Below are 53,919 nucleotides of genomic sequence, written 5' to 3'. Positions count from 1 at the left end.
CGCAGCACCGACAGTTGGCGGGCCGTCCAGTCCTGCAAGGTCGCCGCCTGCGCTACGACCTCGCGCACGTTCTCGCTTGCGACCCGCAGCAGCGCCTCTGGCTCGGCATCCGGCAGCGCATGCTCCCTGGCCATCTCATGCGCCTTCCGTGAACAGAGGGCCGTGCGGCATGCGGACAAGCCTGCTCGTGGTCGTGGTCGTCAGGTGATCGAGGCGGGGGGAACGGCGTGATGCCCTAAAGTTGCCCACGGGTCAGGAGGTCCTTCCTGATCAAGGAGCCCGTCGCACGTTCGCCGCGTTCGGCGGGTTCCGCTTTTCAGAATCGCCCTCATCCTGGAAAATCAAAGCGGCGAAACCAATACCGAGGCTGTATACGCAGGGGGTATCGTCCGGCGTATGACAGGTCCGCAACCCTGGCTAGAGGGGCGTCTTCGTGCCGCCTGGCTACGCAAAGACTGGCCGGTCATTTTCCGTACTTATCGGAACATTCTCGGCATTTCACAAGCGCGGCTCGGACAGCTCATCGACATGCCGCAGCCCCATATTTCAGCAGTTGAGAACGGCCGCCGACGAATCATGGACGCCGATCTCATTCAGCGGATCGCCGCGGGGTTGCAACTGCCGGAAGAATTGGGCGGGGCACACCGTCCAAAAATGTCCGAATGGTCACCTGACCCGGAACTACGCGAAAGGATCTCCCGAGCGCACACCACCGGCCGTGCCGACGAGCGCATCGCTGACTGGATAGCCCACGTGCTGACCGAACACCGCAGGGCAGAGGATGCGATGGGTGGCAGGGAACTATGGCCCGTGGTTCGCTCCCAACTCGACACGGTCACACGCCTACTGCCGGGTACCTCTGGGCCTGTGGCGGATCGGCTGTTGATCCTCGCAGCCGAGCATGCCCACTGGCTGTCATGGGTGGCTCATCGGGAAGGACACGCGGGGGCTGCTCTGGCTTGGCTCGACCTCGCCCACGGATGGGCTGTGGACGCCGGATCGGCCGACATGGCAGCGTGGGTGACCAGGGTTCGAAGCTACTACGTGCTCAAGCACAGCGACCCTAAACGCGCCTACAGGATTGCCAAAGTGGCCTGCCAAGAGGCGATTAGCGCATCCCCCACCACGGCGTCGATCACCGCCCATCAGGCGAGTCTGGCATCGGCAGCCGTGGGCGAGCGCGACGAATCCCGCCGCCTCGCTGATCAGGCCTATGAACTGGCTCTACGCACTCCCGATGAGCAGGATCGGCCAAACTGGCTGTACTGGCTGGACCCTGTACGGGCACGCCTGCACAAGGCCAATGCCGCCTACGCGGTGCGAGACTGGCACATGGCCGCCGAAGGCTTCCGGGCAACGCTCCCCGAGTTGACCCGCTATCCCCGCGACCTGGCGGTCTACGCAGCGCGGATGCAGGACGCGGCGAAACGCGTCTAGGGTGCCGGCTCGGTGTCGAGCGTCGCCCGCCGCAACACCTCACCCACTTCGCCGGCCCTGCCGACCGCGCCGGCTCCGCCTGCCGCACCGGCTTTGCCTGCCGCACCGGCCTCGCCGCCGAGCTCGGCGATGCCCCGGCGGATGTCGTTGACCAGCCGGTTGACCTGCGGCCAGAGCCGCCCGCCGGTCTCGTCCCACAACGCCGCCGAGCCGACGGGACCCAGCTCTGAGTAGGCGGCCGTCCGGGCCCGCTCCCACGGCACCGTACGGACCGCGTCCCGCACCGACCGGCCGGGATCCCCGTACGACTCCCACGACCTGAGCGCCTCACCTAGCGCCCGACGCAGCTCTGGCACGCCCGGGTCACCGGGCTCCTGCGGGGCGGACCCGCCTTCGTGGCACGGTTCGCCCAACACCGGGCCGCCCTCGCCCCGGCAAACCGTGCTCGCTTCGACACATTCGCCTGAACTTAGAGTCATCAGGCAATAACATTCCGCGCATGCCCTCTTTTCGGCATGAGGCGCTCCACGGAAATACGCCGCGGAAACACTAAAGCCCGGCAGATCTGGAGATCTCTGATGGCCATGCAGAACTATCGATTCAAATCCGAGTTCGCGGAGATGCTCCGGGCTGAAGGACGGGCCGAAGGTGAGGCGAAGTCCGTGCTGAAGGTCTTGGAGCAGCGCAACATACCTGTCTCGGACTCCGTCCGGGAGAGAGTCCTGGCATGCACCGACCTCGCCCTCCTTGAGAGCTGGCTCGTCCGATCACTCAAGGCCACCACCGCCGAAGAGCTCTTCGACTGAAGCCCGAGTGCCGCGCGACCATACGACCTTCTCCAGCGGACCTCATGGAGGCGTTCGCGCCCGACGTCATCCCGGTCCCCCGTAGAAGATCCAGCGCAAGGTCGGCCAGATCACCACCGGACCGGTGCACGTGCCGGTCGCCTGGATATCGCCGTACGGCCCGAGGCTCAGCGGCGGCGGGCGCGGGAGGCGGCGGCGTGGGCGCGGTTGGCGCAGCGGGTCGAGCAGAACTGGCGTTTGCCTGGGCGGCTGTGGTCCACGAAGGCGTCCTTGCAGGGGTCGGCCGCGCAGAGGCGCAGGCGTTCCCAGTCGCCCGAGGCGGCGAGGTCGAGCAGCTCGGCGACGGATCGGACCGCGAGCCGTTCGGCCAGGTCGGCTCCCTCCGGGGCGGTGAGGCGCTGTCGGGGTGCCCCGTCCGAGTCCTCCACCGCCACCCGGATCGGCAGCTCGCCCGCCCACTCCGCCAGGGCGCGCGTCCGGTCGGGAGGGGCGCAGGACAACACGGCACGCAGCCGCTCCCGCACCGCACGCACCGCTCGCAGGTCGTCGACGCCCTCCCCCAACTCGCAGTGTTCGCCCAGGTCGCGGCAGAAGTGGCGCAAAGTGTCCGTGTCCGGCAGGCGTTCGGGGTCGTCCAGGTACTCGTCCCACGTGTTGGCCAGATCGAGCGCCACAAGACCCGTTTCAGCGAACTGGCGCATCCACCCTCCCTCTGTTACCGTCACGACTATGACCATAATAACCCCTGACAGACACCTGACGGTCCTCGACGCCCCGTCCAATCTGGGCCTGCGCCCGCTCGCCCCCGACACCATCCCCGGCTGCTACAAGGCCCCCTGGGCCCTGCGGAACACGGGCCTGGTCCAGCGGCTCGGCGCGGCCGATGCCGGGGCGCTCGTGCCGCCACGCTATGTCGCCACCTGGGAGCCCGGAAGCGGTGTGCGCAACGGGCCCGCCATCGCCGCCTACGCCCGCCGGCTGGCGGACCGGGTGACCGCGATCCGGGCGGCGGGCGGGTTCCCGGTCCTGCTCGGCGGCGACTGCTCGATCCTGCTCGGCCCCGCCCTCGCCCTGCGCACGAGCGGGCGGTACGGGGTGGCGTACCTGGACGCGCACGCCGACTTCCGGCACCTGGGCAACAGCCCGCACGTCGGGGCGGCGGCCGGGGAGGACCTCGCCCTGATCACCGGGCGCGGTGACGACTACCTGACGGACATCGACGGGCTGCGGCCGTACGTCAGGGACGAGGACGTGATCGTGCTCGGGGTACGGGACGAGGAGGACCTGCGGGACATCGCGGACACCGGCATCGCCCACCTCCCCGGCACCGACCTCGCCCTCGACACCGGCCGCGCCCTCGACACCGCGAGCAAGGTGCTGGTGCGGGACGACCTCGACGGGTTCTGGATCCACGTGGACGTCGACGTCCTCGACCCGTCCGTGCTGTCCGCCGTGGACTCCCCCACCCCGGGCGGGCTCGACGCCGCGCAGCTCACCGAGCTGATCCGCGGCCTGGCGGCGTTCCCGGGAGCCGCCGGGCTGGAGGTGACGATCCTCGATCCCGACCTCGACGAGGACGGCAGCCAGGCCGCCATGCTGGCGGACATCCTCGTGTCGGCACTGGCCTAACGGATCACGTAGGCGCTCGTGCTGGAGTAGCCGGCCTCGTTCGTGGCGGTGATCGAGGTCCAGGGGCCCGTGGGAACGTACGGAGCCCACGCCGACTCCAGCCGCTCCCGCCCGTACCACTCCTGCCTGACCACCGACCCCTGCGGGTCGAAGCGGAACGTGCCGCCGCGCAGGTTGTAGCCCTCGACGAGGATGCCGGGCCGCCCGTTCATCTCCTTGCGGGTGGCGCCGACGATGATCGGCTGCCGCCAGCCGTTCACGATGTCGTCGGCCAGTGAGGGCGTGTCGTAGCGGGCCTGGCAGGTGAAGAACGGATCCCACCCATAAGAGATGATCTTTCCGGCGTGGGTCCCCGCCGCCATCACCTGCGCGTCGATCCGGCTCTTCGTGGTACGCCCCCGCAACGGCAGCGGGTCGACCCGCCCGCACTCCCCGGCCACGGGCGTCGGCTCGAACCCCTCCACGTTCACCCACAGCTCCACCCCGGACGGCACCCGCCGCGCCGCGGCCTCGATGTAGTCGCGTGTGGACCCGTAGTACGCCCGGGCATTGCTCACGTCCCCGACAACCGGCACCAATCGCCGAGCGACGAGCGCCTCCCCCTCATGAACCCCGTACACCGGCACCTTCCCCGTCCCCCGCCCGTCCTGCACGGCGACGGCCATGGGCGCCCCGGCCCTGGTCGCGGCGATGTCCGCCAGCCCCTTCTCCACCTGCCCGGGCGGGAACCCGCGCCCCCTCCGGGCGTCGATGTACGGGCTGACCACGATCTTCTTCCCGGGCAGGGTCGCGGCGACGACGGCGTGCTGGGCCGCGTACAGCTCGATGATCGGATCCTTCGCCCCCCGCGCCCGCATGGCCAGCTCGAACGACTGGTAGACCCCGCCGAACGCCGCCGACCTCCCGAACCGCTCCCGATAGTCGGCCAGCACCCGCGCGGTGAAGGCGGTCAGCGCGGCGGTGTGCGCGGTGTCGGGCTCCCACGGCTTGCCCTCCAGCTGGGGCGCGGCGGGCAGCCCGGGGAACACCGTCATCCCGTACGCGGCCGCCTCGGTCATCAGGTTGCCCAGCCCGTCGCCGTCCGTGGAGACGAGCACGAGGTCCTGGGCGGGGTCCGCGCAGGAGGCGGCCAGCGAGATCCGGTAGAAGATCCGGCCCCGGCTCTCGATCCGCCGGTCCAGCCCGGGGCACCGCAACAGCCCCTTCCCGAACTCCTCGCTGGTCACGTACGTGTAGACGTGACGGACCCCGGGGACGTCGGCGCACGGCCGCCCGTCCACGAGGCAGTCGGCGAAGACGGGGTCGTCGCCGGCGCTGAACCGGGGCCCGAAGGTGATGAGCGTGTCGCCGCCGATCGCGTGGACGGCCTCGACCATGCGCCGCGTCACGCACGGATCGGCGCGCGGGATGACCCAGTAGCCGGTGACGGCGTACGGGGCGACGACCCGGGTGTCGCGGGACTGGCACTCCTCCACGTCGGAGTCGCCGGGCACGACCAGGCTCGCCACGAAGGCGGCGGCCACGACCAGCCACAGGATGATCCGGTGCACCCACGCCCCTTCCACGCCACCCCAAGCCTACGCATCCGGCGCGCCGTACACGTGCCGCGGCGTGACCTCCGGTACCTGATCACAGACAATGACATCGTGCGCATCGATCTCAGCGGCAAGACCGCGCTGGTCACCGGCTCGACCCAGGGCATCGGGGCGGCCATCGCCGAAGGGCTGGCGCTGGCTGGGGCCCGCGTCGGGATCAACGGCCGCACCGAGAGCTCCGTCGCGATGGCGATGGAGCAGATAGGCGTGGGCGACCTGATCGAGGCGCCCGGCGACGTGACCACGGACGAGGGCTGCCAGGCGGTGCTGGACGCGCTGCCACGGGTGGACATCCTGGTCAACAACCTGGGGATCTTCGGGGCCAGGCCCGCGCTCGAGATCGACGACGCCGAGTGGCGGCGCTATTTCGACGTCAACGTGCTGGCCGCGGTCCGGCTCACCCGCACCTACCTGCCGGGCATGATCGAGCGCGGCTGGGGGCGGATCCAGTACATCGCCAGCGACTCCGCCGTGGCCATCCCCATCGAGATGATCCACTACGGCATGACGAAGACCGCGCTGCTGGCCGTCTCACGGGGCTTCGCCAAGGCAGCGGCGGGCACGGGGGTGACGGTCAACTCGGTGATCGCCGGGCCGACGCACACCGGGGGCGTGGAGGAGTTCGTCTACCAGCTCGTGGACAGGGAGCTGCCGTGGGACGAGGCGCAGCGGGCGTTCATGCGGGAGCACCGTCCGCAGTCGCTGCTGCAACGCCTGATCGAGCCCGATGAGATCGCGAACATGGTCGTCTACCTCAGCTCCCCCTTCGCCTCCGCGACGACCGGCGGCGCGGTGCGGGTGGACGGCGGCTACGTGGACTCGATCCTCCCGTGAAGCGGCTCAGTACGACTGCAGCTCGATGAGGTTGCCCTCCGGGTCGCGCAGGTGCGCGGTCCGCAGGGTGGGCGCCCAGTCGGGGCGGTCCTGGGGCGGGGCGACGACCGTGGCGCCGTGGCCGGCCAGGCAGGCGGCGGCCGTGTCGACGTCGTCCACCTTCATGACCAGCATCGCCATGTCCTGAGCGGCCTGGGGCAGGTCCTCGGTGCCGATGGCGGCCGCGAGCCTGCCCCGGTCGAACAGGACCAGCCCGGCCTCCCCCTCGATGTCCCAGTTGGCGTACCCGGGCAGGACCTTCACCGGCTCGACGCCGAGCAGCTCGCGCAGCACGGCCTGGTAGAAGGCGGCACTGGCCGGGAAGTCACGCACCAGCAGGCGGGGATAGAGCGCGTCCATTGAGGACCTCCGGCAAAATAGTGGGTGTCTACCAATTATTGGTGACAACCTACACTAAGGGCATGGACCTGCCGCCCACTCTGCTCGCGACCACGACCTTCGTGCTGCACAAGGTCGGAGTGGGGAGCCGCCGCACCGTGGCGGCCCGGCTGGCGGACGAGACGGGGTTGAGCCTGTGGGAGTTCGCCGTGCTGGCCACGCTGGCGGACTTCGGACCGGCCGCCCAGCGGGAGGTCGGCGGCCGGCTGGGGCTCGACCCGAGTGACATGGTGCGCCTGATGGACGGGCTGATCGGCGAGGGGCTGGCCGAGCGCGACCGCGACCCGGCCGACCGGCGGCGCTACCGGATCTCGCTGACGCCCGCGGGCCGCGACGCGCTGGACCGGGGACGGGCCCTGGTGGAGCGGGTGGAGCGGGAGACGCTGGCGCCGCTGACAGCCGGCGAGCGGGAACGACTCCACGAGCTGATCACGAAGATCTTCACCGGATAAGAGCCGGTGAAGGCCGCGGCCCGCCGATGAGCTGCGAATAAACCGCCGGAGTGATAGGAAATACCATTCACGGCGCGCTCGACATCGAATCGTGATTACTCACGCGTCACATTCTGCACAGTCACACCACATGCCCTCTTTGCACACAGTTACAGATCATGTTAGATGGAGGGCGAGCAGAGAGGACCGGCACAGTGACGCTGATTCTCGATGGCGTCTTCGTACGGCGGCACGGGGAGACCTGGCTTGACGACGTTCGCCTGGAATTATCCAACGGAATGACCACTCTCGTCGGCCCGATGACCGCGGGAAAAACCACGTTGATGCGCGTCGCCGCCGGACTGTTACCGCCGGATTCGGGCCGCGTCGTGGTCGAAGGAAAAGATGTGACCGCCATTTCGGTGCGGAAACGATCGGTCGCCTTCGTCTATCAGCAATTCATCAATTACCCGTCGCTGACCGTCTACGAGAACATCGCCTCGCCCCTGCGCCTGGACCCGAAGTTCCGGCGTTCGGGGATCGACCACCGGGTGCGGGAGGTCGCCGAGCTCATGGGCATCGCGGGGCTGCTCGACCGCCGCCCCGCCGAGCTGTCCGGCGGCCAGCAGCAGCGCACCGCCATCGCCCGGGCGCTGGCCCGCCCCGTGGACCTGCTGCTGCTCGACGAGCCCCTGGCCAACCTGGACTTCAAGCTCCGCGAGCAGTTGCGCGCCGACCTCAAGACCATGTTCGCCGACTCCCCCGGCGTGGTCCTCTACTCCACGGCCGACCCGAACGAGGCGCTGACGTTCGCCGCCCCGACCGTGGTCCTGGGCGAGGGCAGGGTCCAGCACGTCGGCGACGCGGCCGAGATGTACGCGCACCCGCCGACGCTGGCCGTGGCCGCCACGCTCAGCGATCCCCCGCTCAACCTGCTGCCCGGCGTCGTACGCGACGGCCGGATCGAGGTGCTGGGCACGTCGTTCCCCGCGCCCCGCGCGCACGCGTCCGGCCGCGAGGTCGTGCTCGGCATCCGCCCCCACCAGGTGAGCATCGAGCGCGCCGGCCCAGGGGCGCTGGAGCTGCCCGCCGAGATCCGGCTGGCCGAGGTGACCGGCAGCGCGACGTTCCTGCACCTGCTCCTGCAGGGGAGCGTCCACCTGGTCGCGCACCTGCCGGGCACCCAGCTCTTCACGCCCGGCGAGTCCGCGGTCGCGTACGTGGACCCCGCGCACGTCTTCGTCTTCGACGAGGACGGCGGGCGCCTGCTCGCCACCAGCGCCGCGGAGGTCGACCTGCATGGCTGACATCCGGCTGGAAGGCGTGGGCCACAGCTACGACGGCGGCGAGACCTGGGCGCTCAAGCCGATGACCTGGACCTGGCAGAGCTCCCGGGCGTACGCGCTGCTGGGCCCGAGCGGCTGCGGCAAGACCACACTCCTGAACATCATCTCCGGCCTGCTCACCCCCTCGGCGGGCCGGATCTTCTTCGACGACCGCGACGTCACCGACGTGCCCACCGCGGGCCGCAACATCGCGCAGGTCTTCCAGTTCCCGGTCCTGTACGAGGAGATGTCGGTCTACGACAACCTGGCCTTCCCCCTCCGGAACCGGAAATATCCGAAGAAGGAGATCGACGAGCGGGTCCGCGAAGTCTCCCGGCTCCTCGGCCTCGACCACCTCCTCAGCCGCAGGTCGCGCCGCCTCGACGCGGGCCGCCAGCAGATCGTCAGCCTGGGCCGCGGCCTGGTGCGCTCCCAGGTGGCGGCGGTGCTGCTGGACGAACCGCTCACCGTGGTCGACCCGACCCTGAAGTGGACGCTGCGCAGCAAGCTCAAGGAGATCCACCGCGACACGGGCCACACGCTGATCTACGTCACGCACGACCAGACGGAGGCGCTGACGTTCGCCGACGAGGTCGTGGTGCTCAACGACGGGGCGATCGTGCAGGCGGGCCGGCCGGCCGAGCTGTTCCTGTCGCCGGCGCACGAGTTCGTGGGGCACTTCATCGGCTCGCCCGGCATGAACATGCTCCCGGCCGAGATCGTCGGCGACGTCGTACGCGTCGGCGAGTCGGACGTGGGCGCGGTCTCCGGCGAGCTCCCGCCGGGGCCGGTCAGGATCGGGGTGCGCCCCGAGTTCGTGCGGATCGGCGGCGCGCGCAGCTCGCCGGGCGTGGCGGCCACGGTGACCGGGATCGACCGGATGGGCGCGTACGACCTGGTCCACGCCCGGGTCGGCGAGCACGCGCTGATCGCCAGGACCGAGGCGGGCTCGCCCTACCGGCCCGAGTCGGTCGAGTTCCTCCACTTCCCCGCGGACCGGACGTTCCTGTTCCGGGACGAGGTCAGGTGCGGCTCCCTCGCGCCCTTGAACGGAAGGGGTACGGCGTGAGCGAGGTCCAGGAGGAGCAGCGGCCGGCGGACCTGAAGCGGAAGGACAACCGGGCCTGGTGGCTGGTGCTGCCGGTGGTCGTGTCGGTGGCGTTCACCGCGGTGATCCCGCTGATGACCGTGGTCAACTTCTCCGTGCAGGACATCTTCAACCCCAATGACCGGATCTTCGTGGGCCTGGACTGGTTCCGCTCGATCTCGCGCGACCCGGAGGTGCGCTCGGCGTTCGTGCGGACCCTGCTGTTCTCGGCGCAGGTGCTGCTGCTGGAGATCCCGCTCGGGGTCGCGCTCGCGGTGGTGATGCCGCGCCGCGGCCTCTGGGTGTCGGTGGCGCTGGTGCTGGTCGCGCTGCCGCTGCTCATCCCGTGGAACGTGGTGGGCACGATCTGGCAGATCTTCGCCCGCGGCGACATCGGGCTGGGCGGCTGGGCGATCAACAACGTCCTCGGGATCAACTTCAACTACACGCTCGACTCCACGGACGCCTGGGTCACGGTCCTGGTCATGGACATCTGGCACTGGACGCCGCTGGTGGCGCTGCTGGCCTACGCGGGGCTGCGCTCGATCCCGGAGCCGTACTTCCAGGCCGCGCAGATCGACGGCGCGTCGGCGTGGGCCACGTTCCGGCACATCCAGCTGCCCAGGCTGCGCGGGGTGCTGACGATCGCGATCCTGCTCAGGTTCATGGACAGCTTCATGATCTACACAGAGCCGTTCGTGGTGACGGGCGGCGGGCCGGGGAACGCCACCTCGTTCCTCAGCATCCTGCTGTCGAAGATCGCGGTCGGGCAGTTCGACCTGGGCCCGGCGGGCGCGTTCTCGCTGCTCTACTTCCTGATCGTGCAGATCCTCTGCTACGTGTTCTTCACCGTGCTGACCAGGTCGGGGAGGTGACCCGATGGCCAGGCACACCGGACGGCGGCTGCCCTGGGCACGGACGGTCTTCTGGCTGTACGTGGCCACGCTGATGCTGCCGCTGCTGTGGATGTTCGGCATGTCGATCCGGCCGAACGAGGACATCCTCGGCAGTTTCTCGCTCATCCCGCAGCGCGTGACGTTCGACAACTACGCCACTTTCTTCACCGACTCCTCCTGGTATTCGAGCTACCTGAACTCCATCATCTACACCTCGCTGAACGCGGTGATGTCGCTCGTCGTGGCGCTGCCGGCGGCGTACGCGTTCTCGCGGTTCCGTTTCGCCGGGGACAAGCATCTGTTCTTCTGGCTGCTGACGAACCGCATGGCGCCGCCCGCGGTGTTCCTGCTGCCGTTCTTCCAGATTTACCAGAGCGTCGGCCTTTTCGACACGCACCTCGGCGTCGCGATCGCGCACATGCTCTTCAACGTGCCGCTCGCGGTGTGGATACTCGAGGGCTTCATGTCGGGAATTCCCCGGGAAATCGACGAGACCGCGGCGGTCGACGGATATTCGCTGCCGCGTTTCTTCGTCCGCATATTCCTGCCGATGATCCGGTCCGCGATAGGCGTGACGCTGTTCTTCTGCTTCATGTTCAGCTGGGTCGAGCTGCTGATCGCCAGGACCATCACCTCGGTGAACGCCAAGCCGATAGCCGCCACGATGACGCGGACGGTGAGCGCGGCCGGCGTGGACTGGGGGCTGCTGGCGGCGGCGGGCGTCCTCACCATCGTCCCCGGCGCGATCGTCATCTGGTTCGTCCGGAACTACATAGCCAAGGGATTCACCATGGGAAGGGTCTAGCGATGCTCGAGTGGATGGTCTGGACCGTCCCCACGGCCCTGGTGTTCGCCGGGCTGGCCCTGCTGCTGGTCGTCATGGCGGTCTGGGCCCGCATCTCCCCTCCCGTGGCCAGGCGCGGCTTCCTGCGCATCGAGACCGACCGTGGTGACCGGCTCTACATCGGCCTGATCAGCGCGGCCGTCGTACTGGCCGGCTGGATAGCTGTCACCGACCTGTCCATGTGGCTCGCGCTCGGCTGCGCGCTGCTGGTGGCGGTCGTGATCGGGATATGGGGCTAACAGAGGAGCGAAGCGATGAGGCATCGGGCAGGCAGGTCCGCGGCGGTAGGTCTGGCCGCGCTCGTCCTGGTAGCGGCCGGCTGCACGCAGGGCGCGCAGAAGCCCACGAGCGATTTCAAGGAGTCGGACGGCAAGGCCGCGGCGCAGCGGTGGGTGACGGAGGAGTTCACGCCGAGCACCCTGTCCAAGGACCAGCAGCTGGCGGAGATGGACTGGTTCATGAAGGCCGCGGCGCCGTACCGGGGCATGCAGATCAACGTGGTCTCCGAGACGATCACCACCCACGAGTACGAGTCGCAGACACTGGCCAAGGCGTTCACCGAGATCACCGGGATCAAGATCAAGCATGACCTGATCCAGGAGGGCGACGTCATCGAGAAGCTCCAGACCCAGATCCAGGGCAACCAGAACATCTACGACGCGTACGTCAACGACTCCGACCTCATCGGCACCCACTCACGCGGCGACTACGTCTTCCCGCTGTCCGACTACATGGCGGGCGAGGGCAAGAACGTCACCTCGCCCACGCTCGACCTGAACGACTTCATCGGCATCAGCTTCACCACCGGCCCGGACAAGAAGATCTACCAGCTCCCCGACCAGCAGTTCGCGAACCTCTACTGGTTCCGCTACGACTGGTTCACCGACCCGGAGATCAAGAAGCAGTTCAAGGCCGCGTACGGCTACGACCTGGGCGTCCCGGTCAACTGGGCGGCCTACGAGGACATCGCCGACTTCTTCACCAACAAGGTCAACGGCAACGGGACCGTCGACGGCAAGAAGGTCTACGGCCACATGGACTACGGCAGGAAGGACCCGTCGCTGGGCTGGCGCTTCACCGACGCCTGGCTGTCCATGGCGGGCAACGGCGACCCCGGCATCCCCAACGGCCTGCCGGTGGACGAATGGGGCATCCGCGTCGAGAACTGCCGCCCGGTCGGCTCGTCGGTCACCCGCGGCGGCGACGTCAACGGCCCCGCGGCCGTCTACGCGCTCACCAAGTACGTGGACTGGCTGAAGAAGTACGCCCCCCGGGAGGCCGCGGGCATGAACTTCAGCGAGGCGGGCCCGGTCCCGGCGCAGGGCAACATCGCCCAGCAGGTCTTCTGGTACACCTCGTTCACGGCCGACATGACCAAGCCGGGCCTGGCGGTCGTCAACAGCGACGGCACGCCCAAGTGGCGCATCGCGCCGAGCCCGCACGGCGCCTACTGGAAGCAGGGCAACAAGCTCGGCTACCAGGACGCCGGCTCCTGGACGCTGCTCAAGAACACGCCGCAGGACCGCCGGGCCGCGGCCTGGCTGTACGCGCAGTTCGTCACGTCGAAGTCGGTGTCGCTGAAGAAGTCGATCAAGGGTCTGACGTTCATCCGCGACTCCGACATCCGCAGCGACTACTTCTCGGAGAACTCCAAGAAGTACGGCGGGCTCATCGAGTTCTACGCCTCGCCGGCCCGCAAGCAGTGGACCCCGACCGGGACGAACGTCCCCGACTATCCCAAGCTCGCCCAGCTGTGGTGGCAGAACGTGGCCACCGCGGTGACCGGCGAGACGACCGCCCAGCAGTCGATGGACAACCTGGCCAAGCAGCAGGACGACATCCTGGCCCGGCTGGAGCGGCGCGGCTACGGCGGCAACTGTGCGCCGAAGCTGAACCCGGAGCGGCCCGCCCAATACTGGTACGACCAGCCGGGCGCGCCCGCGCCGAAGCTGGCCGACGAGCGGGGCAAGCCGGAGACGCTCGACTACGACAAGCTCATCGCCACGTGGAAGTCGGGGAACTAACCCCGTTCAGGAGCGCCGCCGCCCGGGGGCAGGTCCCGGGCGGCGGCATTCTCCTAGGCCTTCAACCGCTGCGTCAGCCAGTCGAAGGCCTGCTCCTGCATGGTCACGTCGAAGCTGTGGGGCACGTCTGCCCACACCGCTTCGTAGGCATCAGGAGTCTCGCGATAACGCTTCTCGATCATGCTGTGCGCCCGGCGCATGCCCGGCTCGGGGAACAGCCTGTCGCGCAGGGCGTACTGGACCATGAGCGGCTCGGGCGCGCGGGCGGCCACCAGGTCGGGCCAGTCGCCCAGGCGCGGCAGCCCCGGCGGCCAGAGCATCCACGTGTGCTTCTCGACGTACCCGTCGAGCATGTCGCGGAAGGACGAGACCATCCCGGCGACCACGACGGCCCGCAGGTCGGGGTCGAACGCGCCGAGCAGCGCGGCCCGCAGGCCGCCTCCGGACAGCCCGACGCACCCGACGGATCCCACGTCGGGCCTCGACCGCAGGTACGCCGCCGCCGCCAGGTCCTCGCCCGCCGCCACGCCCGCGAAGGACGTGCCGAGCGCGGCGCAGTACTTGGCGACCACGTGCTCGTGGTCCTTGGCCGCCGCGTCGTAGCGGTCGGGCTCGTCGACGCCGAGCGGGAATCGGCGGCTGCCCCAGGTGAGCACGTCGGGGACCAGCACCACGAAGCCCCGCCCGGCCAGCTCGTTCGCGTACGCGCGACCGCCGTAGAGCACCTCCCGGACCCGCCGCACCTCGGGGGAAGGCGCGGAGGGGCCGTCGGCGATCTTCTCCTTGCCGACCCACTTCATCCCGCCGTGGCAGTGCAGCGCCACCACCCCGGGCAGCGGCCCGGCCGCGTCCCTGGGCCGCAGGAGGTACGCGTGGGTGCGCGGCCCGAACCCCACCGACCAGGAGAGCTCCTCCCCGGCGAGGTCGCCGTCCGTCCACGAGCGCTCGACCCGCACGTCACCGGCGGTCAGGTCGAGCACCCCCATCGCGGCCCGCGCGGCCTCGCGCAGCTCGGGCCCCGGAAGAGACGGGTACGGCCCGAGCTGCGCGGCGGCGACCTCGGCCAGCTCAGCGAACACGGGTACCGTCGTCCACCAGGTGCACCGGCTCGCCGGACGCGGCCGACACGTTGGCCGCGTGCCCGGTCAGCACGCTGCGGATCCCGTCACGGTAGCCGGCCTGCCTGGCCAGCGGGTCGTCGCCGACGCCGCGGAAGACGTCGTTCAGCAGCAGCCGGTCGCCGCCGCCGTGCCCGCCGGAGCCGGTTTCGATCGGCACCTCCTCCGCCTCGCTCCAGTGGCGGTGCAGGGTGAGCTTCTCCCAGGCGTCGGTCTTGTGCTTCTTGGAGGCCGCGCTCGGGTCGATGGCCGCGTTCGGCGGGGTCCACGACCGCTCGACGACCTCCAACTCCAGCCGCCCGGCCGTGCCGTTGAAGGCCACCCGGTAGCCCTCGGCGGGCGCGTAGGCGTTCAGCGCGTACGTGAGCACGGCACCGTTGGTGTAGCGGACCATCACCGACATGGTGTCGTCGATGGTGATCCCGTCGCTGAAGACGTCCTGGTCGCGGAGGTAGCCGTCCTCGTGCTCGGCGTCCAGGTAGAGCCGCTTGAGCCGGGGGTCCTTGGAGATGTCCAGGATGAACGGGTCCGTACCGAGGCCCGGGGCGCCCTGACCCCGCGCCGGACGGTCGGTCAGGCCGCGCTCGCCGGCGTTGTCCGAGCCGTAGAAGCGCAGGTCGGCCTGGGCGAAGACAGTCTGCGGGGCGGCGGCGAGCCACCAGTTGACCAGGTCGAAGTGGTGGGTGGACTTGTGGACCAGCAGCCCGCCCGAGTTGACCCGCTGACGGTGCCAGCGGCGGAAGTAGTCGGCGCCGTGGATGGTGTCGAGCGTCCACTCGAAGTGCACGGACGTCACCCGGCCGATCGCGCCCTCCTGCAGAAGGCGGCGCACGGCCGAGTTGCGCGGCGAGTAACGGTAGTTGAAGGTGACGATCAGCTTGCCGCTGCTGCGCTCGGCCGCCTCGGCGATGGCCGCGCAGCCCTCGGCGTCGATCGTCAGCGGCTTCTCCACGATGACGTCGCGCCCGGCGTCGAGCGCCGCGCACACGTACCGGGCGTGGGTGGCGTCGACGGTGGTGACGATGACCGCGTCGGCGAGCTCGAGCACCTTGTCGAACTCTTCTGGCGCGAAGCGCGGCACCTCGTGACCGATCCGCTCGACGTAGTAGTCCATGCGGGTCCGGTTCTTGTCGCAGAGGGCGACGATGGTGCCGGCGTCGCGCCACTCCCCGAGCAGCGCGTCGACATACATCTGCGCACGGTGCCCGAGCCCGACGAACGCGTACTTCATGTCTCTCCTTTTAACCTGCGATCGAGGCGTTGGCCTCGGTGATGAACTTCTGCGCGGCGTCGTCGGGGGTCATCTTGCCGAACAGGACCTCCTCCGAGTAGCGCGTGAGGATGTCCTCCATGGCGCTGGCGCCCTTCGGCGGAGCGGCCGGCGGGTCGGCCAGCTCGCTCTTGACCTTGTCCAGGAAGTCCAGCGTCTTCTTGTCCGTGGGAGGCAGCTTGTCCTTGACCGCCGCCAGCACCTTGGAGCTGGCCGGCAGGCCGCGGTCGCTGAGGATGATCCCGCCCACCTCAGGGTCGTTGATCATGAAGTCGATGAACTTGGCGGCCTCGGCCGCGTGCTCGGACTTGGACGAGGCGGTGTAGAACATCGCCGGCTGCAGGAACATGCCGCCGGTGGTGGCCCCGGGCAGCTTCGGCATCCGCAGCAGGTCCACGTCCTTGCCGGACTTCTTGGCGATGCCGCCGAGCTGGTTGCTCCACCACATGCCCATCGCGCCGGTGCCGGTGGCCAGCAGCGACTGGTCCACGCTCTGGGCGCCGATCTCGGCGGTCTTGGCGGCGTCGGGCGAGCCCTTGGTCTTGATCAGGTTCTGGTGGGTCGCCCACCAGGCCTTGATCGTCTCGGGCGAGACGCCGATCTTGTTGCCGTTGTAGAAGGGCTCGCCCTTCTGCGCGGCGAAGATCTGGAGGTAGGCCGGGTTGAAGCTCTGCTGCGTGCCGTAGATCTTCCCGGCGCTCTTCTCGCTGACCTTCGACGCCAGGTTGACGTAGTCGTCCCACGTCCACTTGGTGTCGTCGGGGAGCTTCTGCCCCGCGGCCTCCAGCTCGGTCGGGCTGACGACCAGGGAGAAGGCGTTGACGCCGGTGGGGATGGCGAACTGCTTGCCGTCGATGGCGCCGGTGCCCAGCACCTTGGGGTCGATGTCGCCGGTGTTGACCGTGCTGGCCAGGTCGGCCAGCGTGCCGCGGTCGGCGTACTCGCGCAGGCCGCGGATCTCAAGGGTGATGATGTCGGGCGCGTCACTGGCCGCGACCTTCGTGGACAGCGACTCGTAGTAGGCCGCGAAGTCGGAGAACTCGCCCTCGACGTCGATGGTCGGGTTCTTCGCCTCGAACTTCTTGATCGCCTCTTCGGTCATCTGCTGCCGAGCGGCGCTACCCCAGTAGGAGAAGCGCAGCTTGATCTTGCCATCGGCGCTGTCGCCGCCGCTGCCGCTGCCGCAGGCCGCGGTGACCGCCAGCATCGCGGTGGCGAGCAGTGCCGCCGACCACACTTTCTTGCCAGAGCTCACGGCTCTACCTCCTTGGGGTTTCTTCTTATTGGGGGGTGGATGGAGCTACTTCAGCCCCGTCGTGGCCACGCCACGGATCAGGTACTTCTGGCCGGCCAGGAAGAAGCCGAAGATGGGACCGAGCGCGATGATCGACATCGCGAACATGGGACCCCATTGAGAGTCGCTGCTGGCGTCCAGGAACGTGCGCAGCGCGACCGGGACGGTGAAGTTGTCCGGGTTGTTGAGGTAAAGGAGCTGGCTCAGGAAGTCGTTCCACGTCCAGATGAACGTGAAGATCGCGGTCGTGGCCAGCGCGGGCAGACAGAGCGGCATGACCACTCTGATGAAGATGCGCCAATAGCCCGCTCCGTCGATCTCGGCCGCTTCGTCCAGCTCCCTCGGCAGCGTACGGATGAACTGCACCATGAGGAAGACGAAGAACGCGTCCGTCGCCAGCACCTTGGGCATCACCAGCGGCCAGATCGTGTTGATCAGGTCGAGCTTCGAGAACATGATGTACTGCGGCACGATCACCACGTGGTGCGGCAGCATGATCGTGCCCAGCATGATGGCGAACCAGAACTTCTTCAGCGGGAAGTTCAGCCGGGCGAAGGCGTAGGCCGCCAGCGAGCAGGCCACCAGGTTCGCCACCACCGACAGCGCGGTGACGACCGCGGAGTTCCACAGGTAGTAGCCGAAGGGGTGCTTGAGCGCCGACCAGCCCTCGCTGTAGTTCTCGAACGTGATCTGGCTGGGCCACAGCCCCGGCTCCCGGAAGATCAGCTCCTCCGGCTTGAGCGAGCTGGAGATCATCCAGAGCAGCGGATAGAGCATGACCAGGCCGAAGCCGATCAGCAGGATGTGCTTGACCACCGGCCCGCCCTTGAGGGGGCGGAACAGCACCGGGACCGGCCTACTTGGTGTCGCCATAGAAGACCCAATACTTAGACGCGAGGAAGTTCACTCCGGTCAGGGCGGCGATGATGACCAGCAGGACCCACGCCATCGCCGCGGCGTAGCCCATGTCGTAGCTCTTGAACCCCTTCAGATAGAGGTAGAGCGTGTAGAAGAGGGTGGAGTCGGCCGGGCCGCCCTTGCCGTTGCTGACGATGAACGCCTGCGTGAACGACTGGAACGACTTGATGACCTCGAGCACGAGGTTGAAGAAGATGATCGGCGTCAGCAGCGGCAGCGTGATCGAGCGGAACTGGCGCAGGGTGCCGGCGCCGTCCACCGCCGCCGCCTCGTAGTAGCTGCTGGGGATCTGGCGCAACCCGGCGAGGAAGATGATCATCGGGGCGCCGAACGTCCACACGTGCAGGAGGATCAGCGTGCCCAGCGCCGTGTCGGGGTCGCCGACCCAGCCGGGCCCCTGGATGCCGAAGATCGACAGCACCGCGTTGACCAGGCCGTCGGCGCCGAAGACCTTGCGCCAGAGGATCGCGATCGCGACGCTGCCGCCCAGCAGCGAGGGCAGGTAGAAGATCGAGCGGTAGAACGACAGCCCGCGCAGCCCCCGGTCGAGCACCAGGGCCAGCGCCAGCGCGAAGGCCAGCTGCAGCGGGACCGACACGACCACGTAGATCGTGGTCACCTTCAGCGAGGACATGAACCTCTCGTCCTCGGTGAACATCTTGACGTAGTTGTCCAGCCCGACCCACTTGGCCTCCTTGAGGAGGCTGTAGTCGGTGAAGGACAGGTAGAGCGAGGCGATGATCGGGCCGACCGTGATGACAAGCAGGCCGACGAACCAGGGCGCCAGGAACAGGTAGGCGGCCCTCGCCTCGCGGCGGGCACGGAGAGAGCGGGGTCCGCCTCCGGTCGTCACCGCCACCGTGTCAGCCATGACGGAACTCTTTCGTCATTCACGGACCTTCCGGCGAGATGTGAATGGATAGCGCTTTCCTATAGCTGGGGGGAAAGTTACGTCAACCCTTTGCAGACGTTACATAGCCGTTACCGATATATCGTTACGACGTTTGCCCAGCTAGAGAGCTTGCTCGCCCGAGAAGTCAGATGAATTCGCTGCTCGGTTAGTACAACCGTTTGCAGCAGGCCCGCTATCGTGGCGGAGCAGTGGACTCCCTGATGACCAGGCGCGTCTCCAGCGAGGTGGTGGCCGTCACCTCCTGGATGAGCAGGTCCACGGCGAGCCGGCCCGCCGCGGCGGTGGGCATGGCGACCGTCGTGAGCTTGGGACGGTTGAGCCGGCCGGAGACGATGTCGTCGATCCCCACCACGCTGACGTCCTCCGGCACGCCGAGCCCCAGGTCGCCGAGCCCTTCGATGAGCCCGATCGCGACCAGGTCGTTGTAGGCGAGCACGCCGGTCGCCCCGGAGTCCCGCACCTGGCGCGCCACGGCGAGCCCGCCCCGCTCGGTGGGCGCGTTGGGGCCGATGACGACCAGCTCGACGCCCTGCACCTGCTCGGCGGCCGTACGGATCTCCGCGCTGGTCCACGAGCCGGCCGGGCCGGCCACGAGCGCCACGCGGCGGTGCCCGAGCCCGGTCAGGTGCTCGACCGCCAGCCTGGCCCCGTGGCCGACGTCCATCAGCACCGTGGCGGCACCGCGCAGCCGCCGGTTGATCACCACGAACGGCACCCGCGCGGCCAGCCGTTCCAGCGTCTTGTTGGACGAGCGCGGGCTGCACAGCACCAGGCCGTCCACCTGCTTGGAGAACGCCTGCACCAGCTCCTCCTCGGTGGCCGCCTCCTCGTCGGTGTCGGCCACGAACAGGTGGTAGTCGCGCTGCCTGGCCGCCGAGTGGGCCGCCTTGATCAGCGGGGGGAAGAACGGATTGGCGATGTCGGCCACGATCAGGCCCAGGTTGTGGGTGCGGCCGGTCGTGAGCGCCCTGGCCGCCCGGTTGGGGCGGTATCCCAGCTCCTCGGCCACCGTGAGCACCCTGGTGCGGGTGGCCGCGTTCACCATGTGCGGCGCGGAGAACGTCCGCGACACGGTCGATACATGCACACCGGAGGCCCGGGCCACATCACGAATCGTCACTGTCACAGTCGCCCACCCTAACGCAACCGCTTGCAGAATCTCTGAGTACCATGAAAGCGCTTGCCGCCCCCTTGCCTCAGGAAACCCCTGTTCGAGCGCGGGGGGCGAAATCACCTCTTGACGACCTCGCCTTGAGGACACAAAGGTTTAGTGCAACTGTTTGCAGTCTTGAAGGAGCCCTCACGGTGAGCAGAGTCCTCGTCACCGGAAGCGCAGGACGCCTGGGCCGGAGCGTGGTCACCACGCTCGCGGCGGCCGGGCACGAGGTCATCGGCGTCGACCGAACACCCGGCACGCCACCCGAGGCCGCGGTCGCCTTACCGGCCGATCTCACGGACACCGGCCAGGCGTTCGAGGTGATCGCCAGGTTCCGGCCCGAGTCCGTGATCCACCTGGCCGCGATCGCGACCCCGTTCAGCCATCCGGAATCGGTGATCTTCAAGGTCAACACCCAGCTCGCGTTCAACGTCTGCGAGGCGTCCGTCGCGCTGGGCGTGCGGGGCGTGGTCGTGGCCAGCAGCCCCACCGTGATCGGGTACGGCGCGCCGGGCGGCTGGGCGCCCGCGTACCTGCCGATCGACGAGGATCACCCGGTACGCCCGTGGAACGCGTACAACCTGTCCAAGGTCGTGGCCGAGCAGACCATGAAGACGTTCGCGCTGGCCGGGACGACCGCGATGGCCGCGGTCAGGCCGTGCTTCGTCATCCCGCCCGAGGAGTGGGCGGGCGCGCCCACCCAGTCGGGCCACACGCTGCGTGAGCGGCTCGACCGGCCCGAGCTGGGCGGGGTCTCGCTGTTCAACTACATCGACGCCCGCGACTGCGCCGACCTGATCATGGTGCTGGCCGAGGCGCTGCCCGAGCTGCCCAGCGGCGAGGTGTTCTTCGCCGGGGCCGCGGACGCGCTGGCCAGGAAGCCGCTCGCCGACCTGCTGCCCCAGGTCGTGCCCGGCACCGAACCGTTCGCCGCCGGTCTCACCGGCACCACCCCCGCCTTCTCGACCACCAAGGCAGAGCGCCTGCTCGGCTGGCAGCCCAAGCGAAGCTGGCGTACCGAAATGAAGGAAGCTGAATGAACCTGAGCGGTGTGCTGTTCTTCCCCGTGACGCCCTTCGACGCCGACGGCCGGCTCGCCGAAGAGGTGCTGGCCGAGCACGTCCGGCAGGGGATGGAGCACGGTCCCGGCGGCGTGTTCGTGGCGTGCGGCACCGGCGAGTTCTCCGCGCTGTCGGAGGCCGAGCACGCGCGGGCGGTGCGGGTGGCGGCCGAGGTCGTGGGCGGGCGGGTGCCGGTGTTCGCGGGCGCGGGCGGCCCGCTCGGCACGGCGCTCAGCCAGGCGCGGGCCGCGCGCGCGGCGGGCGCCGACGGGCTGCTGCTCATGCCGCCGTACCTGGCCCAGGGGCCGGCGCACGGCTTCGCCGCCTACGTGTCGGCGGTGGCCGCGGAGCTGCCGGTGATCGTCTACCAGCGGGGCTCCGTGGTGCTGGAGCCGGAGGCCGTGGTGGAGCTGGCGGGGATCCCCGGAGTGATCGGGCTCAAGGACGGCGTCGGCGACATCGACCGGATGCAGCGGATCGTGCTGGCGGTGCGGGAGTCGTACCCGGACTTCCTGTTCTTCAACGGGCTGCCGACGGCCGAGCTGACCATGCCCGCCTACCGGGGCATCGGCGTGGAGCTGTACTCCAGCGCGGTGTTCGCGTTCGCGCCGGAGATCGCGCTGGCCTATCTGAACGGTGACGAGCGGCTGCTCACCGGCTTCTACGCCCCGCTCGTACGGCTGCGCGGCAAGGTCCCCGGCTACCCGGTCGCCCTGGTCAAGGCCGGGGTACGGCTGCGCGGCCTGGACGTGGGCGCCGTCCGCCCGCCGCTGGTCGAGCCGACCGACGAGCACCTCGAAGAGCTGGAGGCGCTGATCAAGACGGGGCTGGAGCTGGCGGCGTCATGACGATCGCCGACCTGCGCACCTCGCTGCGTACCGCCTCCCTTCCCCGGCCGTGGGGCGCGGACGTCCCGTACAACCACGTGGTGGTGTGCGAGGTCACGCTGAAGGACGGGCGGACCGGCACCGGGTTCTCGTGGACGCCGCAGATCGGGGCGCACGCCGTACAGGCGCTGCTCGACCACGACCTGCGCGAGGCGCTGATCGGGCTGCCCGCGCACCCCGAGGTGGTGTGGGACCGGCTGTGGCGGCACCTGCGCGAGGCGGGGCCCGGCGGGATCACCACGGTCGCGCTGGCCGGGATCGACCTGGCGCTGTGGGACCTGCGCTGCGGCGAGCGCGGCCTGGTCGAGGTGCTGGGCCGGCGGCGCGACGAGGTCCCCGTCTACGGCAGCGGCGTCAACCTGCACTACTCGCTGGACGAGCTGGTGGAGCAGGCGCGGCGCTGGGTGGCGGCCGGGTACCGGGGCGTCAAGATCAAGGTGGGCCGCCCCGATCTGGCGGAGGACGTGGCCAGGGTGGCCGCCGTTCGCGAAGTGATCGGGCCCGACCGGCTGCTGATGATCGACGCCAACCAGCGGTGGGACCTGCACCGGGCCAGGCGGGCTCTTTCCGCGCTGCGGGAGTTCGGGCTGCACTGGATCGAGGAGCCGCTGCCCGCCGACGACGTGGCCGCGCACGTGGAGCTGCGGCGCTCCATCGACGTGCCGGTGGCGGTCGGGGAGAACGTCTACACGACCTACGGCTTCCGCGACCTGCTCGCGGCCGGGGCCTGCGACATCGTCCAGCCGAACGTGGTGCGGGTCGGCGGGATCACGCCGTTCCTGCGGATCGTGGAGCTGGCCAGGACGTACGACGTGCCGGTCTATCCGCACCTGCTGGGCGAGATGTCCGGGCAGCTCGCGCTGGCCCTGCCACTGCCGGTCATGGCGGAGGATGTGGAGGACGCGTCGTTCGCGGCCCTCGGGCTGCTGGAGGAGCCGTACCCGGTGCGGATCTCCGACGGCGTGCTGCGGGCGGGCGAGCACTCGGGACTGGGGTTGAGATGGACGCGATGAAGGTGGTACTCGCTGGTGCGCACGGCCATGGGCGGCACCATCTGGGCAATCTGCGCAGGCTGGCCGGCCAGGGGCTGATCGAGCTGGCCGGGATCTGCGACGTGCGGCCCGCCGAGGTGGACTTCGGCTCGCCGCTGCAGTCGCCCGACCTGGGCGAGCTCCTCGCCAAGACCGGCGCGGAGATCACGGTCATCTGCACGCCGATCCACACCCACGCCGACCTCGCGGTGACCGCCCTGCACGCGGGATCCCACGTGCTGCTGGAGAAGCCGCCCGCGGCGAGCCCCTCCGCACACGCCCGGATCGCCGCGGCGGTCGCGGAGACGGGGCTGTCCTGCCAGGTCGGCTTCCAGTCGCTGGGCTCGGCGGCGGTCCCCGCGCTGCGCGCGCTGATCGCCGACGGCACCATCGGGCGCGTGCGCGGCATCGGCGGCGCGGGCGCCTGGGAGCGGCCCTCGGCCTACTTCACCAGGTCCGCCTGGTCTGGCAAGCGCCGGCTCGACGGCGTGGACGTGGTCGACGGCGCGCTGACGAACCCGTTCGCGCACGCCGTCGCGACCGCCCTCGCCCTGGTGGACGGCCCCGTCGCCGAGATCGAGACCGAGCTCTACCACGCCCATCCGATCGAGTCGGACGACACGTCCTGCCTGCGGATCCGCTACGACGACGGCTTCGTGACCACCATCGCGGTGACGCTCTGCGCGACCGGCCGGAGCGAGCCGTACCTGGTCGTGCACGGCGACGCGGGCCGCGCCACGCTCGTCTACACGCAGGACCAGCTAAAGGTCGAGCTGCCGGACGGCACGGTCACGACGACCGTGTACGAGCGCACCGACCTGCTGGAGAACCTCGTCGACCACGTCCGCACGGGCGCGGACCTGATGGTGCCGCTGTCCGCCACGGAGACGTTCACGCAGGTGCTGGACGCGGTGCGGCTGGCTCCCGAGCCGCTGCCGATCCCGGAGCGGTACCAGGCCGTCGAGCGCGACGCCGAAACGGGCGAGGTCACGCACCGGTTCCTGCCGGGCGTCGCCGGCCTGACGGCCCGCAGCGCCGAGACGCTGTCGCTCTACTCGGAGCTGGACGTCCCCTGGACCAGGGTGGAGCTGCTGGCCTCCGACCGGCCGGTCGCCGCCTACGAGCTGCGGCCCGACCTGCCCGCCACCGACTCCCCCCGGCCGTACCTGCACGGGGTCCGGACGCTGGGTGGCGTCGAGGTCACCGAGGTGCGTCCCGAGGACCACGTGCACCATCTCGGGGCCGGGGTCGCGATCTCCGACCTGGGCGGGGCGAACTTCTGGGGCGGCCGCACGTACGTCAAGGACCAGGGGCCCACCTGGCTGGACGATCACGGGACGCAGCGGCACCTGTCGTTCTCCCGCCTGGACGACTCCGGCTTCGTCGAGCACCTGGAGTGGGCCGGGCCCGGCGGACGGCCGGTGGCGCGCGAGGAGCGGACCGTCACGGCCCGGCCGTTCGGGGACTTCTGGGCGCTGGACTTCGCGTTCACGCTCACCAACCTCACCGGCGATCCGCTGGAGGTCCGGAGCTCGGCCACCAAGGGCCGCGTGGGCGCGGGGTACGGCGGCTTCTTCTGGCGCGCCCCCGGCACCTCCACGGCCCGGATCGCCCTCCCCGGCGGCGAGGAGGCCGTGCACGGCAGCCGCGACCCTTGGGTCGCCCTGGCCGGCACCACGCCGGAGGGGCAGGACTGGACGCTCGTCTTCGTGCAGGCGGACGGCGACCCGTGGTTCGTGCGGGTGGAGCACTATCCGGGGGTGGGGCAGGCGCTGGCCTGGGACCGGCCGCTCGTCGTCGAGACCACGCTGACCAGGCGGGTCGTGACGGCGGTGGTGGACGGCCGGCTCGACGCCGCCGCCGCGTCCGCGCTGGCGGACACGGTACGCGCGGCGACACCGGCCCTTCGGTAAGCCCTCACTCGGCGTTTCCTGGCGGTTACGCGTTCGGTGGCTAGGGTGCGGGATTTGTGACTTCTCCCGTCGCCCTCGACACCAGGTCCGTGACCGCCAGGGACCCGTTCTTCGACAACGCCAAATACCTGGCCATTCTGCTCGTGGTGTGCGGTCACCTCATCGAGGACCAGCGGGATCACCCCATCGCGCACGCGCTGTACTTCTACGTCTACGTCTTCCACATGCCGCTGTTCATCGTGCTGAGCGGCTATCTGTCGCGCCGGTTCACGTTCTCGGCGGGGAAGGCGCGCAAGCTCATCTCCACGCTGGCGGTGCCGTACCTGATCTTCGAGTTGGCGTACTCGCTGCCGCGTTTGATCCTGTACGGGAAGTTCGAGCTGAGCCTGCTGGACCCGTACTACCTGACGTGGTTCCTGCTGTCGCTGTTCCTGTGGCGGCTGTCGACGCCCGTGTGGCAGCAGCTCAGGTGGCCGCTGGCGATCGCGGTCGTGCTGTCGCTGCTGACCGGGATGAGCGCGCTGCCCGACGAGCTGGCCATGAACCGGACGTTCGGCCTGCTGCCGTTCTACGTGCTCGGGCTGATGCTCAAGCCGGAGCACTTCGCGTTGCTGCGCAGGCCGTACATGAGGCTGGCCGGTTTTCTCACGCTCGGCCTGGGGCTGGCCGCGGCGCTGCTCGTCCACGAACAGGTGCCCACGGAGTGGATCAGGTGGCGCCTGTCCAACGCGCAGTTGCACGTGGACGACCTCACCGGCACGGCCATCCGGCTGGGGCTGCTGCTGGCCGGGGCGGTGCTGCTGGCGGCCTTCCTGGCGGTGACGCCCGCGCGGCGCACGTGGTTCAGCGGGCTGGGCGCGGCCACCATGTACGCGTACCTGCTCCACGGGTTCGTGGTCAAGGTCGCCGAGCGGTTCGAGCTGGGCGTGCCGCTGTCGATCCTGCTCGGCGTGGCCGCCGCCACGCTCCTGTGCACGCCGCCGGTCCGCAAGCTCTTCCACTGGGCCGTGGAGCCGCGTATGTCCTGGGCCTTCACGCCGCTGCGCCGACCGTGACACGGTGTCAGGTATGGCCATCGACTTCACCCTCGCCCCCGAGCACGAGGAGATCCGCAAGCGGGTCCGCGCCTTCATCCAGGGGACCGTCATCCCCGCCATGGAGGAGGTGAAGGAGGCCGACCGGGACGCCTACCTCCGCACGATCTTCCGGCTCCGCTCCCAGGCCAAGGCCGAGGGGCTGTGGCTGCCCCACATGCCGAAGGAGTGGGGCGGCATGGGGCTGGGCCACGTCGAGCTGGCCATGGTGCAGTCGGAGGCGGCCAAGACCCGCGTCGGGCCGTGGGTGCTCAACTGCATGGCCCCGGACGAGGGCAACATGCACACCCTCCTGCACTGGGCGACGGACGAGCAGAAAGAGAAGTATCTGCGGCCGCTCCTGGAGGGCACGCAGATGTCCTGCTTCGCCATGACCGAGCCGGAGGTGGCGGGCTCCGACCCCACCCTGATCCGCACCACGGCCGTCCGGGACGGGGACGAGTGGCTGATCAACGGCCACAAATGGTTCATCTCCAACGCGCGCCGGGCCAACTTCGCGATCCTCATCGCGCGGACGGAGCCGGACGTGCCGGAGGGCTCGCGCGGCGCCAACACCGCCTTCCTCGTCGACCTCCCCGACCCGGGCTGGGACGACGCACGCGAGATCGAGACGATGCACGGCTCCACGGGCCACAGCGAGATCGTCATCACGGACCTGCGCGTGCCCGACAGCCGGATCCTCGGCGGTCGCGGCAACGGTCACCGCCTCGGCCAGTACCGCCTGGGCCCGGCCCGGCTCGCCCATTGCATGCGCTGGATCTCCCAGGCGGAGACGGCCCTGGACATGATGGTCGACCGCGCGCTCAACCGCTACAGCCACGGCTCGCTGCTGGCCGAGAAGCAGGGCATCCAGTGGATGATCGCCGACTCGGCCATGGAGCTGTACCAGTGCAAGCTGATGGTCCTGCATGCCGCTTCCAAGATCGACAAGGGCGAGGATTTCCGTACGGAGGTGTCGATGGCCAAGCACTTCGTGGCGGGCAGCCTCAACCGGATCGTGGACCGGGCGATCCAGGTGCACGGCGCGCTGGGGTATTCGACGGACACGCCGCTGGCGAGCATGTTCCAGCATGCCCGCTGGGCCCGGTTCGCCGACGGCGCCGACGAGATCCACCAGATGCGCATCGCCGAACGCACCATAGCCGCCTACCGAGCCACCGGCTCCACCAGCACCGCCACCGGCGGCCTCCCCTTGTGAACGCTCGCGTGGGCCTCCGGCGGCCTCCCCCTTTGAACACCCTCAAGACCCCCGGCAGCCTCCCCCTGCGAGCACCCTCACAGACCCCCGGCAGCCTCCCCCTTTGAACACCCTCACAGGCCCCGGCGCAGGCAGCCGAGACGGCCCTCGGCACCGAGACGGCCCTCGGCATTGAGACGACGACCTCGGACGGTCATCGGAGGAGGGCGCCGACGACGATCTCAGACGGTCGTCACCCGGGAAGCCGACATCGGCACGATCTCCCGCTCGTAGTAGACCTGGAAGTCCTCCCCGGCCGCGAACAGCTTGTCGAGCTCACCCCGGCACGCCGCGATCACCTCGGGGTCGTCGATCCGCCTGGCCCCGCTGTGGGCCCCGGAGGCGTCGTACGTCACCTCGTACATCACGGACGACCCCAGCACGACGAGCTCCGGCAGGCGCCGGTCGATCTCGAGATCGGACACCTCCCCCGCGTCGAGCACCCGCACCTGCTCGGCCACCGCCACCCGCAACGCCAGCACGTGCATCTCCCACTGCAGGTACGGCGTGACGGGTTGCTCAACGATCCGGATCCGCCGGCACGGGAAGGCCCTGCTCCGGCCCTCGACACCGGAGTCGTCGACCAACTTGAGCGAGCGTTCCCAGTCGCCTTCCATCATCGCCAGCCAGCTCGGCTCCCCGGCCTCGAAGCGCTGAATACGCTCAAGCTTCCAGAACACGTCATCAATGTTCCGGAAATTCGGCCAGAAATCGTCAAGATATCCGTCCGCACTTAGCAAGACGCCTGATATCTCATGAATGCGCTCAAGCATATGACGACCGTACCCATCAGATTCGCAGCACGAACCCGAGAGCAGCGGCTACGCTGGCCGGCAGCCGCGGCCTCGCCCTGGTGGGCCAGGACCTGCTGTGCCGCGACATCCTCCGCGAACTCGACGTTCCGGACGGCGTCAACATCGGCCTCATCGACACCGTGACCCGCTACGCGCTCGACCACGGCCACCACGTCATCCTCGAAGGCATCCTCACGGCCGGCACTCCAGTCCCTGCGCGCGGACTTCCCCAACCGGAGCCGTTTCTTCTACCTCGACGTCCCCTTCGGGGAAACGGTACGACGACTGCTATCCGAAACACTCGAACGCACAGAAACCCGCAATTACCAGAAACCCACCTAAACCCAGCAAATCACCTCGCCGGATGATCACTCACTCACAAAAGGCCCGCCACCACCGGACCCGAACAGCAAGACCACCAATTCCCCCAAGCCGCGGAGACCACCGCCTCCCCCAAGGACCCGAGCCCCCAGCGGACGCCGAGCTCACGCACTCACGCCTTGTCACTTCCGAGCCGAGCGTAAGCCGCAGGCGTCATGCCCACCGCGGCGGTGAAGTCACGAGTCAGGTGAGCCTGATCGGTATAGCCAAGCTCAGCGGCCAACGTGGCAAGGTCGAGCCCCTCGTAGACCCGCTCCGCCGCCTCGTGCAACCGGAAACGGCGGATCACCCACTTGGGACCGATCCCGACATAGTCCCGGAACAACCGCTGCAGCGACCGCACCGACCGCCCCGACCTGGCGGCCAGCTCATCGACCCTGGTCACGGACACGTCGTTCTCGGCCAGCTCCACCAGTGCCGCGGCCTCCTCCACCAACGGATCCCGCTCCGGCCCCATACCCCGCAGGAACCCGTCGACGAGCGCGACGGCGGCCCCAGCATCAGCCTCGGCCTGAACCTGCTCGACCAGGGACACACCCGCCGCCCCGAACATCTCGCCGATCTCCACGAAACGACCGGTCAACCGCGACACCGAACCACCACCCAGGAACGGCCGGAAGCCGCCGGGGCGGAAACGCGTCCCAAGCGCGCGACCCCTGCCCCGCATCGTGTACGAGAACCCGCCCTTGATCACCCCCGCGATCCGGTGGAAGTCATGGGAGATCGTCATGTTCACGGTGGGATGCGAGACGATGCGCTGCTCGTACGGGTCGGCAAGGTCGGTCCACGTGACGACCCAGAAGTGCGACACAAACGCCGAAATTTCCGGCGAGGGCGCGTGCCGCGCGTAATCGAAGGCGTCGAGCCCCGCGTACGGGTTGACCCAGCCACGCTGTCGCGTTTTTACAAGCCGCACCTCGGGCAGGCGGGGCACCATGACTGCCATGGACGACATCATGCCGCTGATGACGCGCGCCACCGAACAGACCGCCGGGTTGGTACACACGGTGCGACAGGACCAGCTCGGGCTCCCGACGCCCTGCGCGAAGTTCGACGTCAAAGGCCTGATCAACCACCTCGAGTGGGTGGCGGACCTGTTCGAGTCGCTGGGGAACCAGGGGGATCGCATCGAGCAGGAACCGTACGTGGGCGACTTCCCCGAACGAGCGGAGCGCACGCTGGCCACCTGGTCGCGCCCCGAGGCGTGGGAGGGCACCAGCCCCGCCATGGGCCTGCCGATGGCCACGCTGGCCCACATGTACCTCGTCGACATGGTCGCGCACGGCTGGGACCTGGCCAAGGCCACCGGCCAGGAGTACAGCCCGGACCCTGAGGCCGTCTCGGTGGCACTGCACTTCACCGGCCAGATGGCGGAGATGGGCAGACAACGCGGCGCCTTCGGCCCAGCGGTCGACGTACCGAACCACGCCCCACCGTTCGACCGCCTCCTCGGCATCATCGGCCGAGACCCAGCCTGGACACCGTAACCAGCCCCGCCCTCCGGGAAACGCGCTCGACGCGGTCCCCCTAGAAAGGCGGCCGATCCACCAACCCCCCGAATCCCCAGACCCCTGAGGGAACACAGAGGTAAGCGGGGAACGCAACGCAAGCCCGAACACGGACGCACGCGGGGAGCGCAACCCAGGCCCGAACACGGAGACAAGCGGGGAACGCAACCCCAAGCCCGAATACCGAATCACGCCTGCACACCAGCGCCATTCCCGCTGCTCCTCCTGCCACTGTGAGCTCCCCGAGGCCCCGCCCACCGGCCCCCTCGCGCGGCCGCCTGGCCCCAGCACCCCGTCGAACCCCTGGACACGAGCCGCTGCGCACTCGGCTCGGGACGGTGGACGAGATAGCGCTGCAGCACCGGATGCCAGCGGTTGGCGGGCAGGTGCCGGAGCGCCGCGACCGCCAGGCAGTACTTGCTCACGGTGACCGGCCGCACCCCCATCCCACGCAGAACCTTGTCCACCAGCGCCTTCCCATCGGCGGACTTCGACTCCAGCAGCACCAAATCGCGGCGAGCCGGTGCGCTGGACTGCCCGTCGTGGCAGAGCAGGCCCGTGTCACACGTGAGTCTGGCCGCGCCCGAGGGGTCGATGAAGGTCACCCGCCGGTAGTCGGTGGACAGCACCGGCCCCAGCGTCTCGGGGGCGATGAGGCGCAACTCGGCGAGCAGGGTGTCGCGTACGAAGTCGAGTGCCTCCCGGGTGAGGATCCGGCTCGGCGCGTCGTCGTACGGGATGCGGTGCTTGTCGGTGCTGCCACGCGTGCCGTTGAGCTTGAGCTCCAACCACCGGCCACCCCCGTCCAGATAGGTGCGGGTACGAAGCTTGAACCTGCGCCGCCGGTCCTGTCGGTGCTGGTGGAAGGTGAGCAGGTCAGGCGTGTCGAAGTACGTCGAGGTGTAACGGAACTGGCGTCTTGCCCCGATGCGCAGCACAGCGAACCGGCCCCCCAGCTCGGCCGCGAGCGCCGCCATGGTGGCGGCCGTCACGATGTACTTGCGATCGACCCGGCTCATCAGCTCCGGCACGTCCTCAAGCCCGATCGGCGCCACCTCAGCCGCCACCCCGGCCAGCAGCACATCCGCATCCAACTCACCCATCACCACACCCCCACGATCTTGTCCATGACCTCATCCACCGACTCGCTCCCGCCACACCCTTCACCCGACATCCCCCGCCCTCCACCCCACGTCCCGCGCTCCAGTCCCGCGCCCCGCACTCGGCATCCCCCGCCCTCCACCCCACGTCCCGCGTTCCAGTCCCGCGCCCCGCACTCGGCATCCCGCACCCTCATCCCGCACCCTCCACCCCGCACCGCGCCACCTCCGCTTCCGGCCCCACCTCCGCGGCACCACCAAGGCATCGCGCTCGACCATCGGCTCCGCCACCTCCACCTCCCGGGCACCGCGCTCCACCTCCAGCCAGGTGGCGTTCGGTGGTTGGGGTCAGCGGATGCCGACCCGTTGGGGAGGGGCTACGTAGCGGACGTCGACCACCGTGATGTCGCGGACGTAGTCGATCTGGGTGACCACGTAGTGGAGGACGTGTGCCCGCAGGCGGCTTTCCAGGTCGACTCGGAGCAGGTCCGGGTCCGAGTGGACGACGTCCAAGGTGATGACCTGGTGGCGGGTGCGGCCGAGCAGGCCCGGGTGGTCGGCGACGTACATCACCGCCAGCAGGACGGCGTCCAGCAGGAGGGCGGTCAGCGGCCAGGCGCCCGCGATGCCGTTGACCAGGCCCAGCACGATGGCGATGAAGTAGTAGGCGATCTCCTGCTGGGTGATCTCGCTGGAGCGGAGTCGGATGATCGACAGCACGCCGAACAGGCCGAAGCCGACGGCGACGTCGACGCGTTGGACGAGCAGGAGTGAGACGACCGCGAAGATGCCCACGTTGAGTGCCACATAGGCGAAGAGCAGGTCGCGTCGGTGATGTCGTCGGTAGTAGAGGCCATAGGCCAGGGCGACGATCGACACGAGATCCATTACCAGTCCGGCTGTCACGGCGCTCCCTCCGTTGGTGCTGCTGAGAACAGCTTGTCGGGGCGGGGTGAGGCGAGGGTGAGGTGATGATTAGGCGGCTCTCATGCGGTAGCCGGTGCCGCGGACGGTCTCGATCCGGTCGGCGCCGATCTTGCGGCGCAGGTAGCGAACGTAGACGTCCACCACGTTGGAGCCGGGGTCGAAGTCGAAGCCCCACACGTGGCTGAGAAGTTGCTCGCGCGTCAGGACCTGGTCGGGGTGCCGGCAGAAGATCTCCGCCAGCGCGAACTCCCTGGTCGACAGGTCAACTGTCCGATCCCTCACGTACGCCCGCCTCGTACGGAGATCCAGCGACAGGTCCGACACCCGCAACACCGTGACCTCCGGCGTGCGGTCGGCGCGGAGGCGCAGCCGTAGCCGTACCCTCGCCAGGAGCTCCTCGAAGGCGAAGGGTTTGGCGATGTAGTCGTCGGCGCCGCCCTCCAGCCCAGCCACGGTGTCGCTCACGCTGTCGCGGGCGGTCAGGATGATCACCGGTATGGTCACCATGGACTGCCGCAACCTCCGCAGCACCGTGAACCCGTCGCTCAACGGCAGCCCGATGTCCAGGATCAGCAGGTCGAACCCGCCCGCGCAGGCCAGGTCGTATGCCGCTACCCCGTCCCCGACCACGGCGGTCACGAAGCCGTTGGTCCGCAGCCCCTTCTCCACGAACGACGCGATCCTGGCCTCGTCCTCGGCGATCAAAATCCGGTTCATCCCAGTCTCCAGAGCTCCCACAGTGGGATGGACATGACGAAACGGGCTCCGCCGCCCGGGGCTTCCGTCACCTTGACGTTGCCGCCGTGGGCCTCGGCGATCGATCTGACGATGGCCAGCCCCAGACCGGCGCCTTCGTACGACACGGTGCGCCCCGCGCCGCGCACGAACCGGCCGAAGATCCGCTCGCGCTCCGCGGGCGCCACCCCGGGGCCGCTGTCGCGTACCCACAGCTCGACCCATCCGTCGCGGACGGCGGAGCCGACGGCGATCAGGTCGTCGTCGGTGGTGTGGCGGACGGCGTTGGCCACGAGTTGCATGAGCGCCTGCGTGAGCCGCTGGCGGTCGGCGGGCACGCGGGCCTCGGCCACCTCGTCTACCCGCCAGCGGCGGTTGCCGAGCGCGCGGGCCTTGGCGACGACGCTGACCGTGAGGTCGGCCACCTCGACGTCGTGGATGTCGAGAAAGCCCGGTTGCTCCGCCTTGGCGAGGGTGAGGAGGTCTTCGACGATGCGGTTCATCCGGTCGAGCTCGTCGGTGACCAGGGCGAGCGTCTCCGCGCGGTCGCGCGGATCGTCTCCCATGAGCTCCAGATGGCCGCGGATGACGGTGATCGGCGTACGCAGCTCGTGACCGGCGTCGTCCATGAAGTGCCGCTGTACGACGAAGGCGTTTTCGAGCCGGTCGAGCATGTGGTTGAACGTCGCGGCCAGCGCGGCCACGTCGTCGTCGCCCGGCACGTCGAGCCTGCGGGTGAGATCGGTGGAGTCGCTGATCTGCTCGGCCGTCTGACCGATCAACCGGACCGGCGCCAGCACCCGCCCCGCCACGAACCACCCGGCCGCCCCCGCTAACGCCAGCGCCGCCAGCGCGGACAGCCCGAGGACCCGCACCGCGTCGACGATCTCGTCGCGGTGGCGGTCGTAGAGAATCGCCACGACGAAGTGACCCGGGCGGGGGTCGGCCTTCACCGTCACCGGGATCACCGCGTAATGGACCGTTCCCTTCGGACTCTCGATCTCGCCGCCGTCGGGCTTGGTGGCCGTGGCCAGCCGCGCGACCAGCGCGTCGTCGATGTCGAGGCGTACAGGCGGCGGGATCGCGGTGATCTTGTGAGCCTTGCCGTCGACGATGCTGAAGAACGTCTCCCATCTGTCGGGCGCGTTGAGCGCCAGGTATTCCGTCAGCAACTGCCCGACGTCGGTGATCGCGCGGCCGTTCTCCGGGTCGCGCGCGGTCGCGGCGTACCGGCGCAGCTTCTCCGCCTCGTTGCTGAGCTCGAGGTTCGTACGGTCGTCCAGGCGAGCCAGGAGGATGGTCCAGGTCGCGAAGATCGAGACGGCGAGGGCGAGGCCGACGACGGCGAGCATCCAGCCCACGATCCGGGCACGGGCGCTCACCCGCATTCGATCACCTGGTCAATCGTCGTCGCCGTCATCGTCATCTCCGCCGCCGCCACCGCCACCGCCACCGCCGCCGCCGCCGCCATCGTCATCGTCGTCATCGCCGCCTGGTCTGGGCGCCGGCGGTCTGACCGGCTCGGCCCTGGTCTGGCGCGGGGTGGGCCGTACGACTCTCTCGCGCGCCGCAGACCCGTCGTCGTCGCGCGACCCGGTGCTCCTGGCAGGTCTCGGCCCGGTATCCGTGCCGGACTTCGGCTTGGCGCTCGAGGTGGGCTTCGGTGGCGGGCCGGTGGTGGGTTGTGGCCTGGTGCCGACAGCGGGCTGAGGCCCGGCGCCCGTGGCCGGCTGTGATGCCACATTCGTGGCGGACGGTGTTGCCGCGCCCATGGTGAGCTCCGGTTTCGCGCTCGCGGCGGGATCCGGTCGCGCGTTCGCGGTCAGCTCTGGTTTCGCGGCGGTGGTGGGCGGGGTCGAGCCCGGCCCGGGGGTGCCGCTGCCTGTGGGGGCCTGGATGCCGGCCCCGTTCAGTGCGGGCGTGTGTGACACCACGACGGACTCGCCCAGATCGGGCTCGTTGTCGGCCGCGCGCACCAGCCCCACCGACATGAATCCCGCCATCGCCGCGGCCAAGGCGAAGAGGACCAGCGTTCCCCGATGCTTCATGACCTTGACCTTGACGCCCTTCGAGGAGACCACGCTGAAGCCCAGATGAGAAACCTCTCATCTGATCACGCTGAGTCGCAGTGGAATCACGCCCTAATTGGGGGAGGTTCTTTGCCCACGCTGCTTCTTCGTTGGGTGGGGGTTGGGGCTGGGAGGCGTTTGGGGTGGGTTCGCCGCTTCTGCCTGCGGGGGTGGGGGTTGGTGGGGCGAGGCCTCGGGGTGGCGGGGTGGGGGGTACGTGAGCGGCTTCAGACAGCGGCCGCTGGGGGCGGACGTCGCTGGGGGCGCAGGTCGTGGACCATGGTGCCGTGCCGCTCATCGCGAGCGGCGAGGGGCGCGAGGGGCGGGGGCGCGAGGGGCCACGGTCGGGGCGGGCAGGCGGTCCCGATGGGCAGGCGGTATCGGCGGGCAAGTGATCCCAATACCGCGCGAGGCCGGGCGGGCGCTGCCCGAAATGCGCGAGGGTGGGCGGAAAGTCGATCCTGGGACTGGTGCGGGAGCGGTGGCCCGAGATCGGTGGAAATGGTGGACTGAAGCGGGCGGACGCGCTCGGCAGTAAGGCCCGTTCGGAGAGCGGAAGGGCCCGTTCGGGGAGGGCTGAAGCGCCCGTGTGGGGAGGATGGAAGCCCCCATTCGGGAAGGGGCGAAGTTCAGGGAGGGTGGAAGCGCCCGTCGGGGGGACCTCTTCCGGGGGGTGGAATGCGGGATAGGGCGTTGGGTCGGAAGGAGTGCAGATGCGGGTACGGGACAAGGTCGTCGTCGTTACGGGCGCGGCCGGCGGGATCGGCAGGGCGATGGCGCTCAGGTTCGCCGCCGAAGGAGCGGCCGGAGTCGTCGTCGCGGACCTCGACGAGGCCGGGGCGACCGCGGTGTCCAAGGAGATCGGTGACCGCGCCGCAGCGGTACGCGTGGACGTGGCCTCGGAGTCGGAGGTCGCCGCTCTGGCTGAGACCCCGTTCGGCCCGGTGGACCTGTTCTGCTCCAACGCCGGCATCATCGCCGGCCACGGGCTGGACGCCCCGGACCAGGAGTGGAGCCGCCTGTACGCGGTGAACGTGCTGGCCCACGTGTACGCCGCCCGCGCCGTCGTACCAGCCATGGTCGCCCGAGGCGGCGGCTACCTGCTGAACACCTGCTCCGCCGCGGGCCTGATCAGCTGCCCCGGCGACGCCCCGTACGCGGTGACGAAGGCGGCGGCGATCGCGTTCGCCGAGTGGGTGTCCATCCACTACGCGTCGCAGGGCATCAAGGTCAGCGTCCTGTGCCCGCAGGGTGTGCGTACCGGCATGCTGGAGCAGGGGCTGGAGGAGGACCATCTGACCGCGAGGGCCGTGGCCGCCTCGGGAACCATCCTCGACCCGTCCGAGGTGGCCACCGCGGTCGTCGAGGGGCTCGAGGCCGAGCGCTTCCACATCTTCCCGCATCCGGAGGTGGCGGAGTTCGTCCATCGCAAGGCCGAGAACCCCGACCGGTGGCTGGCCGGAATGTCACGCTTCGTTGACTCCCTGACCTCGAATCCCTGATCCGGAGTCGCCGGACGCCACTCGCGAGAGCCCTCAGGCGGCGGCGAGCAGGATCTTCAGCAGGTCCTGTGGCGCGTCGCGCATGAGGTTGTGCGCACTGTCCACCGCGTGGGCGGTCCACGAGGGGTCGCGGCGCAGCCGCTCGTAGACGGGCGTGAACGGCGACTCCCCGTCCCATCCCGCCGCGTACACATACTCCCTGCGACGCACGTGCGAGAGGTCTCCCGTGAGTCGTAGCGGCTGGAGCAGCGAGGCGAGCGGGTGGGCCGTGGCGCGCGGGTCGAAGAACGGCAGCGGCCGGGTCGCGTAGCCGCTGTCCACCACGTCCACGTACCAGCGCCGCTCCTGCTCGGTGACGAGGCTCCAGCAGGAGTCCCCGCGCCCGGGCACGACGGCGTCGAGGTAGACCAGGCCGCGCACCCGCTCGGCGGGCGCGCGGTCGGCGGCGCCGGTGATCACCATTCCGCCGTAGCTGTGGCCGACCAGGATCGCTTCCGTGATGTTCTCGGCGGTCAGGACGCCGGTCACGTCCTGGATGTGGGTGTCGAGGTTCACCCCGCCGTGCAGCAGGTGGCTGCGCTCGGCGATGCCGGTCAGGGTCAGCGGGTACGCGCGATGCCCCCGACTCCGCAGTTGCTCGGCGAGCTCGTCGAAGCACCAGCCGCCATGACACATACCGGGGATCAAGACAAATGTCGCCACGAATCCGGATCGTAGCAGACATCGAACCGATCGGTTCTATCTTGTCGGATCGAGGACGAGCTTGCCCGTGGTCCGGCGGCCACGCAGGTCCGCGTGCACGCGCCGTACGTCCGACATCGGGTGGTCGCCGCCGTGGACCACGCGCAGCTCACCCGCCGCGACCTGCCCCGACATCTCCGCGTACGCCTCACGGAGGACCTCCGGACGGGCGAGGGCGTTCATCAGCCAGAAGCCGCTGACCGTGACCGAACGGCGCTGCAGGTCGCGCGGCGACACCAGGCCGGGCTCGACCCCGCCGGCCATCCCGTAGAAGGCGAGCCTGCCGAAGGGGGCCAGCGCGGCGATGCTCTGATCGGTGACGCGCCCGCCCGTCATCTCCAGGACCACATCGACGGGCTCGCCGTGGTTCGCCGCGTACAGTGCCTCGGTGAGGTCGTCCGCCGCGGGGTCGACGGCGGCGGACGCGCCGAGGGACAGCGCGAATTCGCGCTTGTCCGGCGTGCTCGCCGTGGCGATGACCCGGGCACCGCGCAGCCTGGCCAGCTGTACGGCCAGCGAGCCGACGCCGCCCGCCGCCGCGTGGACGACCACGCTCTCCCTCGGCCGCACCCGCGCGGTGTGGTTGATCAGCCACCACGCGGTCAGCCCTTGGGCGAGCAGCGCGACGGCGGCCACGTCGTCCACCCCGTCGGGCACCGGGAAGGCGCCACCCTCGGCTGCCACGGCCTTCTCCGCGTACCCGCCACTGGAGATCATGGCGGCCAGCCGCCGTCCGTCCGCGGCGCGGCCGACGACCTCGATCCCGGGGATCAGCGGCAGCGTGACGGAGGCGAGGTAGCGGTCCTCGCGCAGGAGCGCGTCGGCGAAGTTCACCCCGCATCGCGCCACGTCGATGAGGACCTGACCGGCTCCCGGCCTGGGCTCGGGCACGTCGCGTACGGCCACGACCTCGGGCCCGCCGAACTCGGTGATCTGCACCGCTCGCATGTCCATCCTCCATGGAATGAAGTACCTAAGTGGTACTGCGTACCATAATGGAGCAAAGTACAGCGAGGCTAGACTGACGTGGTGCCCCGATCCACCCTCCGCGCGCGCAACCAGCAGCGGGCCCGCGACGAGATCGTCGCGGCCGCGTACGAGCTGTTCGCCGAACGCGACTACGCCGGCGTGACGGTCGCGGACATCGCCGACCGGGCCGGGGTCGGCCGCACCACGTTCTTCCGTTACTTCGGCGACAAGCAGGAGGTCGTCTTCGCCGGCGAGGAGGAATGGCTGGACGACTTCGCCCGCCGACACCGCGAGCTGCGGCTCGACCGTCCGCCGACGCTGCCGGAGGCGCTCGCGGTGCTGCGCGACACCGTGGCGGACGTCTGCGCGTGGGCGACGCGGGACACCGATCGCTACGTCCTGCGCGAACGGCTGATCGCGGAGAACCCCGAGCTCGCCGACCGCGCGGCCCGCAAACATCGGCGCCTCGTCGAGCTGGTCGGCGAGCTGCTGCGGCAGCAGGGCGCCTCGGCGGAGACCGCCGCACTGGCCCCGCAGGTGGCGCTGGCCTGCTACCTAGCCGGTCACCAGGTCGCGGCGGGCGACCCGGCCGCGCTGTGGCCGAGCGTCGACGCGGCCTTCGACCAGCTCGGCGTGGTCTCGGGCCAGGACTGAGGACTCCGGGCGCGGGGCGCCTGGTCCGTGGGTGGCGCGGGCCGCGGCCGGCCGAGCGGCGCCGGTCAGCTCGTACGGGTGAAGTCCGCGATCCAGTTGGCCTCCCACGTGGCACCCTGATCGGTGGAGAACGCCTGCTCCCAGCGGCAGGACGTCTCAGTGATCTCCGACCACAGGAACCGCACGGTGATCGGCCTGCCTTCGTACAGCTCGTCCGCCGTGAAGACCCCGCGGCCGTCCGCGCCGAACCGGCCGACCACGGGCGGCAAGGACAGCCCTGTCCTGCCCGCCCAGTAGAGGGACCATTCGTCGCGGGCCTCGTCGTACAGGCGTAGTGTCACTCCTCCGTAACCCAGCTCGGGGAAGGTGACCTCGTCGAAGTTCCCCTTGCCGTCGAGGACGCTCCAGCACCGGGTCATCCCGGCGAACTCGTACCAGTCGTCGCCGCCGGTGAGCACCTCGCGCAGACGGCGCTGCTTGGAGGTCCAGGTGCCGACGAAGAAGTCGAAGGTGTTCATGGGCAAAAGCTAAGGACCTCCCGTGACACCTACTGTCAGTGATGCCCCGCCGGGCGACGAGAGGTTGGTGCGGTCCCTCCTGCGCGAGCAGCATCCGGACCTCGCGGAGCTGGACCTCCGCCGAGCGGTCACCGGCTGGGCCAACGAACTGTGGCGGCTCGGCGACGAGCTGGCCGTACGCCTGCCGCGCAGGGCCGGCGCCTCGCCCGGTCTCCGCAACGAGCAGCGGTGGCTGCCCGCCCTGGCCCCGCGCCTTCCCCTCCCCGTGCCGGCCCCCGTGCGGACGGGCGAGCCGTCCAGCAGCTTCCCGTGGCCGTGGACCGTCGCGACCTGGGTTCACGGCGAGCCGGGCGACCGGGCCGCGATCAGCCGCGGCCACCGCGCGGCCGACAGCCTGGCGGGCTTCCTGAGGGCGCTCCACCTGCCCGCGCCCACCGACGCGCCCGCCAATCCGGCGCGCGCGAGGGTGGGCCGTCCTGCGCGGCGTCTCCCTCATCGGCATCGGCCAGGCCTGGGAACGGGGCCTCCCCGGCGGCCAGCGCACATGGGGACGTGCGGGCCGGATGGCACTCGATCGGGTTCTGACGTCCTGAGACCGCCGCTGTCAGCCCGGGTGGAAACCAGGCCGCGTCCGGCTCAGCTCTCGGTCTGACCCTCGGGGATCCCGGACTCGGCGCGGTCGGCGTCGATCAGGTCGCCGAGCAAGGTGACCACGGCCGCGGCGACGTCCTTCAGCGTGGCGTCGGAAACAGCCGGCTCGCTCTCGAACGCCCGCCGGACGGTACGCGCGAGCAGATCCGCCTGCCGCTCCCGCCCGTCCGAGGCGCCCGCGGCCCGCAGGAACCCCTCGAACGTCGCCTGATAGGCGTAACCGAGCTCATCGACCTCCATGTCGTCGCGCAGCAGGCCGTGCCCGGCGAGCAGCCCCAGATAGTCGCGGGCCATGGCGCCGTGCCGCTCGTCACGGCCGGGGTCGGGGGAACCGGCCAGCTTGCCGACCAGATCGGGGTCGTCCAGGAGGAAGCGGTGCAGCAGCGGCCGGTCCGCGATGGCCAGGAAGTAGGTACGCGCGAAGCGGTGCAGCAGGCAGGCCCGCGGATCCTCCCGCAGCGCCCGCCGCAGCTCGTCCATCGCCCGCAGCACCTCACGCGCGAAGACCGCGCCGAACAGCAGCTCGCGGGTCTTCCAGTGCAGGTAGACGGTCCCCTTGCCGATGCCGGCCCCGGCGGCCACGTCGTCGATGGTCACCCGCCGGTAGCCGTGGCGCAGCAGCAGGTCGGCCGCCACGTCGAGGATCCGGGCGGCCCGTTCGGCCCGCTGCCGCGGGTCCCGGAGTCGTTCGGCGCTCACACCGAGACCATATGACCAAATGCGAAATTTGGTCAACTCAATAACTGTCGATTGACTAACTTTCGAATCGCGTCATATGGTCACGTCACCGAACCCGAGGAGAGTGAGCCATGAGCACCAAGACCGTCCTGATCTCCGGAGCCGGCATCGGCGGCACCACGCTGGCGTACTGGCTGGCGCGGCACGGCTTCCGGCCCACCGTCGTCGAACGCGCCGCCGGCCTGCGCTCCAGCGGCAACCCCGTGGACGTCCGCGGCCCCGCCGTGGCGGTGGCCGACCGCATGGGCGTGATGCCGCGGCTGCGCCAGGTGGCCACGCAGGTGACGGCGCTGAGCTTCGTCAACGCCTCCGGCCGCCAGGTCGGGCGGGTCGACCTGCGGGCGATGCGGCGGGCGTCCGGCAGCCGGGAGGTGGAGGTGACGCGTACGGACCTGGCCTCGATCCTGTACGAGGCGAGCCGCGACTCGGCCGAGGTGCTGTTCGGCGACACGATGACCGCGCTGAGCCAGGACGGCGACGGCGTGGAGGTCACCTTCGAGAAGGCCGCACCGCGCCGGTTCGACCTCGTCATCGGAGCCGACGGGCTCCACTCGACGACCCGGCGGCTGGCCTTCGGGCCCGAGTCGGAGTTCGTCCGGCACATGGGCCTCTACGTCGCGACGATGCGGCTCGACGGCCCGGCCGACAACCGGCAGGACGTCGTGCTGCACAACGCCCCCGGCCGGCTGACCTCCGTCCACCCCGTCCACGGCCGCGCCGTGGCGGCCTTCATCTTCCGCCGCCCGGAGGTGCGCGGCTTCAACCACCGCGACCTCGCGCAGCACAAGCGGATCCTGACCGACGCCTACGCCGGCGACGGATGGCGCGTGCCCGAGCTGCTGGAGCAGGCCCGCGCCGCCGACGACCTCTGGTTCGACTCGGTCAGCCAGGTGCGGCTCGACTCCTGGGCCAAGGGGCGCGTCGCGCTGCTGGGCGACGCCGCCTCGTCGGTGTCGCTGTTCGGCGACGGCTCCACCCTGGCCATGGCCGGCGCCTACACCCTCGCCGAGGAGCTGGCCGCCACCCCCGCCGACCCGTACTCGGCCTTCGCGCGGTACGAGGCCAGGCACCGCGTCCTGGTGGACCCCCGCCAGGGGAACGTCGGGACGGCCGCGGCCATGATGGTCCCCGCCACGCGCGCCGGGATCGCCGCGCGCAACCTGGCGACCCGGCTCTGGCCGGGCGCGGCCGGCGCCTCGTGGGTCCGCAACCGGCTCACCCCGTCGCGCGGGCTCACCCCGGCGACCGCCTGAGGGAAGCTCGACCCGGCATCGCCTCCACCCCGCGCTCCACCCTTCGGAGGTGCCGCTCCACCCCGCCCCGTCCCTACCGTCCCAGGCATGGACAAGCACTCTGGACGCCCGGGCAGCCTCTGGCTCGACCTGCTGCACCGGCTCCTGGACGCCAACGGGGGAAAGATGAACGGCAAGTTCCTGCTCGCGATCGTGGTCGTGGCGCTGCTGGTGGTGGCCGGCTTCGTGGCCTTCCGGCTTATCTTGGTGGACATGATTCTGACCTTGAAGGACTCGCGCTAGGCGATGCGCGAGGTGTGGGGGCGGGTCGTCCGGCTGCTGGCGGCCGACGACCCGGAGACGGGGCGCCTGGTCAGGCTGCTGATGAGCCTGGTCCTCGCGTGGTCGCTGGTGGCCGCCGAGCCCGATCGCTTCCCCGTGCTGCTGTGGTCCGCGCTCGGCGGGTCGATGGCGTGCTGGCTGGCCTTCGTCCTGCTCGACAGCCGCTTCCCGCGTCTGGCCGTGAGCCTGCTGGCGGCGGGTTCGGCGGTCGCGGCGTCGGTGTCGGGGTCGGCCGACGCGGGGCCCACGGTGTTCGTGTTCGCGATGCTGCTGCTGTTCGCGGCGCACACGACGCCGAGCATGGGAGCGATCGTCGCGGTCACCGTGGCCGATCTGGCGCTCATGGCCGGCAGCCTGCTGTGGTGGGGGCAGCCGCGATCGGCGATCGTGGTCCGCGGGGCGGTCGTGATGTGCACCGTGCTCTTCGCGTTGCACCGGCGCCAGTACCGGCGGGCCCAGCACGACCGGGCCAGGGCCATGGCGCTCGACGAGCGGACCCGCATCGCCAGGGAGCTCCACGACGTGCTCGCGCACTCCCTCGGCGCCCTCGGGGTGCAGCTGGAGGTCGCCGAGGCCATGCTCACCGAGCGGGGCGACGTGGAGGGAGCGGTGGCGCGCGTCCGCAGGGCGCGGGCGCTGGCCAGGAAGGGCTGGTCGAGGCGCGCTCGGCGGTGGCGGCCCTGCGCGAGGACGTGCCGCCGCTGCCCGACGCGTTGAGCCTGCTGGTCACCGAGCATCGCAGGGACCACGACGTGCCCGCCGAGCTGCGTACGACCGGCACGCGGCGGCCGATCACCCCGGCGGCGGAGGTCTGCCTGCTGCGAACGGCCCGTGAGGCGCTGACCAACGCCGCCAAGCACGCCCCGGGCGAGCCGGTCGCGGTCGAGCTCGGCTACGGTGAGGGCGCCGTCCGGCTGGTGGTGCGAAACGCGTACGCGGCCGGAGGCGCGCCGCCGTCCTCGGAGCACGGTCTGCAGGGCATGCGCGAGCGGCTGGCGCTCGCGGGCGGGACGCTGAGCGCCGGACCGTCGGACGACCTGTGGGAGGTACGGGCGGAGGTGCCGGAATGAAGGTCCTGGTCGTGGACGACCAGCAGCTCATGCGCGAGGGACTGGTGGCGCTGCTGGACCTGGTCGACGACGTGGAGGTCGTGGGCGACGCCGGGGACGGCGAGCAGGCCCTGCGCCTGGTGGCCGAGCTGCGCCCCGACGTCGTGCTCATGGACCTGCGCATGCCCGTGCTGGACGGCGTCGAGGCCACGCGGCGCATCGCCCGCGCGCACCCGGAGGTGGCCGTCGTGGTGCTGACGACCTACGACGACGACCGGTCCGTGGACTCCGCCCTGCTGGCCGGGGCCTGCGGCTACCTCACCAAGGACGCGGGCCGCGCGGAGATCGCCGCCGCCCTCCGCTCGGCCGCCGCCGGGCAGTCGACGTTCTCGGCCGCGGTGTCCCGCCGGTTGGTCGAGGCGCTGTCCCGCGCCGCGCCGCCGCCGGTCTCGTCCTGTCCCGACGGGCTGACCGTACGGGAGGTCGAGGTGCTGCGGCTCGTCGCCGGGGGGCTGAGCAACGCGGAGATCGGCTCGGCGCTCTTCATCGCGGAGACGACCGTGAAGACGCACATCAACAACGCCTTCGCCAAGATCGGCGTCCGCAACCGCACGGAGGCCGCCGCCTACGCGCGTGACAACCTGCTATAGCGACCCCGTCTGGACCAGCGGCTCGACGCGGAATGACATAGGCTCGTTCTTGATCCGGACAGCTGACCACGGGGAGATGGGTTCATGCCGTCAGGAGTACGCGACGGTGCCGAGGCGCGCCGTCCGATAGGGGAGCCCGGTCTGGGCGCGCTGTTACGAGGCTGGCGTGAGCGGGCGCTGCTCACGCAGGAACAGGTGGCGGCGCGGGCGGGGCTCAACGTCCGTACGGTGCGCCGGTTGGAGGCGGACGAGCTGCGGCGGCCGCGCAGCGCGTCGGTGCGGCTGCTGGCCGAGGCGCTGGGCCTGGACGCGGCGGAGCTGTCCGCTCTGACGCGCGCCGCGAACGGGCCGCAGGAGAGCCCCGGCCCGGTGCGGCCGACGCCGCGGCAGTTGCCCAGCGACGCGGCGGCGTTCGTCGGCCGGGCCGAGGAGCTGGCCGCGCTCGACGACGTCGGCGACGCGGCCATGGTGGTGGTCACCGCCATCGACGGCATGGCGGGGGTGGGCAAGACCGCGCTGGCCGTGCATGCCGCCTACCAGCTGGCTCCGCGTTTTCCCGACGGCGATCTGTTCGTCGACCTGCACGGCTACACGCAGGGCATGGCCCCGGCGGATCCGGCCGACGCGCTCGCCCGCGTGCTGGAGGTGCTGGGCGTGCCCGGCGAGTCGATCCCGCAGCACCTCGACGACCGGGCCGCGCTCTATCGCAGCGTGCTGGCCGACCGGAAGATGCTGATCGTCTTGGACAACGCCGCCGACGAGACGCAGGTGCGGCCGCTGCTGCCGGGCGCGGGCGGCTGCCTGGTGCTGGTGACGAGCCGGCGGCGGCTGGTCGGGCTGGACGACGCCCGTACGGTGTCGGTCGACGTGCTGCCGCTCGCGGACGCGATCGCGCTGTTCACCGGCACCGCCGGCGCGGAGCGGGCCGCGGGCGTGCCGCGCGAGACGCTGGCCGAGGTCGTACGGCGGTGCGGGCTGCTGCCGCTGGCCATCCGCCTGGCCGCGGCCCGGCTGAAGGCCCATCCGGCCTGGAGCGTGCTTGACCTGTTGCGGCGGCTGGAGGAGCACCAGCACCTGCTGAGCGAGCTGCGGGCCGGGCAGCACAGCGTCACCGCCGCCCTCGACCTGTCCTACAAGGAGCTCACCACCGCCGAGCGGCGCGCGTACCGGCTGCTGAGCCTGCACCCAGGCATGGACCTCGCGCCCGACGCGGCCGCGGCGCTGCTGGCCGGCACCGTCAAGCAGGCCTCGACGCTGCTGGATCGCCTGCTGGAGGCCCACCTGCTGCAGGAGCCGGTCCCCGGCCGGTTCCGCTTCCACGACCTGATCAGGACACATGCCGCCGAGCGGGCGGCCGCCGAAGAGCCCCGGGCCGCCCGGCATGCCGCGCTGGCGCGGCTGCTGGACCACTACAACCGCGCCGCGTCGGCGGCGATGGACCTCCTCTATCCCTACGAGGCGGACATGCGGCCGCGGCTCGCGCCGGACCAGACGTCCACGCCGGCGGTGGCCGACGCCGCCGCCTGGCTGGAGGCCGAGCTGTCCAACCTGCTCAGCCTCGCGCAGCTGGCCGCCGAACGCGGGTTCTCCGAGCACGTCCGGCACCTGTCGGCCACCCTGCACCGGTGCCTGCGCACGCGCGGCCGCTATGCCGAGGCCGAGACGCTCCTGGAACGGGCGCTGTCGGCGGCCCGGGCCGCCGAATACCGTACGGGCGAGCTGGAGGCGCTCCTCGGGCTCGGCGAGATCCGCCAGATGCAATGCCGCTATGAGACAGCTCTGGAGGACTGCTCCCGCGCCCTGGCCATCGCCTGCGCGATCGGTCATCGAGCGGGCGAGCTGCGCGCGTTGAACGGCATCGGCATGGTCCGCGGGTTCCAGGGAGAATACGCGCGGGCCTCCGACCACTTCGCGCAGGCGCTGGAGATCGCCCAGGCGATCGGTCACCGTACGGGCGAACTGGACGCGTTGATCGCCGCCGGCAACGTTCACCGAATCATGGGGTGGTACGAGGAGAGCTCCGACGAGCTGGCGCGGGCCCTGGTCATCGCCCGCTCGATCGGCCACCGCACCGGCGAGTTGCGGGCGCTGCTCGGCATCGGCTTCATCCACCTCGGGCAGGGCGCGCGCGAGCCGGCCACCGACTACTTCACGCGGGCGCTGGGCCTGGCCCGCGCCACCGGGCACCGGCTCGGCGAGCTCGACAGCCTCAACGGCCTCGGCCACCTGCACCGCCTCCAGGGCCGGTACGCGGAGGCGCACGACTGCTACGAGCAGGCCCTCCGCCTGGCGCGCGAGATCGGCAACAGCAACTGGCAGTTCGAGTCCCTGCACGGCATGGGCCGGCTGCGGCATGCCCGCGGCCACGCCGATCAGGCGCTCGACTGCCACCGTCAGGCACTGGACCTGGCCTCGGAGCTGCGCCAGCCGAGCGACCAGGCCCGTGCCCACGACGGTCTCGCGCACGCCCACGCCGCGCTCGGCGAACCCGACCACGCCCACCGCCACTGGACCGAAGCCCTGACCATCCTGACCGCCCTCGGCATCGACTGGACCGAGGAGACAGGGGTCGACACCGAGAGCATCCGCGGCCACCTGGCGTCAGCCGATTCACCTCAGCCGCCCGCCACCGCCAGCCCTTTCGGGTCTCGATTGCCAGTATCGGAACATCCAGGGCAATAACCGGCTATTTCCTAGACATATCAAGCCGCAAAGAATCATGACGGCGAGCCCCCGCCCGTAGTCTCTCCGCATGGCACTTGACGACGACGTACCGCGAAGACAGGCCGGTCGTCTCCTCCGGGACCAGGTCGAGACGGCGGAGACGGTCACGATGGAAACCCTGGCGGAGTCGTCCGCCGAGGTCCTGCGGGCCTATGAGGGCCTCGCGCCGGACGCGTCCGCGACCGGGCTCGCGCTCTGGGCGGAGGCGCGGCTGCGCGCCTACACCTGGGGCGAGCTCAACCAGTCGTGGTGGTGGGACAACCAGGAGCCGTTCCCCGGCCTGGCGGAGAGCGACACGGCCGGCCGGGCCGTCGCCGACGACGCCGTACGGGCGGCGCGGCGAGCACTCGAACTCGACCCGCAGGACAATCTCGCGGCGTTCTCCCTGGCCATGACCCTGGAACACCTCGGCGACCGGACCGGCGCTGTCGCCGCCTACCTCGAAGCGCTCAGGCTGGACCCGTGGGACGAGGGCGCCGCGACCCGCGTCGCGGCGCTGGGAGAGCCCGAGCCGGGCCCGGTCCCGGAGATCCGGTGCCGTCACACGCATGGCTTCTTCCTGCTGCGGTTGGAGGCGCTCATCTCCAACAACGGCGACATGGAGACGTGGTCGTGGCTGCTCACCGACCCGGCGGACGTCCGGACGGTCGCCGACGGCCTGATCGCCGACATGTGGTGGGGCGTGGCGAACGCGGACTGGGAAGACGAGCTCCCCCAGGACGACCGTCTCTCGCTGGAGATCCACGCTCCCGGGGAGAAGGTCGCCGAGCACGAGGTCTTCCCCGCGCTGCGCCGCTCGCCGGACGGAGTGATCCACGTCGACTGGTCCCGGCTTCCGCTGCCGGACCGGCTGCCCGCGCCGCTGCCCGCCAGCAGGCCCGTACGCACCGGCGGCGTCACGTACTTCCTCGGTTTCAACCCCGAGGTGCCGGACTCCTACCCGACGGACTCCGGCGACTACCTGGACCGGATCTGAAGCTTTACCGTACCGAGATATACCGATTTCGCTACTGTCACACCCGTCACCGACGAGAGGAAGACCTGGATGCGACGCTTACCCATCGTTCTCGCCGCCGCGCTCGCCGCGACCTCGCTCCTCCCGGCTTCCGCCATGGCCCGGAGCGGGGAGGGCACCGGGAAAACCCGCGCGTCGGCGAAGGCGACCAGCGGTAAGGCGACCTTCTACGAGCTCCAGTCCGGGGGCGGCAACTGTTCGTATCCGTCCCCTCCCGCCGGCGGCCTCTACGTCGCGCTGTCCCGCGCCGAGTACCGCGCCGCCGCCGCCTGCGGCGGGTACCTGACCGTCACCGGGCCGAAGGGCTCCGTCCAGGTCAAGGTCGTCGACCAGTGCCCGGAGTGCGCCGCCGGGCACATCGACCTGAGCCGTAAGGCGTTCGCCCGCGTCGCGGACCCCGGCAAGGGCATGGTGGGCGTCAGCTACAGCCGTGCGGCCAACCCGCGGATCGGCAAGCCGCTCTCCTTCCGCGTCAAGGAGGGGTCGTCGCAGTGGTGGCTGGCCCTGCTGGTCGTCGACCACGGCAACCCGCTCGCCTCGGTCGAGGTCAAGTCCGCCGGCGGCACGTGGCGCAAGCTGGCCCGGGCCGACTACAACTACTGGATCGCCGAGTCCGGCGCGGGCAAGGGCCCCTTCGCCGTGCGGGTCACCGACACCCGCGGCCACCGGGTCACGGCCAACCGCGTCCGCCTGACGCCCTCCGTCGTCCAGCGCACGACCACGAAGATGTACTGACCCGGCGGCGCGGCGCTCAGGTTCGCGGATCCGGTGCGCTCCGGTATCCGGACAGCCGGAACCGGTGCCGGTAGGCCGACGGTGCGACACCGAGCACCCGCAGGAACGCTTGGCGCATGGTCTCCTGCGAGCCGAAACCGCACGCCCTGGCGATCTCCGGCACGACGGCGTCCCCGGACTCCAGCCGTGCCTGCGCCGCCTCGACCCGGAGCCGCTCCACGAACTGGGCCGGCGTCGACCCCAGCTCGCGCCGGAACAGGCGGGTCAGGTGACGTTCGCTGATGGCGAGGTTGGCGGCCATCGTAGTGAGGCGATGGTCCGCGGACAGGTCCGCGGCCACCAGGTCGAGGGCGCGGCGGACGGTCGGGTTGCGGGGCGCGGGCGTGGCGCCCGGGATGCCGAACTGGCGCTGGCCACCGGGGCGTTGCAGGAACACCACGAGGTGCTTGGCCACCTCACGGGCCCGGTTCTCGCCGTGGTCCTCCCCGACGAGCGCCAGCGCGAGGTCGATCCCGGCGGTGACGCCCGCCGAGGTGACGATCGAGCCGTCCCGTACGTAGATGGCGTTCGGCTCCACCGTCACGTCCGGGAACCGCGCCGCGAACTCGGCGCAGGCGTCCCAATGCGTCGTGACCCGCCGGCCGTGGAGCAGACCGGCCTCGGCGAGCAGGAACGCGCCGGTGCAGACGGAGACCACCCGCCGGGCCCGCGGCGCCAGCTGCCGCAACCTGCCGACCAGCGCGGACGTGAGAACCCCGGACGACTTCCGCGGATAGCCCGGCACGACGAGCGTGTCCACGGCGACGTCCGGATCCGACAGCGCGAGATCCACGCTCAGCGAGATGCCGACATCGCTGCGAACGGGCTGCCCGTCCGGCGAGGCCAGCCGCACCCGGTAGCCGCCGGCGTCGTTGAAGACCTGAGCGGGGCCGGCCACATCGAGCAGCAGCACTCCGTCGGACACGGCGAAGATCACTTCGTCGGACCGATTCGTCATCATGTGGCCAGTCTCTTGGCGAACGCCGGATGTCCACAAGGACACCCGTTCCACAGATCTGGTCGTCGAGCCGGCGGAGGCCGCCATCCCCAGGTTTAGGGATGTGGGCGCCACTGGGCGGCACCTTAGTTTTGGACCGTTCCGAAGGCATTCCGGTGAGGAGACGGCCATGAGATTCCTGACCCACGCCCGCGCCGGCGTCACCGCACTGGCCCTGCTGGCCATGGTGGCGCCGCTGCCCGCCCAAGCGGCGGCCAAGGCCGACCAGAACTACACGGTGGAGGTGCAGAACTACTCCAGCCAGGGGTTCGACGAGATCGTCCTGGCCGTCAGCCGCTTCAGCAACCCCACCCCCGAGCTGATGAGCCGGCCGAACGTCCCGCCGTTCACGGTGGTCTCGTTCGACCTCGGCGCCTGCTCCGACGTCAGGCAGTACGCGGTCAGCGGCATCGTCGGCGGCCAGCGGCTCTTCACCACCGGCGACGTCGACGGCGACCCGATCGGCTGCAACGACGTCATCACCATCGGCGACCGGACGGCCCGCGTCACCAGGAACACGCGATGAGACGCGCCGCGGGCGCGCTCCTCCTGGCCACCGCGAGCGCGCTGCTGCCCGTCGCGCCCGCCGTGGCGGCCGACCGGCCGTACCGGATCGAGGTGGTCAACCACTCGGGTTACGGCCTCGACGAGGTCAGGGTGGCCTTCGTCACGCGCTCCAACCCCGCCGTACGCATGATCGGACAGCGCCGCGTCGTCTCCGGCGCGACCGCCGCCTTCGAGCCCGCCGGCTGCTCCGACCTGGCGCGGTTCGCGGCCAGCGCGTTCATCGGCACCCGCGAGGTGCTGCACACCCCCGACCTGACCCCCGACGCCGACTGCGTGACGCAGATCGAGCTCACCCACTCGTGAAGGACACCATGAGAAAGACCGTCTCCGCCCTCGCGACGCTCTCCCTGACGTTCCTGCTCGCACCGGCAGCCCACGCGGCCACGGGCGAGTTCTTCTTCGAGACCGGCCCCGGACGCACGCTCCGGCTGTTCAACCCGCCCTCCGGCAGATGCATCAAGCTGCCCGACCCGTCGCCCGCCGTCTCCAACCAGACCGACAGGACGGCGTCGCTGTGGATGTCCGACCACTGCACGGAGCCGCTGCTCGACGTGGCCGGTGGGCAGGCCTGGCGGCGGACGCAACGAGTGTGGGCCCGATCGGTGACGTTCGCCTGATCCCTGTCGACACGAGGAATGGATCGGCGGCCATGACCCCTCCTGGTGGTGTCCATCTCCTCGCGGGACCGGGCCGCCTCGTCCGCGAACCCCTGCCGGACGCTCGCGGGTGAGACAGCCCGGTTTCCTCGTGTCCCGGGACCGCCTGGGCCGGGCGGTCCCGGGACACAGCCGGGTCAGAGCGAGGTGGGGGCCGCCGTGAGGCCGGATCTCAGGGCCGCCTCAACGATGCTGAGCGCCTCGTTCTCGTCGATGCCGACGCTCGCCACGACGGCGGCGTATTCGGCGGCGGCCTGGTGGGCACGTTCGCGGGCCTCCTCGCCGGACGCCGACACGAACGAGCCCGCCCGCCCCCGGGTCTCGATCAGCCCGGCCTCCTCCAGCTCCCGGTAGGCCCGGCCGACCGTGTTGACGGCCAGGCCGAGGTCGACCGCGAGCCGTCGGATGGTCGGCAGCCGGGAGCCCACGGCCAGCGTACGGTCCCGGATCTGCCGGGCGAGCTGGGCCCGCAGCTGCTCGAACGGCGGCACCGGCGAGCCCGCGTCGATGACGATCATCGGACGTCCGTCGAAGCATCCACCAGGTGCCGGGCCGTGGCCGCCGCGCACGGAGTCCTGGCGTGGGCGGCGAGGTGCGCGGCCAGGCCCAGCACCATGACGCCGAGGGCGGCGGCGTTCCACCAGCCGGGCGCGAACCCGAACACCAGCACCACCGGCAGCGCCCCCAGCACCGACGGCGCGTTGTTCTCCCGCGCGTCCTCGATGCGCATGATGACGTCGGCCATCAGGGAGACCTCGTCCTCGGCCACGACGGGCCGGGCCAGCAGATCCCGCAGTTGCAGCACCGCGCCGGCGCCGACCCCGACCACGGCGACCAGCAGCACGACGGCCGCCTGCCGCGTGGTGCCCTCGCCGACCGCCAGTGCGCTCGCCCCCAGCGCGAGCGCACCGGCGAAGGTGCTGCCCGCCAAAGCGGCGTACGGCCGTCCGAGCAGGTCCCGCCAGCCGGGCTGCACCGGATGGGCCACTCGCCGCGCCAGCGCCGCCCCGGCCCGCCGGTCGACCCGCCGCACCCAGGCGTCGAGCAGCGTACGGGCGAGTAACAGCCCGACGATCGACGCGCCCAGGACCAGCACCGGCGTCGACCCGCCCGGCCCGGGCCCGCCGGACTCGGACTTGGCCCGCAGGCCGGAGACCTGCGCCAGCGCGGCCGCCACGAACAGCACCGCCACCAGGACACTGCTGAGCAGCCGCGCCCGCGACCGGGCGGCGAGTCGCGTGGCGAGCAACGGCGTCGGCGGGCCGTCACCGAGACCGTGCTGCGCCAGCCAGCTTCCCGCGGATCGAATGTTCGCCATGTTTCCTCCTTTTGTCGCAAGCTTTGTATCAACATGCTGCGTCATAGCTTGCGACAAAGTCAACAGGGAAGCCCTCGGGTGCCTGACACCGACGCGATGCGGCCAGGGCATTCGTGCTCAGGTGAAGTGCCTGACGTGCGGGTACGGTGACCAGCCGGGCGACCCTGCGTGCACGAAGCCCGCCCAGGCGTGCTGCACCTCGTCCACCAGTTGGCCGAGGTCGGCGGGGTCGGCGCCGGCCAGCATCGGCGCGGCGCGCCAGGCGTCGAGATCACCGAACACGAACGGCAGCTCGATGCAGTGGCACGCGCCGAACGCGCTGCCGGGCGGCGACCAGTCGAACCGGTAGGCGAAGGCCAGGCGGGCCTGCCGGGCCAGCCGCAGGCTGCCCGCACCGAAGAACCGGTCGGTCACATCCGCCGGAGCCTCGGGGAAGAACGACCGGGCCTCGTCGCGTGTGGTGCCGATCAGCACGGGCATGTCGCCGGGGGCGTCGGCGAGCAGGTCGGCGGGCACGCCGCCGTCGGCGACCAGTTGGAAGGGCGGGGTCATCGTGAGCGGCGCGGCCATGCGCCGCGCGAGCTCCCCTTGGGCGGCCAGCAGCTGGGACACCGCCACGGTCCGCAGGAGCTCGGCCTCCTCTGCGCGCAGCTGCTCGGCCTCCTCGGTGCGCAGTCCCCCGGCCTCCTTGGCGCGCAACCGCTCGGCCTCCTCGGTGCGCAGGTCGAGGACGTCCAGCAGCCGTCGGCCGATCTCGGCCGCCTCCCGCGGCTCGTACGGCTGGACCCCGGCCGGGATGCTCTGCATGATGACCTGCTGGAACAGGCCCGCACCGGCCGGATGACCCAGCAGCGCGAGCGCGGACAGCGCCCCCGCGGACGGTGAATCCGTTCCTTTCCACCAGCGTACGAGCCCTGCTCCAAGGCAGCGCGGGCACCGGCTCGCCGGGAGGAGAAGCACGCGCAGCGGCCCCCTGGAGCGATGGATTCCGACATCCCGCGACGAGCCGTGCCGGAATCGCGCCTCCCGGCCATGGCGCTAGGCGGTGTCCGAGCCGTACAGGGCGGCGATGTCCTGGGAGCTGGCCCACCGGCTGTAGGCAGGCCCCTGCGGCCAGCCGTCGGGCGAGTCCTGCCACTCCTCCTGCCGCCCGTACGGCAGCAGGTCGATCAGCGCGAAGAAGTGGCTGAGCTGCTCGGTGCCCCGGCCGTTGGTGTGCCAGGTGCGATACACGGTGTCACCATCCCGCAGGAACACGTTGACGGCGAAATGCCCGCCGGGCGGTGCGCCGACGTCGGTGCCGAACGGGCTGTTCGCGGTGGAGTACCAGGTCATCTTGTTCCCGACCCGCCGCTTGTAGGCGAGTGCCTCGTCGATCGGACCCTGGGTGACGATGACGAACCGGGCATCGTAGTCGCCCAGGAACCCCAGCCGGGTGAACTGCGAGGTGAACCCCGTACACCCCGGGCACTGCCACTCCTTGTCCTGGAACCACATGTGGTTGTAGACGATCAGCTGCCTCTTGCCCTCGAAGACGTCCGCCAGCCGAACCGGCCCGTCCTCGCCCTCAAGGGTGTAGTCCGGCATCTTCACCATGGGCAGGCGGCGGCGCTGGGCGGCGATGGCGTCGAGTTCCCGGGTCGCGGCCTTCTCCCGGGCACGCAGCTCTTCGAGCTGACGCTGCCAGGTGTCGGCGTCGACGACGGGCGGTAGTGCGTTTGCGCTCATGATCCCTCACTGATCGGTCCGCTTCTCCAGGGGTAGACCTGGCCCGGACGCCGAACTCATCGGTGGCCGGCAAATCCGACGCAAGCCACCCCCGCAACGCGTCCGCCCTGAACGGATCGCGCCCGTCGGCGCTGTCGTGTCAGCCGCCACGTCAGTACGGCAACGGCCCCGTATCAGAACGACCCGCGACAGTAGAGCCCATGAACGGTTCAGCCGGGCACCTGAACAAGACAGAACCGTTCAACCACCTTCCAAAACAGCATCAAAGGAGCACACCACCATGTCCATCACCCTCACCGACCAGGACCAGACCACCCTGCGCATCGCCGCCTGGGGCGCCGT

General features: G+C 70.3%; 59 protein-coding genes. 34 read left to right on the top strand and 25 right to left on the bottom strand.

Features of this window, described 5'->3' with window-relative positions:
- The first annotated feature begins 396 nt into the window (after positions 1-396).
- Positions 397-1,437 carry a helix-turn-helix transcriptional regulator gene (locus ABZS69_RS61740; RefSeq protein WP_355392679.1) on the top strand — a complete coding sequence of 347 codons (1,041 nt, stop codon included), beginning with the start codon at positions 397-399 and terminating at the stop codon, positions 1,435-1,437.
- Here ABZS69_RS61740 and ABZS69_RS61735 read toward each other — a convergent pair.
- A complete protein-coding gene (locus tag ABZS69_RS61735; RefSeq protein ID WP_355392676.1) occupies positions 1,434-1,793 on the bottom strand; it encodes a hypothetical protein in 360 nt (119 codons plus the stop codon). The two genes, ABZS69_RS61740 and ABZS69_RS61735, sit on opposite strands and share 4 nt — an antisense overlap.
- A 222-nt stretch (positions 1,794-2,015) precedes the next feature.
- Here ABZS69_RS61735 and ABZS69_RS61730 point away from each other — a divergent pair, with 222 nt between their 5' ends.
- The gene (locus ABZS69_RS61730; protein WP_355392673.1) at positions 2,016-2,243 is read left to right on the top strand and encodes a hypothetical protein; all 228 of its coding nucleotides are present in this window, start codon (positions 2,016-2,018) and stop codon (positions 2,241-2,243) included.
- A gap of 167 nt (positions 2,244-2,410) precedes the next feature.
- Here ABZS69_RS61730 and ABZS69_RS61725 read toward each other — a convergent pair whose 3' ends face one another.
- Positions 2,411-2,944 carry a CGNR zinc finger domain-containing protein gene (locus tag ABZS69_RS61725; protein WP_355392670.1) on the bottom strand — a complete coding sequence of 178 codons (534 nt, stop codon included), beginning with the start codon at positions 2,942-2,944 and terminating at the stop codon, positions 2,411-2,413.
- A 28-nt stretch (positions 2,945-2,972) separates the two neighbouring features.
- On the opposite strand from ABZS69_RS61725, the gene ABZS69_RS61720 reads away from it, so the two are divergent.
- On the top strand, positions 2,973-3,872 hold the full coding sequence (locus tag ABZS69_RS61720) for an arginase family protein (RefSeq protein WP_355392667.1): 900 nt from the start codon (positions 2,973-2,975) through the stop codon (positions 3,870-3,872).
- On the opposite strand, the gene ABZS69_RS61715 is transcribed toward ABZS69_RS61720, so the two are convergent.
- Positions 3,869-5,422 carry a DUF4434 domain-containing protein gene (locus ABZS69_RS61715; protein WP_355392664.1) on the bottom strand — a complete coding sequence of 518 codons (1,554 nt, stop codon included), beginning with the start codon at positions 5,420-5,422 and terminating at the stop codon, positions 3,869-3,871. The genes ABZS69_RS61720 and ABZS69_RS61715 overlap by 4 nt on opposite strands.
- 96 nt (positions 5,423-5,518) lie before the next feature.
- Between ABZS69_RS61715 and ABZS69_RS61710 the strand changes: the two genes are divergently transcribed.
- Complete coding sequence (locus ABZS69_RS61710) at positions 5,519-6,301, top strand: SDR family oxidoreductase (RefSeq protein ID WP_355392661.1); 783 nt, start codon at positions 5,519-5,521, stop codon at positions 6,299-6,301.
- Positions 6,302-6,307: 6 nt separating this feature from the next.
- Here ABZS69_RS61710 and ABZS69_RS61705 read toward each other — a convergent pair whose 3' ends face one another.
- The gene (locus ABZS69_RS61705; protein ID WP_355392658.1) at positions 6,308-6,700 is read right to left on the bottom strand and encodes a VOC family protein; all 393 of its coding nucleotides are present in this window, start codon (positions 6,698-6,700) and stop codon (positions 6,308-6,310) included.
- Between the two features lie 41 nt (positions 6,701-6,741).
- Between ABZS69_RS61705 and ABZS69_RS61700 the strand changes: the two genes are divergently transcribed.
- The 7 genes from ABZS69_RS61700 (at position 6,742) to ABZS69_RS61670 (ending at position 13,346) form a co-directional block, all read left to right on the top strand.
- Entirely contained in the window at positions 6,742-7,191 is a 450-nt protein-coding gene (locus ABZS69_RS61700) for a MarR family winged helix-turn-helix transcriptional regulator (RefSeq protein ID WP_355392655.1), read from the top strand.
- 158 nt (positions 7,192-7,349) lie between these two features.
- Positions 7,350-8,477, top strand: a complete 1,128-nt coding sequence (locus tag ABZS69_RS61695) for an ABC transporter ATP-binding protein (protein ID WP_355392653.1) — start codon at positions 7,350-7,352, stop codon at positions 8,475-8,477.
- Complete coding sequence (locus ABZS69_RS61690) at positions 8,470-9,564, top strand: ABC transporter ATP-binding protein (protein ID WP_355392650.1); 1,095 nt, start codon at positions 8,470-8,472, stop codon at positions 9,562-9,564. The genes ABZS69_RS61695 and ABZS69_RS61690 overlap by 8 nt, the downstream gene beginning before the upstream one ends.
- Positions 9,561-10,457: a sugar ABC transporter permease gene (locus tag ABZS69_RS61685; RefSeq protein ID WP_355392647.1), complete on the top strand. Its 897-nt coding sequence runs from the start codon at positions 9,561-9,563 to the stop codon at positions 10,455-10,457. Before ABZS69_RS61690 ends, ABZS69_RS61685 begins: the two co-directional genes overlap by 4 nt.
- A gap of 4 nt (positions 10,458-10,461) precedes the next feature.
- Positions 10,462-11,283, top strand: coding sequence for a carbohydrate ABC transporter permease (locus ABZS69_RS61680; RefSeq protein WP_355392644.1), 822 nt, complete (start codon positions 10,462-10,464; stop codon positions 11,281-11,283).
- Between the two features lie 2 nt (positions 11,284-11,285).
- Positions 11,286-11,561, top strand: coding sequence for a DUF2160 family membrane protein (locus tag ABZS69_RS61675; RefSeq protein ID WP_349450651.1), 276 nt, complete (start codon positions 11,286-11,288; stop codon positions 11,559-11,561).
- A gap of 15 nt (positions 11,562-11,576) precedes the next feature.
- The gene (locus ABZS69_RS61670) at positions 11,577-13,346 is read left to right on the top strand and encodes an ABC transporter substrate-binding protein (RefSeq protein WP_355392641.1); all 1,770 of its coding nucleotides are present in this window, start codon (positions 11,577-11,579) and stop codon (positions 13,344-13,346) included.
- 53 nt (positions 13,347-13,399) lie between these two features.
- On the opposite strand, the gene ABZS69_RS61665 is transcribed toward ABZS69_RS61670, so the two are convergent.
- The 6 genes from ABZS69_RS61665 to ABZS69_RS61640 all read right to left on the bottom strand — a co-directional run bounded on the left by ABZS69_RS61665 (position 13,400) and on the right by ABZS69_RS61640 (position 19,985).
- On the bottom strand, positions 13,400-14,425 hold the full coding sequence (locus tag ABZS69_RS61665; RefSeq protein ID WP_355392638.1) for a dienelactone hydrolase family protein: 1,026 nt from the start codon (positions 14,423-14,425) through the stop codon (positions 13,400-13,402).
- Positions 14,415-15,695, bottom strand: coding sequence for a Gfo/Idh/MocA family oxidoreductase (locus tag ABZS69_RS61660; protein ID WP_355392635.1), 1,281 nt, complete (start codon positions 15,693-15,695; stop codon positions 14,415-14,417). The genes ABZS69_RS61665 and ABZS69_RS61660 overlap by 11 nt, the downstream gene beginning before the upstream one ends.
- Positions 15,696-15,705: 10 nt before the next feature.
- On the bottom strand, positions 15,706-16,989 hold the full coding sequence (locus tag ABZS69_RS61655; RefSeq protein ID WP_355392632.1) for an extracellular solute-binding protein: 1,284 nt from the start codon (positions 16,987-16,989) through the stop codon (positions 15,706-15,708).
- Positions 16,990-17,034: 45 nt separating this feature from the next.
- Complete coding sequence (locus tag ABZS69_RS61650; RefSeq protein WP_355392630.1) at positions 17,035-17,901, bottom strand: carbohydrate ABC transporter permease; 867 nt, start codon at positions 17,899-17,901, stop codon at positions 17,035-17,037.
- Positions 17,885-18,817, bottom strand: a complete 933-nt coding sequence (locus ABZS69_RS61645; protein WP_355392627.1) for a sugar ABC transporter permease — start codon at positions 18,815-18,817, stop codon at positions 17,885-17,887. Before ABZS69_RS61645 ends, ABZS69_RS61650 begins: the two co-directional genes overlap by 17 nt.
- Before the next feature lie 214 nt (positions 18,818-19,031).
- Positions 19,032-19,985, bottom strand: coding sequence for a LacI family DNA-binding transcriptional regulator (locus ABZS69_RS61640; RefSeq protein ID WP_355392624.1), 954 nt, complete (start codon positions 19,983-19,985; stop codon positions 19,032-19,034).
- A gap of 179 nt (positions 19,986-20,164) precedes the next feature.
- Between ABZS69_RS61640 and ABZS69_RS61635 the strand changes: the two genes are divergently transcribed.
- Genes ABZS69_RS61635 through ABZS69_RS61610 form a run of 6 tightly spaced genes read left to right on the top strand, consistent with a single transcriptional unit; the run spans position 20,165 to position 27,199 of the window.
- Positions 20,165-21,055 (top strand): NAD(P)-dependent oxidoreductase, encoded by an 891-nt coding sequence (locus tag ABZS69_RS61635; RefSeq protein WP_355392621.1) that lies wholly within the window; start codon positions 20,165-20,167, stop codon positions 21,053-21,055.
- A complete protein-coding gene (locus tag ABZS69_RS61630) occupies positions 21,052-21,924 on the top strand; it encodes a 5-dehydro-4-deoxyglucarate dehydratase (protein WP_355392618.1) in 873 nt (290 codons plus the stop codon). The genes ABZS69_RS61635 and ABZS69_RS61630 overlap by 4 nt, the downstream gene beginning before the upstream one ends.
- Entirely contained in the window at positions 21,921-22,976 is a 1,056-nt protein-coding gene (locus ABZS69_RS61625) for a mandelate racemase/muconate lactonizing enzyme family protein (RefSeq protein ID WP_355392615.1), read from the top strand. The genes ABZS69_RS61630 and ABZS69_RS61625 overlap by 4 nt, the downstream gene beginning before the upstream one ends.
- Entirely contained in the window at positions 22,973-24,907 is a 1,935-nt protein-coding gene (locus ABZS69_RS61620) for a DUF6807 family protein (RefSeq protein ID WP_355392612.1), read from the top strand. Before ABZS69_RS61625 ends, ABZS69_RS61620 begins: the two co-directional genes overlap by 4 nt.
- Before the next feature lie 56 nt (positions 24,908-24,963).
- Positions 24,964-25,962: an acyltransferase family protein gene (locus ABZS69_RS61615; RefSeq protein ID WP_355392609.1), complete on the top strand. Its 999-nt coding sequence runs from the start codon at positions 24,964-24,966 to the stop codon at positions 25,960-25,962.
- 13 nt (positions 25,963-25,975) lie between these two features.
- On the top strand, positions 25,976-27,199 hold the full coding sequence (locus ABZS69_RS61610; RefSeq protein WP_355392606.1) for an acyl-CoA dehydrogenase family protein: 1,224 nt from the start codon (positions 25,976-25,978) through the stop codon (positions 27,197-27,199).
- Between the two features lie 221 nt (positions 27,200-27,420).
- Here the strand turns inward: ABZS69_RS61610 and ABZS69_RS61605 are convergent, their stop codons facing one another.
- Positions 27,421-28,011, bottom strand: a complete 591-nt coding sequence (locus tag ABZS69_RS61605) for a DUF6879 family protein (protein WP_355392603.1) — start codon at positions 28,009-28,011, stop codon at positions 27,421-27,423.
- An 80-nt stretch (positions 28,012-28,091) separates the two neighbouring features.
- Here ABZS69_RS61605 and ABZS69_RS61600 point away from each other — a divergent pair, with 80 nt between their 5' ends.
- Positions 28,092-28,400, top strand: a complete 309-nt coding sequence (locus tag ABZS69_RS61600; protein WP_355392600.1) for a hypothetical protein — start codon at positions 28,092-28,094, stop codon at positions 28,398-28,400.
- A gap of 125 nt (positions 28,401-28,525) precedes the next feature.
- Here the strand turns inward: ABZS69_RS61600 and ABZS69_RS61595 are convergent, their stop codons facing one another.
- Positions 28,526-29,359, bottom strand: a complete 834-nt coding sequence (locus ABZS69_RS61595) for a helix-turn-helix domain-containing protein (protein ID WP_355392598.1) — start codon at positions 29,357-29,359, stop codon at positions 28,526-28,528.
- Between ABZS69_RS61595 and ABZS69_RS61590 the strand changes: the two genes are divergently transcribed.
- Positions 29,358-29,900, top strand: coding sequence for a TIGR03086 family metal-binding protein (locus ABZS69_RS61590; protein WP_355392596.1), 543 nt, complete (start codon positions 29,358-29,360; stop codon positions 29,898-29,900). The genes ABZS69_RS61595 and ABZS69_RS61590 overlap by 2 nt on opposite strands.
- A gap of 209 nt (positions 29,901-30,109) precedes the next feature.
- On the opposite strand, the gene ABZS69_RS61585 is transcribed toward ABZS69_RS61590, so the two are convergent.
- The 4 genes from ABZS69_RS61585 to ABZS69_RS61570 form a co-directional block, all read right to left on the bottom strand.
- Positions 30,110-31,024 (bottom strand): polyphosphate polymerase domain-containing protein, encoded by a 915-nt coding sequence (locus ABZS69_RS61585; RefSeq protein WP_355392593.1) that lies wholly within the window; start codon positions 31,022-31,024, stop codon positions 30,110-30,112.
- A 345-nt stretch (positions 31,025-31,369) separates the two neighbouring features.
- Positions 31,370-31,909, bottom strand: a complete 540-nt coding sequence (locus ABZS69_RS61580) for a DUF4956 domain-containing protein (RefSeq protein ID WP_355392682.1) — start codon at positions 31,907-31,909, stop codon at positions 31,370-31,372.
- 87 nt (positions 31,910-31,996) lie between these two features.
- Complete coding sequence (locus ABZS69_RS61575) at positions 31,997-32,665, bottom strand: response regulator transcription factor (protein WP_355392590.1); 669 nt, start codon at positions 32,663-32,665, stop codon at positions 31,997-31,999.
- Positions 32,662-34,065: an ATP-binding protein gene (locus tag ABZS69_RS61570; RefSeq protein ID WP_355392587.1), complete on the bottom strand. Its 1,404-nt coding sequence runs from the start codon at positions 34,063-34,065 to the stop codon at positions 32,662-32,664. The genes ABZS69_RS61575 and ABZS69_RS61570 overlap by 4 nt, the downstream gene beginning before the upstream one ends.
- 364 nt (positions 34,066-34,429) lie before the next feature.
- On the opposite strand from ABZS69_RS61570, the gene ABZS69_RS61565 reads away from it, so the two are divergent.
- Together ABZS69_RS61565 and ABZS69_RS61560 are read left to right on the top strand one after the other, a co-directional pair.
- Complete coding sequence (locus tag ABZS69_RS61565) at positions 34,430-34,780, top strand: hypothetical protein (protein ID WP_355392584.1); 351 nt, start codon at positions 34,430-34,432, stop codon at positions 34,778-34,780.
- A gap of 685 nt (positions 34,781-35,465) precedes the next feature.
- Complete coding sequence (locus ABZS69_RS61560) at positions 35,466-36,254, top strand: SDR family NAD(P)-dependent oxidoreductase (RefSeq protein WP_355392581.1); 789 nt, start codon at positions 35,466-35,468, stop codon at positions 36,252-36,254.
- A gap of 33 nt (positions 36,255-36,287) precedes the next feature.
- Here ABZS69_RS61560 and ABZS69_RS61555 read toward each other — a convergent pair whose 3' ends face one another.
- Positions 36,288-36,956: an alpha/beta fold hydrolase gene (locus ABZS69_RS61555; RefSeq protein ID WP_355392578.1), complete on the bottom strand. Its 669-nt coding sequence runs from the start codon at positions 36,954-36,956 to the stop codon at positions 36,288-36,290.
- A 36-nt stretch (positions 36,957-36,992) separates the two neighbouring features.
- Positions 36,993-37,943: a zinc-binding dehydrogenase gene (locus ABZS69_RS61550; protein WP_355392575.1), complete on the bottom strand. Its 951-nt coding sequence runs from the start codon at positions 37,941-37,943 to the stop codon at positions 36,993-36,995.
- An 81-nt stretch (positions 37,944-38,024) separates the two neighbouring features.
- Between ABZS69_RS61550 and ABZS69_RS61545 the strand changes: the two genes are divergently transcribed.
- Positions 38,025-38,618 carry a TetR family transcriptional regulator gene (locus ABZS69_RS61545; RefSeq protein ID WP_355392573.1) on the top strand — a complete coding sequence of 198 codons (594 nt, stop codon included), beginning with the start codon at positions 38,025-38,027 and terminating at the stop codon, positions 38,616-38,618.
- 65 nt (positions 38,619-38,683) lie between these two features.
- Here the strand turns inward: ABZS69_RS61545 and ABZS69_RS61540 are convergent, their stop codons facing one another.
- Positions 38,684-39,136 (bottom strand): hypothetical protein, encoded by a 453-nt coding sequence (locus ABZS69_RS61540; protein ID WP_355392570.1) that lies wholly within the window; start codon positions 39,134-39,136, stop codon positions 38,684-38,686.
- 22 nt (positions 39,137-39,158) lie between these two features.
- Between ABZS69_RS61540 and ABZS69_RS61535 the strand changes: the two genes are divergently transcribed.
- Entirely contained in the window at positions 39,159-39,788 is a 630-nt protein-coding gene (locus ABZS69_RS61535; protein WP_355392567.1) for a phosphotransferase, read from the top strand.
- Here the strand turns inward: ABZS69_RS61535 and ABZS69_RS61530 are convergent.
- The gene (locus ABZS69_RS61530) at positions 39,773-40,486 is read right to left on the bottom strand and encodes a helix-turn-helix domain-containing protein (RefSeq protein ID WP_355392564.1); all 714 of its coding nucleotides are present in this window, start codon (positions 40,484-40,486) and stop codon (positions 39,773-39,775) included. The genes ABZS69_RS61535 and ABZS69_RS61530 overlap by 16 nt on opposite strands.
- A gap of 110 nt (positions 40,487-40,596) precedes the next feature.
- On the opposite strand from ABZS69_RS61530, the gene ABZS69_RS61525 reads away from it, so the two are divergent.
- The 8 genes from ABZS69_RS61525 (at position 40,597) to ABZS69_RS61490 (ending at position 48,272) form a co-directional block, all read left to right on the top strand.
- Complete coding sequence (locus ABZS69_RS61525; protein ID WP_355392561.1) at positions 40,597-41,778, top strand: FAD-dependent monooxygenase; 1,182 nt, start codon at positions 40,597-40,599, stop codon at positions 41,776-41,778.
- Positions 41,779-41,865: 87 nt separating this feature from the next.
- Positions 41,866-42,060, top strand: coding sequence for a hypothetical protein (locus ABZS69_RS61520; RefSeq protein ID WP_355392558.1), 195 nt, complete (start codon positions 41,866-41,868; stop codon positions 42,058-42,060).
- 3 nt (positions 42,061-42,063) lie between these two features.
- The gene (locus tag ABZS69_RS61515; RefSeq protein ID WP_355392555.1) at positions 42,064-42,816 is read left to right on the top strand and encodes a histidine kinase dimerization/phosphoacceptor domain-containing protein; all 753 of its coding nucleotides are present in this window, start codon (positions 42,064-42,066) and stop codon (positions 42,814-42,816) included.
- A complete protein-coding gene (locus tag ABZS69_RS61510; RefSeq protein WP_355392552.1) occupies positions 42,771-43,169 on the top strand; it encodes a hypothetical protein in 399 nt (132 codons plus the stop codon). Before ABZS69_RS61515 ends, ABZS69_RS61510 begins: the two co-directional genes overlap by 46 nt.
- A complete protein-coding gene (locus tag ABZS69_RS61505) occupies positions 43,166-43,798 on the top strand; it encodes a response regulator transcription factor (protein ID WP_355392549.1) in 633 nt (210 codons plus the stop codon). The genes ABZS69_RS61510 and ABZS69_RS61505 overlap by 4 nt, the downstream gene beginning before the upstream one ends.
- 84 nt (positions 43,799-43,882) lie before the next feature.
- On the top strand, positions 43,883-46,480 hold the full coding sequence (locus tag ABZS69_RS61500; protein WP_355392546.1) for a tetratricopeptide repeat protein: 2,598 nt from the start codon (positions 43,883-43,885) through the stop codon (positions 46,478-46,480).
- Positions 46,481-46,550: 70 nt separating this feature from the next.
- Positions 46,551-47,498, top strand: a complete 948-nt coding sequence (locus ABZS69_RS61495) for a hypothetical protein (RefSeq protein ID WP_355392544.1) — start codon at positions 46,551-46,553, stop codon at positions 47,496-47,498.
- A 69-nt stretch (positions 47,499-47,567) separates the two neighbouring features.
- Positions 47,568-48,272 (top strand): expansin EXLX1 family cellulose-binding protein, encoded by a 705-nt coding sequence (locus ABZS69_RS61490; protein WP_355392541.1) that lies wholly within the window; start codon positions 47,568-47,570, stop codon positions 48,270-48,272.
- 16 nt (positions 48,273-48,288) lie between these two features.
- Here the strand turns inward: ABZS69_RS61490 and ABZS69_RS61485 are convergent, their stop codons facing one another.
- Positions 48,289-49,272, bottom strand: coding sequence for a GlxA family transcriptional regulator (locus ABZS69_RS61485; RefSeq protein WP_355392538.1), 984 nt, complete (start codon positions 49,270-49,272; stop codon positions 48,289-48,291).
- Between the two features lie 166 nt (positions 49,273-49,438).
- Between ABZS69_RS61485 and ABZS69_RS61480 the strand changes: the two genes are divergently transcribed.
- The 3 genes from ABZS69_RS61480 to ABZS69_RS61470 are packed head-to-tail and all read left to right on the top strand — an operon-like array spanning position 49,439 to position 50,492.
- Complete coding sequence (locus tag ABZS69_RS61480) at positions 49,439-49,834, top strand: hypothetical protein (protein ID WP_355392535.1); 396 nt, start codon at positions 49,439-49,441, stop codon at positions 49,832-49,834.
- A complete protein-coding gene (locus ABZS69_RS61475; protein WP_355392532.1) occupies positions 49,831-50,178 on the top strand; it encodes a hypothetical protein in 348 nt (115 codons plus the stop codon). Before ABZS69_RS61480 ends, ABZS69_RS61475 begins: the two co-directional genes overlap by 4 nt.
- Positions 50,179-50,186: 8 nt before the next feature.
- Positions 50,187-50,492 carry a hypothetical protein gene (locus ABZS69_RS61470; protein WP_355392529.1) on the top strand — a complete coding sequence of 102 codons (306 nt, stop codon included), beginning with the start codon at positions 50,187-50,189 and terminating at the stop codon, positions 50,490-50,492.
- Positions 50,493-50,668: 176 nt separating this feature from the next.
- Here the strand turns inward: ABZS69_RS61470 and ABZS69_RS61465 are convergent, their stop codons facing one another.
- The 4 genes from ABZS69_RS61465 to ABZS69_RS61450 all read right to left on the bottom strand — a co-directional run bounded on the left by ABZS69_RS61465 (position 50,669) and on the right by ABZS69_RS61450 (position 53,577).
- Complete coding sequence (locus tag ABZS69_RS61465; RefSeq protein ID WP_355392526.1) at positions 50,669-51,049, bottom strand: GntR family transcriptional regulator; 381 nt, start codon at positions 51,047-51,049, stop codon at positions 50,669-50,671.
- The gene (locus tag ABZS69_RS61460) at positions 51,046-51,849 is read right to left on the bottom strand and encodes a hypothetical protein (protein ID WP_355392524.1); all 804 of its coding nucleotides are present in this window, start codon (positions 51,847-51,849) and stop codon (positions 51,046-51,048) included. Before ABZS69_RS61460 ends, ABZS69_RS61465 begins: the two co-directional genes overlap by 4 nt.
- Before the next feature lie 117 nt (positions 51,850-51,966).
- On the bottom strand, positions 51,967-52,809 hold the full coding sequence (locus ABZS69_RS61455) for a hypothetical protein (RefSeq protein ID WP_355392521.1): 843 nt from the start codon (positions 52,807-52,809) through the stop codon (positions 51,967-51,969).
- 78 nt (positions 52,810-52,887) lie between these two features.
- Positions 52,888-53,577, bottom strand: a complete 690-nt coding sequence (locus tag ABZS69_RS61450) for a DUF899 family protein (protein WP_355392518.1) — start codon at positions 53,575-53,577, stop codon at positions 52,888-52,890.
- Between the last annotated feature and the right edge of the window lie 342 nt (positions 53,578-53,919).

It is taken from the genome of Nonomuraea sp. NPDC005650, from assembly GCF_040605375.1.
In the GTDB taxonomy this organism is placed as follows: domain Bacteria; phylum Actinomycetota; class Actinomycetes; order Streptosporangiales; family Streptosporangiaceae; genus Nonomuraea.
The sequence above is the reverse complement of the archived record's forward strand: the minus strand, read 5'-3'. Positions and strand labels throughout refer to the sequence as shown.

What these genes read in the sequence shown, in the direction of transcription:
- ABZS69_RS61740 (WP_355392679.1), top strand. Translation starts at nt 397, where the DNA reads ATGACAGGTCCGCAACCCTGGCTAGAGGGGCGTCTTCGTGCCGCCTGG.
- ABZS69_RS61730 (WP_355392673.1), top strand. Translation starts at nt 2,016, where the DNA reads ATGGCCATGCAGAACTATCGATTCAAATCCGAGTTCGCGGAGATGCTC.
- ABZS69_RS61725 (WP_355392670.1), bottom strand. Translation starts at nt 2,944, where the DNA reads ATGCGCCAGTTCGCTGAAACGGGTCTTGTGGCGCTCGATCTGGCCAAC.
- ABZS69_RS61720 (WP_355392667.1), top strand. Translation starts at nt 2,973, where the DNA reads ATGACCATAATAACCCCTGACAGACACCTGACGGTCCTCGACGCCCCG.
- ABZS69_RS61705 (WP_355392658.1), bottom strand. Translation starts at nt 6,700, where the DNA reads ATGGACGCGCTCTATCCCCGCCTGCTGGTGCGTGACTTCCCGGCCAGT.
- ABZS69_RS61695 (WP_355392653.1), top strand. Translation starts at nt 7,350, where the DNA reads ATGTTAGATGGAGGGCGAGCAGAGAGGACCGGCACAGTGACGCTGATT.
- ABZS69_RS61690 (WP_355392650.1), top strand. Translation starts at nt 8,470, where the DNA reads ATGGCTGACATCCGGCTGGAAGGCGTGGGCCACAGCTACGACGGCGGC.
- ABZS69_RS61680 (WP_355392644.1), top strand. Translation starts at nt 10,462, where the DNA reads ATGGCCAGGCACACCGGACGGCGGCTGCCCTGGGCACGGACGGTCTTC.
- ABZS69_RS61675 (WP_349450651.1), top strand. Translation starts at nt 11,286, where the DNA reads ATGCTCGAGTGGATGGTCTGGACCGTCCCCACGGCCCTGGTGTTCGCC.
- ABZS69_RS61670 (WP_355392641.1), top strand. Translation starts at nt 11,577, where the DNA reads ATGAGGCATCGGGCAGGCAGGTCCGCGGCGGTAGGTCTGGCCGCGCTC.
- ABZS69_RS61660 (WP_355392635.1), bottom strand. Translation starts at nt 15,695, where the DNA reads ATGAAGTACGCGTTCGTCGGGCTCGGGCACCGTGCGCAGATGTATGTC.
- ABZS69_RS61650 (WP_355392630.1), bottom strand. Translation starts at nt 17,901, where the DNA reads ATGGCGACACCAAGTAGGCCGGTCCCGGTGCTGTTCCGCCCCCTCAAG.
- ABZS69_RS61645 (WP_355392627.1), bottom strand. Translation starts at nt 18,817, where the DNA reads ATGGCTGACACGGTGGCGGTGACGACCGGAGGCGGACCCCGCTCTCTC.
- ABZS69_RS61630 (WP_355392618.1), top strand. Translation starts at nt 21,052, where the DNA reads ATGAACCTGAGCGGTGTGCTGTTCTTCCCCGTGACGCCCTTCGACGCC.
- ABZS69_RS61625 (WP_355392615.1), top strand. Translation starts at nt 21,921, where the DNA reads ATGACGATCGCCGACCTGCGCACCTCGCTGCGTACCGCCTCCCTTCCC.
- ABZS69_RS61620 (WP_355392612.1), top strand. Translation starts at nt 22,973, where the DNA reads ATGAAGGTGGTACTCGCTGGTGCGCACGGCCATGGGCGGCACCATCTG.
- ABZS69_RS61610 (WP_355392606.1), top strand. Translation starts at nt 25,976, where the DNA reads ATGGCCATCGACTTCACCCTCGCCCCCGAGCACGAGGAGATCCGCAAG.
- ABZS69_RS61605 (WP_355392603.1), bottom strand. Translation starts at nt 28,011, where the DNA reads ATGCTTGAGCGCATTCATGAGATATCAGGCGTCTTGCTAAGTGCGGAC.
- ABZS69_RS61590 (WP_355392596.1), top strand. Translation starts at nt 29,358, where the DNA reads ATGGACGACATCATGCCGCTGATGACGCGCGCCACCGAACAGACCGCC.
- ABZS69_RS61595 (WP_355392598.1), bottom strand. Translation starts at nt 29,359, where the DNA reads ATGGCAGTCATGGTGCCCCGCCTGCCCGAGGTGCGGCTTGTAAAAACG.
- ABZS69_RS61585 (WP_355392593.1), bottom strand. Translation starts at nt 31,024, where the DNA reads ATGGGTGAGTTGGATGCGGATGTGCTGCTGGCCGGGGTGGCGGCTGAG.
- ABZS69_RS61580 (WP_355392682.1), bottom strand. Translation starts at nt 31,909, where the DNA reads ATGGATCTCGTGTCGATCGTCGCCCTGGCCTATGGCCTCTACTACCGA.
- ABZS69_RS61575 (WP_355392590.1), bottom strand. Translation starts at nt 32,665, where the DNA reads ATGAACCGGATTTTGATCGCCGAGGACGAGGCCAGGATCGCGTCGTTC.
- ABZS69_RS61560 (WP_355392581.1), top strand. Translation starts at nt 35,466, where the DNA reads ATGCGGGTACGGGACAAGGTCGTCGTCGTTACGGGCGCGGCCGGCGGG.
- ABZS69_RS61550 (WP_355392575.1), bottom strand. Translation starts at nt 37,943, where the DNA reads ATGCGAGCGGTGCAGATCACCGAGTTCGGCGGGCCCGAGGTCGTGGCC.
- ABZS69_RS61540 (WP_355392570.1), bottom strand. Translation starts at nt 39,136, where the DNA reads ATGAACACCTTCGACTTCTTCGTCGGCACCTGGACCTCCAAGCAGCGC.
- ABZS69_RS61525 (WP_355392561.1), top strand. Translation starts at nt 40,597, where the DNA reads ATGAGCACCAAGACCGTCCTGATCTCCGGAGCCGGCATCGGCGGCACC.
- ABZS69_RS61520 (WP_355392558.1), top strand. Translation starts at nt 41,866, where the DNA reads ATGGACAAGCACTCTGGACGCCCGGGCAGCCTCTGGCTCGACCTGCTG.
- ABZS69_RS61515 (WP_355392555.1), top strand. Translation starts at nt 42,064, where the DNA reads ATGCGCGAGGTGTGGGGGCGGGTCGTCCGGCTGCTGGCGGCCGACGAC.
- ABZS69_RS61505 (WP_355392549.1), top strand. Translation starts at nt 43,166, where the DNA reads ATGAAGGTCCTGGTCGTGGACGACCAGCAGCTCATGCGCGAGGGACTG.
- ABZS69_RS61500 (WP_355392546.1), top strand. Translation starts at nt 43,883, where the DNA reads ATGCCGTCAGGAGTACGCGACGGTGCCGAGGCGCGCCGTCCGATAGGG.
- ABZS69_RS61495 (WP_355392544.1), top strand. Translation starts at nt 46,551, where the DNA reads ATGGCACTTGACGACGACGTACCGCGAAGACAGGCCGGTCGTCTCCTC.
- ABZS69_RS61490 (WP_355392541.1), top strand. Translation starts at nt 47,568, where the DNA reads ATGCGACGCTTACCCATCGTTCTCGCCGCCGCGCTCGCCGCGACCTCG.
- ABZS69_RS61485 (WP_355392538.1), bottom strand. Translation starts at nt 49,272, where the DNA reads ATGATGACGAATCGGTCCGACGAAGTGATCTTCGCCGTGTCCGACGGA.
- ABZS69_RS61480 (WP_355392535.1), top strand. Translation starts at nt 49,439, where the DNA reads ATGAGATTCCTGACCCACGCCCGCGCCGGCGTCACCGCACTGGCCCTG.
- ABZS69_RS61475 (WP_355392532.1), top strand. Translation starts at nt 49,831, where the DNA reads ATGAGACGCGCCGCGGGCGCGCTCCTCCTGGCCACCGCGAGCGCGCTG.
- ABZS69_RS61470 (WP_355392529.1), top strand. Translation starts at nt 50,187, where the DNA reads ATGAGAAAGACCGTCTCCGCCCTCGCGACGCTCTCCCTGACGTTCCTG.
- ABZS69_RS61465 (WP_355392526.1), bottom strand. Translation starts at nt 51,049, where the DNA reads ATGATCGTCATCGACGCGGGCTCGCCGGTGCCGCCGTTCGAGCAGCTG.
- ABZS69_RS61460 (WP_355392524.1), bottom strand. Translation starts at nt 51,849, where the DNA reads ATGGCGAACATTCGATCCGCGGGAAGCTGGCTGGCGCAGCACGGTCTC.
- ABZS69_RS61450 (WP_355392518.1), bottom strand. Translation starts at nt 53,577, where the DNA reads ATGAGCGCAAACGCACTACCGCCCGTCGTCGACGCCGACACCTGGCAG.